The sequence below is a fragment of the Moritella viscosa genome, assembly GCF_900120065.1.
Classification (GTDB): Bacteria; Pseudomonadota; Gammaproteobacteria; order Enterobacterales; family Moritellaceae; genus Moritella; species Moritella viscosa.
In genome coordinates this window covers 57,672-103,122 of the sequence record NZ_FPLG01000033.1, presented here as the reverse complement: position 1 = coordinate 103,122, position 45,451 = coordinate 57,672, and the positions used below count along the sequence as shown (strand labels likewise).

At 39.3% G+C, this 45,451-nt stretch carries 35 protein-coding genes, 2 tRNA genes and 1 pseudogene (1 of these 38 running past the window's edge); 17 read left to right on the top strand and 21 right to left on the bottom strand.

Annotated features, from left to right (window positions below):
- From BT797_RS23785 to BT797_RS04895, 6 genes and pseudogenes are all read left to right on the top strand, one after another.
- Positions 1-274 (top strand): annotated as a pseudogene (locus BT797_RS23785) (hypothetical protein); the annotation flags it as partial.
- Positions 268-2,001, top strand: coding sequence for a BatD family protein (locus tag BT797_RS04915; protein WP_075471232.1), 1,734 nt, complete (start codon positions 268-270; stop codon positions 1,999-2,001). The pseudogene BT797_RS23785 and the gene BT797_RS04915, both read left to right, overlap by 7 nt.
- A 331-nt stretch (positions 2,002-2,332) precedes the next feature.
- On the top strand, positions 2,333-3,349 hold the full coding sequence (fbp, locus tag BT797_RS04910) for a class 1 fructose-bisphosphatase (protein ID WP_045109710.1): 1,017 nt from the start codon (positions 2,333-2,335) through the stop codon (positions 3,347-3,349).
- A gap of 600 nt (positions 3,350-3,949) precedes the next feature.
- Positions 3,950-5,269 carry an outer membrane protein transport protein gene (locus BT797_RS04905; protein ID WP_075471231.1) on the top strand — a complete coding sequence of 440 codons (1,320 nt, stop codon included), beginning with the start codon at positions 3,950-3,952 and terminating at the stop codon, positions 5,267-5,269.
- A 114-nt stretch (positions 5,270-5,383) separates the two neighbouring features.
- Positions 5,384-6,676: an OmpP1/FadL family transporter gene (locus BT797_RS04900; RefSeq protein ID WP_075471230.1), complete on the top strand. Its 1,293-nt coding sequence runs from the start codon at positions 5,384-5,386 to the stop codon at positions 6,674-6,676.
- A 323-nt stretch (positions 6,677-6,999) separates the two neighbouring features.
- On the top strand, positions 7,000-8,421 hold the full coding sequence (locus BT797_RS04895) for an OmpP1/FadL family transporter (RefSeq protein ID WP_075471229.1): 1,422 nt from the start codon (positions 7,000-7,002) through the stop codon (positions 8,419-8,421).
- An 80-nt stretch (positions 8,422-8,501) separates the two neighbouring features.
- Here BT797_RS04895 and BT797_RS04890 read toward each other — a convergent pair whose 3' ends face one another.
- The 9 genes from BT797_RS04890 to sohB all read right to left on the bottom strand — a co-directional run bounded on the left by BT797_RS04890 (position 8,502) and on the right by sohB (position 22,359).
- A complete protein-coding gene (locus BT797_RS04890; RefSeq protein ID WP_075471228.1) occupies positions 8,502-9,083 on the bottom strand; it encodes a histidine phosphatase family protein in 582 nt (193 codons plus the stop codon).
- A complete protein-coding gene (locus BT797_RS04885; RefSeq protein WP_082276010.1) occupies positions 9,080-10,309 on the bottom strand; it encodes a glycosyltransferase family 4 protein in 1,230 nt (409 codons plus the stop codon). Before BT797_RS04885 ends, BT797_RS04890 begins: the two co-directional genes overlap by 4 nt.
- Complete coding sequence (locus BT797_RS04880; RefSeq protein ID WP_075471227.1) at positions 10,302-11,531, bottom strand: glycosyltransferase family 4 protein; 1,230 nt, start codon at positions 11,529-11,531, stop codon at positions 10,302-10,304. The genes BT797_RS04885 and BT797_RS04880 overlap by 8 nt, the downstream gene beginning before the upstream one ends.
- 84 nt (positions 11,532-11,615) lie before the next feature.
- A complete protein-coding gene (locus BT797_RS04875) occupies positions 11,616-12,767 on the bottom strand; it encodes a glycosyltransferase family protein (RefSeq protein ID WP_045109704.1) in 1,152 nt (383 codons plus the stop codon).
- A gap of 47 nt (positions 12,768-12,814) precedes the next feature.
- A complete protein-coding gene (locus BT797_RS04870; RefSeq protein ID WP_075471226.1) occupies positions 12,815-13,993 on the bottom strand; it encodes a glycosyltransferase family protein in 1,179 nt (392 codons plus the stop codon).
- Between the two features lie 117 nt (positions 13,994-14,110).
- Positions 14,111-16,471 carry a mechanosensitive ion channel family protein gene (locus BT797_RS04865; RefSeq protein ID WP_045109702.1) on the bottom strand — a complete coding sequence of 787 codons (2,361 nt, stop codon included), beginning with the start codon at positions 16,469-16,471 and terminating at the stop codon, positions 14,111-14,113.
- 291 nt (positions 16,472-16,762) lie between these two features.
- On the bottom strand, positions 16,763-17,656 hold the full coding sequence (locus BT797_RS04860) for a porin (protein ID WP_075471225.1): 894 nt from the start codon (positions 17,654-17,656) through the stop codon (positions 16,763-16,765).
- 634 nt (positions 17,657-18,290) lie between these two features.
- On the bottom strand, positions 18,291-20,957 hold the full coding sequence (topA, locus tag BT797_RS04855; protein WP_075471224.1) for a type I DNA topoisomerase: 2,667 nt from the start codon (positions 20,955-20,957) through the stop codon (positions 18,291-18,293).
- Between the two features lie 322 nt (positions 20,958-21,279).
- Entirely contained in the window at positions 21,280-22,359 is a 1,080-nt protein-coding gene (gene sohB / locus BT797_RS04850; RefSeq protein ID WP_075471223.1) for a protease SohB, read from the bottom strand.
- Between the two features lie 113 nt (positions 22,360-22,472).
- Here sohB and BT797_RS04845 point away from each other — a divergent pair, with 113 nt between their 5' ends.
- From BT797_RS04845 to BT797_RS04805, 9 genes are all read left to right on the top strand, one after another.
- The gene (locus tag BT797_RS04845) at positions 22,473-23,216 is read left to right on the top strand and encodes a YciK family oxidoreductase (RefSeq protein WP_045109697.1); all 744 of its coding nucleotides are present in this window, start codon (positions 22,473-22,475) and stop codon (positions 23,214-23,216) included.
- Between the two features lie 237 nt (positions 23,217-23,453).
- Positions 23,454-24,194, top strand: coding sequence for a 5-oxoprolinase subunit PxpA (locus BT797_RS04840; protein WP_075471222.1), 741 nt, complete (start codon positions 23,454-23,456; stop codon positions 24,192-24,194).
- A gap of 3 nt (positions 24,195-24,197) precedes the next feature.
- Positions 24,198-24,893, top strand: coding sequence for a 5-oxoprolinase subunit B family protein (locus tag BT797_RS04835; protein ID WP_045109695.1), 696 nt, complete (start codon positions 24,198-24,200; stop codon positions 24,891-24,893).
- Positions 24,893-25,840, top strand: a complete 948-nt coding sequence (locus tag BT797_RS04830; protein ID WP_075471221.1) for a 5-oxoprolinase subunit C family protein — start codon at positions 24,893-24,895, stop codon at positions 25,838-25,840. The genes BT797_RS04835 and BT797_RS04830 overlap by 1 nt, the downstream gene beginning before the upstream one ends.
- A 451-nt stretch (positions 25,841-26,291) precedes the next feature.
- Positions 26,292-27,275, top strand: a complete 984-nt coding sequence (locus tag BT797_RS04825) for a TAXI family TRAP transporter solute-binding subunit (protein ID WP_045109693.1) — start codon at positions 26,292-26,294, stop codon at positions 27,273-27,275.
- 257 nt (positions 27,276-27,532) lie between these two features.
- Complete coding sequence (locus BT797_RS04820; RefSeq protein WP_075471220.1) at positions 27,533-30,115, top strand: TRAP transporter permease; 2,583 nt, start codon at positions 27,533-27,535, stop codon at positions 30,113-30,115.
- Positions 30,116-30,199: 84 nt separating this feature from the next.
- Positions 30,200-30,634, top strand: a complete 435-nt coding sequence (locus BT797_RS04815; RefSeq protein WP_045109691.1) for a universal stress protein — start codon at positions 30,200-30,202, stop codon at positions 30,632-30,634.
- 167 nt (positions 30,635-30,801) lie between these two features.
- Entirely contained in the window at positions 30,802-31,881 is a 1,080-nt protein-coding gene (locus BT797_RS04810) for a response regulator (protein ID WP_045109690.1), read from the top strand.
- A gap of 72 nt (positions 31,882-31,953) precedes the next feature.
- A complete protein-coding gene (locus BT797_RS04805; protein ID WP_075471219.1) occupies positions 31,954-32,910 on the top strand; it encodes a GGDEF domain-containing protein in 957 nt (318 codons plus the stop codon).
- Between the two features lie 75 nt (positions 32,911-32,985).
- Here the strand turns inward: BT797_RS04805 and BT797_RS04800 are convergent, their stop codons facing one another.
- The 5 genes from BT797_RS04800 to BT797_RS04780 all read right to left on the bottom strand — a co-directional run bounded on the left by BT797_RS04800 (position 32,986) and on the right by BT797_RS04780 (position 36,987).
- A complete protein-coding gene (locus tag BT797_RS04800; protein ID WP_045109688.1) occupies positions 32,986-33,189 on the bottom strand; it encodes a DUF2986 domain-containing protein in 204 nt (67 codons plus the stop codon).
- Between the two features lie 12 nt (positions 33,190-33,201).
- Positions 33,202-33,669 carry a YehS family protein gene (locus BT797_RS04795; protein WP_045109687.1) on the bottom strand — a complete coding sequence of 156 codons (468 nt, stop codon included), beginning with the start codon at positions 33,667-33,669 and terminating at the stop codon, positions 33,202-33,204.
- Between the two features lie 179 nt (positions 33,670-33,848).
- The gene (locus BT797_RS04790) at positions 33,849-35,087 is read right to left on the bottom strand and encodes a PGAP1-like alpha/beta domain-containing protein (RefSeq protein WP_045109686.1); all 1,239 of its coding nucleotides are present in this window, start codon (positions 35,085-35,087) and stop codon (positions 33,849-33,851) included.
- Positions 35,088-35,166: 79 nt separating this feature from the next.
- On the bottom strand, positions 35,167-36,063 hold the full coding sequence (locus tag BT797_RS04785; protein ID WP_082276009.1) for a DMT family transporter: 897 nt from the start codon (positions 36,061-36,063) through the stop codon (positions 35,167-35,169).
- A 72-nt stretch (positions 36,064-36,135) separates the two neighbouring features.
- The gene (locus tag BT797_RS04780) at positions 36,136-36,987 is read right to left on the bottom strand and encodes an alpha/beta hydrolase family protein (RefSeq protein WP_075471218.1); all 852 of its coding nucleotides are present in this window, start codon (positions 36,985-36,987) and stop codon (positions 36,136-36,138) included.
- A gap of 181 nt (positions 36,988-37,168) precedes the next feature.
- Between BT797_RS04780 and yegD the strand changes: the two genes are divergently transcribed.
- Entirely contained in the window at positions 37,169-38,521 is a 1,353-nt protein-coding gene (gene yegD / locus BT797_RS04775; RefSeq protein ID WP_045109684.1) for a molecular chaperone, read from the top strand.
- Positions 38,522-38,590: 69 nt separating this feature from the next.
- Here yegD and BT797_RS04770 read toward each other — a convergent pair whose 3' ends face one another.
- Positions 38,591-39,697, bottom strand: a complete 1,107-nt coding sequence (locus tag BT797_RS04770) for a conjugal transfer protein TraF (RefSeq protein WP_075471217.1) — start codon at positions 39,695-39,697, stop codon at positions 38,591-38,593.
- Between the two features lie 137 nt (positions 39,698-39,834).
- Positions 39,835-40,986 (bottom strand): aminotransferase-like domain-containing protein, encoded by a 1,152-nt coding sequence (locus BT797_RS04765; RefSeq protein ID WP_075471216.1) that lies wholly within the window; start codon positions 40,984-40,986, stop codon positions 39,835-39,837.
- Positions 40,987-41,203: 217 nt separating this feature from the next.
- Between BT797_RS04765 and BT797_RS04760 the strand changes: the two genes are divergently transcribed.
- Positions 41,204-42,091 carry an AraC family transcriptional regulator gene (locus BT797_RS04760; protein WP_075471215.1) on the top strand — a complete coding sequence of 296 codons (888 nt, stop codon included), beginning with the start codon at positions 41,204-41,206 and terminating at the stop codon, positions 42,089-42,091.
- Between the two features lie 96 nt (positions 42,092-42,187).
- On the opposite strand, the gene BT797_RS04755 is transcribed toward BT797_RS04760, so the two are convergent.
- The 5 genes from BT797_RS04755 to BT797_RS04735 form a co-directional block, all read right to left on the bottom strand.
- Positions 42,188-42,278 (bottom strand) — tRNA-Ser (locus BT797_RS04755).
- 191 nt (positions 42,279-42,469) lie between these two features.
- A complete protein-coding gene (locus BT797_RS04750; protein WP_139291635.1) occupies positions 42,470-44,254 on the bottom strand; it encodes a ricin-type beta-trefoil lectin domain protein in 1,785 nt (594 codons plus the stop codon).
- 364 nt (positions 44,255-44,618) lie between these two features.
- A tRNA-Ser gene (locus tag BT797_RS04745) sits at positions 44,619-44,709 on the bottom strand.
- Positions 44,710-44,908: 199 nt separating this feature from the next.
- Positions 44,909-45,286 carry a fumarate reductase subunit FrdD gene (frdD, locus tag BT797_RS04740; protein ID WP_045109676.1) on the bottom strand — a complete coding sequence of 126 codons (378 nt, stop codon included), beginning with the start codon at positions 45,284-45,286 and terminating at the stop codon, positions 44,909-44,911.
- A gap of 9 nt (positions 45,287-45,295) precedes the next feature.
- On the bottom strand, positions 45,296-45,451 hold the end of the coding sequence (locus tag BT797_RS04735; protein WP_045109675.1) for a fumarate reductase subunit C. It continues 234 nt past the right edge of the window; only the last 156 of its 390 coding nucleotides appear in the window; its start codon lies beyond the right edge, outside the window — the gene reads right to left on this strand; its stop codon occupies positions 45,296-45,298.

The following is a 45,451-nucleotide window of genomic DNA, read 5'->3' as shown; positions in this document are numbered from 1 at the left end:
TCAAAGCCAGCAAGACAGTCTGAGCCAGCAAGACAGTCAAAGCCTAGCAGGTCAACAAGATGAGTCCGATGATGGTGCTGAGGAAGGTAGCAACCAAAGTTTATCAGCAACACAGCAGACGCCATTAGAAAAAGAGCAACAAAAACGCTTACAAAAATGGCTACGGAATATTCCCGATGACCCTTCGCGGTTATTAAAAAATAAAATGTATATAGAAAGTCAGCAACGTAAAGCTGAATCAAATCAGCAAAATAGTTCGGAGCAAATATGGTAAAGGCAATTCAGACACGTAGCCGTGTTTCTAAATTCTCACTAATGGCGAATCTTCTCATTCTTACAGGCTTGTTATTTACACTTAGTTTTCAAGCGAGTGCAGCATTAAAAATAACAGCATCCGTCAATCAAAACCCGATTGTGCAAGGGAGTAGTTTTATCCTCGAAATCCGTGCCAATGAAAGTATTAGCGCCAGTGACTGGGATAATTCAGCACTACTGGCTGACTTTGTCGTGGGTAGAACTTCAATTAATAGCCAATCTTATAATATCAATGGCAAGTCATCCCATATCACATCACTTACAACCGTATTAATGGCAAGAAATATAGGTGCTTATACCATTCCCGCCTTTACAATTGATGGAGCTACAACACAACCGATTAAAATAAATGTCATCTCATCGGCGACTGCAAGTAGCCGCGGTCTCAATAACCGAAATATAGAATTAAAAGTAAATATTTCGGAGAAAAATATTTATGTTGGTCAGCAGTTCATCTATACGACAACCTTATATTTTGCGCAAAATACCAAGATGCAATCTGGCAACCTCATCGAGCCAACAGTGGTAGACGGCGTAGTAAAACAAATAGGCAAAGATGAAAATGCCAGTCAAGTCGTTGACGGTAGACGCTTTGAAACAATCACACGTCAATATTCCATCACAATTAATACCGCGGGAAAAACAACTATTTCACCAAGTCAGTTTGAAGGCCAGGTAAGTACAGCAAAGCGCGGCTATCGTTTTGGACCTATAACACCAGTAATTATCCAAGCTGACACTTTAGATGTAAATATACAGGCACAACCAAAAGACTATAAAGGCGAATGGCTAGTCAGTGACTTTGTTCAACTCAACGAAGAGTTACAACCATCGCAAGAGAACTATCAACAAGGTGAACCAATAACCCGAACGATCACACTAACGGTTGCGAATGTAGATAAATCAGCGCTACCCGATTTAGCTATTAGCTGGCCCCAAACAGTCAAGATCTATCCTGACAAACCACAGTTGACAGACTTTGCACAACAAGGCCATTACTTCTCGCAGCAGGTATTAAGTTTTGCCATCATACCTAATCAACTTGGTGAACTAACACTACCAGAAATATCAGTGCCTTGGTTTAATAGTAAAACACAACAACAAGAATGGGCGACGCTACCCGCTAAAACAGTAACCATACTACCGAGTGAAAATAATATAGCTAATCAAAATGACCAAACTCCACTTCTGACATCTAACGATAGTAATCAGGAAAATATACAAACCCTATCGACAGCACCAACTGAATCACCATTATGGCGTTGGTTAACTTTTATTTTTGCGGGCTTGTGGATATTAACTTGCGTAGCTTGGTTTATCTTACGCAAACGCAGGCATAAAGCGCCTAGCCCCGAAATAACCGTTGCAGCTAAAACAGATAATATCTGGCCACAATTACAAACCGCACTGAAGAATAATGATGCCAACCAAAGTAGCCAATTATTGCATTTGTGGTTTAAGCAGTGCTGGCCTGAAATCAAAAATCCACAACTAACCTCACTGCCGATGAGTAAAGAATGCCAGCAAGCTTGCCAAGCTCTATTTACGTTTACTTACGGTAACAACGCTGAAATAACGAATTGGAATGGACAAGTATTATTAGCACAATTAACCAAACTTAAAGGCTCGAAAAACACAATAACAAAAAAACAACAACCCGAGATAAAAACCGAGCTTAACCCATAGGTTTTACTGAAAAAAGACAAAATTGGCGCTTTAACATGGCGCCAACTTCGTTTAAGAAAATAACAACACGCCCATAAAGTTCGTTTTCGAACATAAAAAACACATAAATTAATGTTCGAACATTAAGCAATATATCTCTACTATGAAAGTTTAAGATTCATATGAGCATTTAAGGCTTTCAAGTGAAAGAATGTCAGCGTTAACTGAAAGTTAACAAGTCATTTTACAAATTACATACATTTATCTACAACCCACACTAGATCTCCCCCCTAAAAAAGCGCAAAATAGCAGTAGCTATCGGATTTAATTATTGCTTTATTAAGGAATTGGAATGTCAATACATAAAACACTTGGTGAATTCATCATTGAAAATCAATCTGATTTTCCACATGCAAAAGGTGAATTAACAGCATTATTAAGTGCAATTAAACTTGCTGCTAAAATTGTAAACCGCGAGATCAATAAAGCAGGCCTAGTTGACATAACAGGTGCAAGTGGCATTGAAAATATCCAAGGCGAAGAGCAACAAAAATTAGACATGTATGCGAACGAAGTATTTAAAAATGCATTGATTGCGCGTGGTGAAGTTTGTGGTATTGCTTCTGAAGAAGAAGATCATTATGTATTTTTCGACAACCAAAACAGCCGTAATGCTAATTATGTAGTATTAATGGATCCACTAGACGGTTCATCAAACATTGATGTAAATGTATCTGTTGGTACCATTTTCTCTATTTACCGTCGCATATCACCTGTTGGCGGTCCAGTTTCAATGGATGACTTTTTACAAGTTGGCCGTAAGCAAGTTGCAGCGGGTTATGTTGTATATGGTTCATCAACTATGCTGGTATTTACAACCGGTAATGGTGTTCATGGTTTCACTTATGACCCATCAATTGGTGTATTCTGCTTATCTCATGAAGCGTTAACCTTCCCTAAATCTGGTAAAATATATTCGATAAATGAAGGTAACTACAGCAAATTCCCACTTGGTGTGAAGAAATACATTAAGTATTGCCAAGAAGAAGACGAAACAACCAACCGTCCTTATACTTCACGTTATATTGGTTCTCTCGTTTCTGATTTCCACCGTAACCTGCTTAAGGGTGGTATCTACATTTACCCACAAACAGCACAAGCACCAACGGGGAAACTACGCTTATTATACGAGTGCAACCCAATGGCTTTCCTTGCTGAACAAGCTGGTGCACTAGCGACAGATGGTTACACACCGATTCTAGATCTAAAACCGACAGAATTACACCAACGTGTACCTTTCTTTACAGGTTCTGTAGACATGATGGAAACTGCACATCAATTTATGGCAGAGTTTAAAGAAGAAGCTTAATTGTAACTCTTTTTAAGTAATCCTTTGAAGCCACGTCATTCTCTCTTAGAGAAAATGACGTGGCTTTTTTGCTATAAGGTTTTGTATTTATACCCAAGCGACTTCAAGATGCACTATCAGCAAACCGAACGGTGAGTATATTATAAACAATAACATAGCAAAATGTGACATACGTGACACTTGACAAAGAAATGTCTCAAAAAAGATTGACACGGTTATATGATATAGATCACAAATTCAAACATTGATTTTGACTTGATAGTGATAAGAACAACTACTCTAATTTATTTGATAGCGATAACAATTTAATAACAACACGTGTACGCTGAAATAAACCATTAACTATCAGCGACTTAACCAACCACCAACCATCAACTATTTTTTCAATTAAACGTCAAGCCTTAATAACCAAACATTACACACTGTGATTATTCTTAATTACAAAACATGAACAAGCAGTTACTATTTATTCATACTACCGACAACTGGTCTGACCTTGATACTTAAAGAATAAACAAAAGGAACTTTGTTTTTCTATCTCAGAGATCTAAACCAGTAACGAGTTAACCAAAATAAACTTATAAAGATGAGTAATTAACTATGTCTAAATTAAAAAAAACAACGCTTGCTACAGCTCTACTGCTGGTAACTGCACAATCTTCTGCTGCTGGTTTCCAAGTAAGCGAACATTCAGCATCTGGTCTTGGACGAGCTTTTGCTGGTGAAGCAGCCGTTGCTGATAATGCATCAGTACTTGCACGCAACCCCGCTGCAATGACACGCTTTAAACAAGCTGAATTATCTTTCGCTGGTTCTTATGTTGAGCCTAATGTTGATATTACAGGTGTGAAAGATACTAGCGTCGGTGCAGTTTTAGGCCGTGATGTAAACGAACTAAATGCTGATGATATGGTACATAGTGCTTTTGTTCCTGCTACATATTTTATCCAACCAATCAATGATAAATTAACTTTTGGTCTTGGTATTTTCTCAAGCTACGGTGTAACAACTGAATTTGAGGATGACTATGCGGCCGGTGCTGCGGCTGGTAAAACTGACTTATTAACATTAAATATCAATCCGAATATTGCTTTTAAAGCAACTGAACAACTAAGTTTAGGTTTTGGTGTTAGTGCTGTTTATGGTAAAGCCGCAATCAAGCGTAACTATGGTGATATCATTGCTGCAGGAGGTTTTTCTGCCGCTAAAAAGAATGGTGCTAGTGACGCAGACGCAGCCGCAACCGCAAGAGCAGTAAACAACCCAGGTAAAGAACTCTTCCTTTTGGAAGGTGATGCATGGGCTATTGGCTGGAATACGGGTGCATTATATGAAATCAATAAAAATAACCGCATTGGCTTAGCTTATCGCTCACAAGTAGATCTTGACTTTGAAGGTGACTTTACTGGTGTAACAAGCGGCGATAATAAAGTTAAAGCATCACTTGACCTTCCATTACCTGCCACAGCTGAATTTTCTGGGTATCATGCTTTAAATGAATCATTTGCTGTATCTTATAGCGTACTTTGGACAGAGTGGAGCAAGTTTGAAGAACTTCGAGCAACAAGTTCATCTTGCAAAGATGGCGAGTGTTTCTTAAAAGAAGAAAGCTTTAATGACAGTATGCGTTATTCTATTGGTGCTGAATATACGATAGATAAAGTAATATTACGCGCAGGCTTCGCTTTAGACGAGTCAGCAGGTGAAACTACACTAAGTATCCCCGAATCAGATCGCTTTTGGTATACAGTAGGTGCAACATATAATGCAAGTAGTAATCTAAGCCTTGATTTTGGTGTTGCTTATATCTATGTAGAAGAAGTTGAATTTACAGAAACGCCAGTTCCAGGTATGGAATACGGTTTTAAATCTTCAGGTGATGCAATCATTGCTTCAGCACAAGCAAACTACCGTTTCTAAGCGTATTTAGCTAAGTAACTGAATACTTAAATACAGTAATAAAAATAGCGTCTTATGGCGCTATTTTTATTTTCGACTAACCTTAAAATAAAACATTATTTTAGGGGTATCAATATGATAAAAAGTTGTAGCCGTGATTCATCCATCACCTACCTAAGCGCTCTCCTTAGTCTCATATTTTATTACAGCCCTTCGACATATGCAGCATCATACCAATCCTCAACAACCTCAGCCATAGAACTCAGCAATGCTGGTGCAGGCGCGGCAGCAGACACGACTAACCTAGCAAATATAGCCGTGAACCCCGCGATCATAGCTGCGTTTTCATATCCAAGTATGGCTATCGCAGGTATCTTAATTCAATCTGAAAAAGACATTACTGGTGAGTACTATTCCAATGGTGATCCTGAAGCATTGGATAACGCTGGAATCGGTGATAATTATATCGTCCCTTCTGGCTACTTTGCATTTCCCATTAATGATAAATGGTCACTTGGGTTTGCTACTTTTTCTAATTATAACGTCCGTAACAACTATGATACTGAATATCCCGTAGGTCTTCTTGCAGGGCGGAGATCCTTATTCACCTATGAAATTAGCCCAAATATAGCACTCAAATTAACGGACTATTTTTATGTTGGTGCGGGTGTAAGTGCTATTTATGGTAACTATCAATTAACAACAAACTATGGCTCACAAAATACCAATAATCCGAGTCAGATTTATCAAGATTATAATGGTACGGGTATCAGTTTTAGATTTAATATCGGCATACTTTATCAACTAAACACACATCACCAGTTTGGGCTATCCTATCGGTCTGCGAGTGATATTGAAACAGAAGGCCCATTTACCACATTGGCGGGTAATAATGATTTAGTATTTCAAGATACGACAAGGCTGACGATGGCAATTCCAAGTGAATTAACATTTTCAGGCCTTCACCTACTTGATCAACGACTATCAGTACAGTATTCATTCGCTTGGTATGGATGGGAAAGCCTAAATTCCATTTCGGTATCACATCCAGATTGCCCTGCTAATTCGGGGTTTAACCTACCGCAAGGTCAATGTTTGACAGAGTCAGTTAACGCAGAGGATAGTTGGAAAGTTGCATTCGCCGTTAACTATAAATTAAATGATGTAGTCTGGTTACGAAGTGGGGCGTCAACAGAAAAATCAACTGAAAGCGCAACCTTCTCGATTCCCTTTGATAAGAAAACAAATTTCAGTGTTGGCTTATCCTATTATGCAAGTAATTCATTAAGTTTCGATATAGGCCTTACTTATGTCAAATATGAAACCACGCGAATTAAAGATACTGTTGGCCAAGACAGCTTTGATATAAGTACAGAGGGCAATAGCACGATACTTGGATTTCAACTAAATTATCAATTAATAGAATAACCCACATGGATAGAGTGTAGGCTCTAACTTATTGTATCTAAAAAGACGGTTAATACTATTATCACTAAAACACATTAGAAAACATTAATACTATAAAATGCATGCTAAAAATAGCCACAATCCGATAGTGAACGCACACTTTAAACGGTCATTCTAATTTTTATTGTATTACTAACAACATCCCTCTTCCTCTCGCATAAACATACCACTATTTCTCTATAATAAGTTCCACTCAGGTAGCAAACGTGCATCAATGCGTTTCGAGTAAATCTGTAATAAACATGGATGTATTTTACATAATTTATATGAGACAGGGATTAGTCATGCAAAAATCAAATTTGTTCAAAAGAAGTGTCGTATCTAGATCGATAGTTGAATCGATAGTTAAAGCAACAATAACAGCAACAATTTTAGCTAGCGCTCAGGCATCAGCCGCAGGGTTCCAAGTTAACGTACAATCAGCGTCAGCACTCGGTAATGCTAACGCGGGTTTTGCAGCAAATACGGACAATGTCGCAGTGATTGCGACTAACCCTGCGGCTGCCGCCTCATTTAACAAGTTTGCGTTTTCATTTGGTGGGGCTTATATAGATCCAACAGTGGAGACGACTGGTGAAAACACTCCACTCGCCCCTTACTACGCCAGTTTTAATAACGGGTTTGGGACAAATTACAGTGGACCAAGTAAGTCTGATTATGATGTTGAAAACTCTGTAAACCCAGCAACACTCCCTTCTGTTTACGCGGTGCTTCCTGTCGGTAATAAACTCGCCATTGGTTTAGCTGGATACACAAATTATGGTACCAACACTGAATTTCCGGATAGTTATGCAGCAGGGCTACTTGGTGGCTCCACCCACTTAACGACATTTAATTTAAATCCAAGCTTAGCAATTAAATTAGGCAGTAAAATACGCCTAGGTGTTGGTGCACAGATCGTCTATGGATCTGCTGAACTTGAACGTAACCTTGGTGATGCTGCCGCACTTGGTGCGATGCAAGGCATTTCGGCCGCAGCTCAAGCTGGGGCGACGCCAGCTCAACTTGGCGGTGCAATTGCAGCAAATAACGCTCAATTATCTGGACTAGCAGGCGGTTCTCAAGCCTTTATCATGGAAGGTGATGATTTTGGCTTTGGTTGGAATGCAGGCCTGTTATTTGACTTGAGTGATAACCATAAAATTGGTGTCAGTTACCGTTCAGAAGTAGAGCTCTCGTTTGAAGGAGAATACTCAAACTATCAAGGCGCTAACTTAGAAGGTCAGTTAGATTTATCATTACCAGCTATGGCAGAACTCGGTGGATATCATCGTTTTGGTCATATAGCTCTACAATACGGTGTTGTCTGGACTGAATGGAGCAGCTTCGATGGCCTGCGAGGTCTGCTAGCTCAAAATAATGACGTTGTATTATTTGAAAAAGGTTATAACTACGAAGATAACATCCGCTATTCAGCTGCCCTATCATATTACTTAGGCAACAAAGTGATATTACGCGCTGGTTACGCATTAGATGAAGCAGCCGGCGATACGACAATAAGTATTCCAGACTCTGAGCGCCAGTGGTACACCGCTGGTCTAACATTCAAAATAAGCAAAACACTTTCTCTTGATTTAGCGGCAGCTTATATCGTAGGTAAAGACACATCATTCACTGAAACAGACACAAATACAGGGCTAACATACGTGTTTACCAATAAAGCCGAAGCGGTTGTCGGTTCTGCACAAGTTAATTTAGTTTTTTAATACTAATATATTATCACAATATCAATAATAGGCTCTCTTAACAATTGGGAGCCTTACACAAACTGGCTTGAAGTACACGCTTATAACGGAATATTAAGCTCAATAATAGACCAGTTCCCGCGATCAAAGCAAAAGTGTTGGGCGCAGCGATAATTCATTTTATGCTGTGCTTTTCCTAACATGTTCCAATTCGTCGCGAGTGCATATATAGCGCGGATAACACCTTTATGACTGACGCAGCCTATATGCTGATCTTGGTTATCAATAGCCAAAGACTCAACCCAAGTGCTTACTCGCGCAGCAACCAATCTTGGTGACTCACCATTTTGTGGGCACAAATCTAACCCTAGCGCTTCTTGTTTAGCAAAGTAACTTGGATCTTGAGCGCTTAATTGCGGTAAGGTTTTACCTTCCCACTCGCCCCAACTCATTTCAATCAAAGCCATTTCGGCCAGTGCATCAACACAGAGTAATTCGGCCGTTTGTTGGGCTCTTAACAGCGGACTGTGAAACCATTGTAGCGATACCAAATTCGATGGTAACTGATAAGCGTTAATTTGTTGCCTTCCCGCCTCATTCAACGGAATGTCAGTACGCCCCTGTAAACGCCGTTCAAAGTTCCATTGCGTTTGCCCATGACGGATGAAATAAACATGGATCATATCTTATCCAACGAATTTGATATCGCATCTTGAATGACACAATTGAGCTGCCGCGCGCTGGCCTCAATAGAATGATGTTGAATAATATACTGAGTGGCCGCTTGTTTCATGGCTTTTAATTTTTCATGATTTTGCAGTAAACTATCAATCATTACTGACATTTCTTGCGCGTTATACGCATCAACCAAGATACCTGTAACATGGTTATTCACAATTGAGCTAACGCCCCCCTGATCACCAGCAACAACTGCAACGCCTCCTTGCTGAGCTTCTAAAAATATCATGCCCAGCGCTTCATTTATCGCTGGCCAAACGAGTAATTCGAAGTGCGGTAATAATTCTCGTATTTGACTGCTTTCAAGTGTTCCTGCGAATTTGACTTGCTGGTGTTGAACAAAAAGAGATCGGACTTCAGCTTGCATCACGCCATCACCAATAATCAATAACTGGTGAGGCTCTTGTAACAAATCGGCCACTGAACTTAACTGCTGATAGGAATGATATTTATCGCCACTGCGCATCATTGCAATTGTAATAAGCCAAGGTAAATCACTCTCTAAGCCATATTTAGCAGCGATACCTTCTCGCGTTAAAATAGCGGTTAGTTCACCGCTATTTTTGCGTGCCTGAGAATGCTCAATGTTTACATAAGAAGCCTCATCATTAACAGGGTGATCATCGATAAAAGCATTCAGTGACACGAGTGGAGAGTGATATTGCTTCTGCGACCGAGAATAGAAGTCAACAAGTGCTATTTTATCTCTTGGGTTAATACAGATGACTTTGCTCGCGAGTTTTAATCCTGCAGCCACTTGCTGGTGATACAGAGCCCAGCCCCCCTTGGCACGTTTCTCTGCCCATGAAGCTTCCGCCACAATGTAAGGGATATGAAGCGCCTGACAAATGATTGGGCCTATTAAATCAGGGGCTTTGTAATACAGATGATAACTAAACCAAGCTTGCGGTTTAAAACCTTGCTTGTTCCAGCGACGCATAATTCTAGTCGCTTCTTTTTTAGCAACAATAATCAAGCGTTGTTGACGATGACTATCACCTCGCTTATCAAAAGTGCGCAACTGACTCGCAAGTTCAACATGATAACCGCCCTGCTCCAACGCACGTATAAATAAACGCGCTATTTTTCGGTCACCCGAAGGTATCGGATGTAAGGGCGATTTAAGCGGCGCATAAAATGCAATGCCTATTTTTACGCTTGTATCAGTCACGGCTATCAAAAAGCTTTTCTAACTGGTCGATACCAATTTTGACATCAAAGCGTCGATGAAGTTGCTTCTGCCCCTCTAATCCTAGACGTTCTCGTTTTTCACCATCACGTAATAATGCCTCTAATGCAGCAGCAAGTTGATCAACATTGTTCGACTCAACTAATACACCATTTTCACCGCTATCAATCAGCTCAGGGATACCTGAAATATCCGTCGCCAGACAACATACTGACAGGCTTTGTGCTTCCATCAACACATTAGGCATCCCATCTCTGTCACCATCAGCAACAATCTTACTCGCCAGTACAAATAGGTCACTTTCACGATAAGCTTCAAGCACGGTTAATTGTGGCTGTGCACCTTGCCACTTAATATGTTTCTCAACACCTAGTTTTTTAGCCTGTTGTCGCAAACTCTTTAGAATACCGCCACCACCGATATGTGTTAGCTGCCAATGTAAATCCTTTGGTAGCTTAGCTAACGCATTAAGTAAATCATCGTAACCCTTCTTCGGTACCGCGCGACCAACACTGATGATTTTAACCGGATGATCAGCCGAACTGCCGTTAACATTAGCGCGAGATAGCCGCTCTACATGTTGAAAACGAGTAAAGTCTAAACCGTGGTAAACCAAATGTACCTTGCTTGGATCTTGAGCAAGGGATTGTAAATACTGATGGTTCGCGGCAGTACACGTAGACAACCATTCTAACTCTGTCAGTTTTTCGGCAAGATCCCACTTTTCTGATGTCCAAATATCTTTGGCATGTGCAGAACATGACCAAGGGAGATCATTAATTAATGCGGCATAGCGTGTGACTGATGCTGGCGTATGTAAAAAGTGAGCATACATTTGCTCGATACCGTCAGGCATTTCCGCAGCAAGTACTAAACCTTGACCAAAACGACGAATACGTCCACGACTTGTATCTCGCCTCAAATCCATGGCAAATTGTTTCATCACCTTACTTAATGAATAACGCTTCACTACATGAGCAAACGCTTTTAATACACGTAATGGTTCATCATGTAAATATTCAGGTAAATAAACTACATCAGCTTCGATCTGTTGATGAATAGGGTGTGCACTCGTATCTGTCGGATGACGTAATGAAACTAAGGTAATATCAAATCCACGTAATTCTAATGCACGAATTTCTTGTGCGATAAATGTTTCAGAGAGGCGTGGATAACCTTTAAGTACTAATGCTATTTTTTTCACTACTGACTTACCTTAAACTTTGATAATTAGAACGTTATGAAACGTCATAAAACATATATCGAGCTTGAACATTACTTTAATGACTTACGAATGCCTTGAGGTAGCCCATTCAATAAGCAATGTCGCACTTTTATGGGCGCCCTGATTGTCGATATTAACCTTCTTGGCTTTATTCTCAACTGCGTTATTAATCGCATATTTTAATGTCTCGACACTCAGTTCATCATTTTTTACTGATTGTAATACTCGACCTTCAACCAATATTTCACTTCGCGCTAACTGCTCAGTTTCACCTTCACCTTCGAACGGTATTACGACTGCTGGCACTTCGGTCAATAATAGGTCCATCACAGTGTTATAACCCGCTCTTGAAATTGACACATATGCATTATTCAATGCTTTTAAAAAGTCATCAGCGAGATCTACTACTTGTAAGTTTGATTGTTGCTGCGCTTTAAAATAAGCTTTGTCGGCACTGTCCATGTTTGGACCTGTAATCAATAACCACTTTTTATCCGCTGCAAACCCACTATCAAATAACGCCATCACTGCAACTAAAATATCTTTACCGATACTGCCGCCTCCGACAGACACAACTATCGTATCCCGTGTTTTCTGCGACGTATCACCATTTTCCATAGTCGGACAAACATATCCGGAATAACTGATTTTATCGGCAATCATACCGGCAACGGGAAAGCTTTTTTCTAATGGATAAAAATTTTTATCTCCATGCACTAATACATGCTGGTAATACGTTTGTACAAGGTTAACGTACTCTTGTTCTCTTATAGTTGAACGACGCTGCAAAATATCTCGGATAGAAGAGACGAGTACAGGGGGATTACTTTGTGATTTAGCCCAATTAAGTAGTGGTAACAACTCAAAGCGCATTTGCCTGCGACCAAAAGGATAAGTCTCTGTGACAATTAAGTCTGGTTGTAATGTTTCACAAAGGGCCAATAAAGCTTGCGTTCGTTCTTTTTTATCATCATCAGTGACAGGAGTATTATCTGCTTTAACTAATCCGCTAAAACCTGAGTCCGCACTTTTAACTGCTATTAACTGGTGCATAGTCGCATCACCAAAAGACATACTCGGAACGGGCATGCCACCGAAAATAACATCAACATGAGCACCTTGTTCACACAATGCTTGAACAATAAGAGAAGAGCGACGAACATGGCCAATACCTAATAAGTATTGCACATAATACATAATACGTGGCGCAGACATATACCTGATTCCTTACTAAAAACAATAAATTAAAAAACTAGATTAGATTATTTCGACACCAACTCACCAAACCTCTCGGCAACAAAATCTAAGCCATTCAGTAAATTATCAAGCCTATGTGTACTTGGTTTATCTTGTTGCAATAATTTAATAATACTGTCACGCATCAGTTCAGTTGAACGCTCAGACTCCAAATCAAGCATAGATAACAGGCCAACGTCTGCTGCATTACTCGCTCGAATTAGTTGCTCTTTGCGTGGGTAGCTTCGAGGTAAAATTAATGCACGCTTATCAAACGACAGTATTTCACAGAACGTATTGTAGCCACCCATGGCAATAACCGCCTCAGCTTCGGTCATCAAATGCTCGAGATGATTACTGAATGTGATCGCATCGACATGCGGCAATAACTCTGCACGATGCAAAAACTCATTACGATCTGCAGCGGGCATAAAAGGGCCAAGTACAAACAAGGCAGGCATTAGTGTTGGGCTACTCTCATAAGCACGTAACACCCAGTCAATCATCTCAACACCATCACCACCACCACCAGGGGTGACCAAAATATAAGGGCTATCAGGAAACTGAATGGAATCGGTATCGATCTTTTGTGGTAACTGCCTTGGCAAATAACCAGTAAATAAGGTTTTATCTGTGACAACTTGCTTTATATCTAGCCCCTTTAATGGATTAGATACCTCTGCGGGACCATAAACCCAAAGCTCATCATAAAAATTTTCAAGTAATGGCATCACATTTTTTTTCTGCCATTCTTTTTTTAAAAGCTCGGGAGAATCCATCACATCACGTAAACCGAGAATACATTTAGTATTAGTATCTTTAAAATAGGCTAACGTACTAACGACTTCATCCTTCAATCCACCAGGCTCTTTATCGACAAGAAAGATATCCGGTTTGAAGACTTTAGACGTATTCAAAATAATGGCTTCACGTAATGCCAAAGTATCAGCAAGATCGATAAGTAAGCCAAGTGAGGTGTATTCTCCATTGTGGAGCTTAATGACACCTGGTATACGAATAAAATCAACACGGGCTTTAAAATCAAAGCGACCAATAATCGGTGATCCAGTAATAATTAAAACAGATAAGCCCTTGTATCGATCAACAAGCTCATGCGCGATAGTTCTACAGCGGCGCAAATGCCCAAGACCAAAAGAGTCATGACTATAAATAAGCAAACGGCTATTATTCAATTTACTGCGCACTTGAATTCTCTTTAACTAAATATTATTAAGATCGACAAGGTTATCAAAAAAGAGTTACCTAAGATAGCGTACAACTCACTTAATAACCCATTCATTTTATTAAAAATAAACACTCGATTAGTTATAATCAGAGTCTATTTTATCGTTCTTTTTTACCTCAGTAGAAACACTTAATGCGGCAGCTGCGCCCAATGTTTCGGCAAGTTCATCATTTTTTTCAATGATATCCTCCAGACTTTCTTTGTCTGCATGCTGAGTTAGCACATGAACAGAGCGATGAGCAAACTCAATGCCATTGGCTTTTAATGATTCTTGCACAAGTCTAAAGGCTTCACGACGAATAACCCATTGCTCTCCAGGTACGCAAGTAAACTTCATCCGGAAGATAAGCGCAGACTCCTCTACCCTCGTCACTCCTTGTGATTTCAACGGAAGTAGGAAATGTTGCCCATATTCAGGATGTAATAACATTTTTTGGCCCACTTTTTTGATCAACTTACGCACCTTTTCAACGTCAGTTCTATAGTCTAACCTGAACTCTAACTTCTTTGTGATCCAGTCACGTGATAAGTTACTTACGGTCGCAATTTCACTAAAAGGAATCGTTTGTATAGCGCCAAGATGATGGCGTAATGTAATTGAACGAATGGAGATACGCTCGACGGTCCCACGTAGACTCGCGGCCTCAATATATTCACCCCGGCGAAATGCATCATCAAGCAAAAAGAAGATACCTGAAATCACATCTTGTACGAGTTTTTGAGCACCAAAACCAACGGCTATACCAACGATACCCGCACCAGCGAGTAACGGTGCTATTTCAACACCCATAATACTCAAAATCATCAATACGACACATGAAAACAAGAACACTAATAAAAATGAACGGACAAGCGGTAGCAATGTTTCTGAACGAGATGCACCAGTGCCACCACCTTCACCTTCAAGCGTTGAAGTACCTGAGTCATTATTCACGCACGCATCGTAAGGAAGGTGACGCTCAATCGCAGACTGAATAATTTCCCAAACAGCGAATGCGATAATAACAACAACGATAATATCCACAAACATTTGAATAAAACCACCAAGACTATTCGCTAATTTCTCCCAGGCGTTATGATCAAAACTAGCATCAATATGGTAGAAAATAACAGCGATGAATATGATACGAAAAGCAATAATGACTCTGCGGATAAATTTATCACAACGCATTTCAAAGGAGTGGCTTTGCAACCATGTGATACGCTTGAGCTGATTAAGTAGAACAAAGATCAACCGGTCTAATATAGGATAAGTAAACGTTAACCACCAAATAGGCGTAAAGTTATCTGCTTGCTCGTAATAGCCTAAAAATTCGTACATAGCCCAGAATACCCAAGCCACAAACAACCAAATAGTAAAAATGGTCGCCCAGGTTTGACGTAAAAACCGGGTAAATGCTGAACTAGTTTCTTTTTCATCAATAAACATACCTTCAATAGTTTTACGGTTAAACCAAATAAAGGCAATTGATAAAATATTTAAGATCATTCCTGTTGCTGGAATAATCAGTGCAAATAGGATCGTATCTAACGAGAATAATATGAGGACATACCAGGATGTTGTAATAGTAAGATATATCGACATAAAAATAAGAATTGACCAATACAGTCGAGTCGCCGACGAACAGTCAATTTTAAACAATCGATTACCTTTAGCATAGGGAGCAAAGACAAGTCGTAATATAATCATTAATGCACGTATTTTAACAACAAGGCCTAGCCCATGCAGACTTAATACGCGAAATGGGTCGGTTTCATTATAGTTGTAAACTGCAATCAGCGCGGCAGTTAAGGCGAAAATAGCAATGCCTACATATTGAAAAAATCCGCGCATGAGTATGTAATCAAGATTGTCTTTAAAACTAGAGTTTTTTTCTTTCGCAACGCTCTCAGAAAAAGAATCCATTTTCAGACTAACAACACGCTCTACAATAAAACCAGATACAAGCATCAACACAAAAATAGTAAACAAAGAAGTAAAACGCCCAACACCTTCTTCATTCGTCAGATTATTAATCAATTGCGCTTGGTGTTCAGGCCACAACGCCAAACTGGCTAATAATTTTTGTTTGCGATCTCTTGCGTCCATTAAAAAAATAAAACGAGCCATCTCATCATTGCGATAACCATATTCTTTATTATTCTCATTCAGTGCCGACGCCTCTGTAACACGCCAGTTTTTCGCCTTACGCGCATTTTTTCTATCTGCAACGAAAGGGCCATTATCATTATCTACAGATTGGTAGTCAGCCGACAGGTAATCGATCTTATTACTTGCTGGGCTGGTATTTACTATATCAATCGTTTCTTTTGTCAGTGATAGCTCAGGCCCCTGTGCATAAACAAAACTTGTATTACTCAGCATCAAGAGCATATAGATAAATATTGTAGCGACGAGTGTGCGACTAAAGGCGCTTGAGGTAATACGCTTGGGCATAGTAATAACCAAATATTGATTGATAAGAATAACTATAGTATCAAAACTTTATAAACGAATGATATGGTAATAGCACATATTATTAATGAGTAAAAATACCCGTTTGGTGAGTAGGCAGATTAAAATTAGTGAATATAAAAGTAAAAGGAAGTAAACATACTTTCGAACTGAACATGAAAAATGATGGGCTTTAAGCATTCAGTAATCGAACGCTTATAAAAAAACCGTCCACTTTAAAGCGGACGGTTTCATTAGTCAGTGTTGTTTATAGCAACGAATCAACAGGGTTGATTAGAAGTATACACGAGCACCTAACCATACAGTTTCGTCTGAGTTAGCTTTTGCATCGCTATCGCTAGAATTAAATTCTACGTATGTTTTTACGTCTTTAACGATTTCGTAGTCAGCACCGATTACAAGTTCAGAACCATCAACTTTTGCAACTTCTAGGATATCGTACATAGCGTATACGCCAGCTTGACCTAGTGCGTAATGAACACCGATACCGTATGCAGAAGTATCAACATCTGCAACTTCCAATGTTTGGTACTGAGCACCTAATGTTAATGCGTCAAGAGCGTATTGTGCGCCAACGATTAAAGCAGAGTTATCAGAACCAGCTGCATCAGCATCATTTTTGATGTTGTAAGCAAGACCAAGAGACAGACCTGCAACTTCGTATGTACCACCGATAGAGTAAGTATCTTGGTCAATTAAACCAACAACTACTGATGCGCCACCGAATGTTTTAGTATATTCAAGTTGATCTTGTGTATCTGAACCAGCTGCTGCATCTTGGTGGCTATAAACGCCATTCTCATATGAGAAATCATTCATTACTAAGTCATCATTTAGACCAAGTTTTTTACCAAGAACAAGTTTACCGTATACGTCATGTTCGAAACCAACGAAAGCCTTGTTGACGAATAGTGTATCACCATCTTTACCGTTGTATTTAATTTCCATCTGACCGAATGCTTTAACACCGTCGTCTAGTTCTTTAACTGCTTTAATGTCAAAACGTGAACCAGCATCCTGGAAGTTAACGTTATCAGAATCAGCAATAACAACGTTACCACGGAAAGAACCACCTAAAGAAACGGTAGTACCTTCGTTGTTATAAACTTCAGCAGCGTTTGCAGCGCCAGCTAGTAAAATTGCAGTAGCAAGAATAGTCTTTTTCATTTTGAAATCCTTTATGATTTATAAGTTAACTCACTCATTACTTAAATCTCTCTCTGAGATGATTCATCTAATAATGATCGGTTAAACCAAGAGTTAATGTATTCTAACAAGTAGCGAGTTAAACCAACAATTCATCTGATTAAGCCATTTGAATAAGATTTAACAACTACGCTTAAAACTTGGTATAGATTATACTCACAATATATTTTTGAAAACTATAAGGAAAATCAATAAGAGATCAAAAATAAGATCACGGACACAAAAAAAGGTAAGACGTCTAGAAAGAACTTGACAGCAGGAATTACAGCCACACCTAACGAGAGCTATTTTCAAGCTAAGTGGTTAAAAAATACGCCGCGGTGAGTTTACTATTCTAACTATTATATTTCATCGGTAACTATTCAGAACAATCAAATGCTCAAAAGTTCAATCTAATGTGCAGATAATTATTTAGGGTTAGTTCCTAGAATAGAATAATATAAAATTTTGGCAAGGTTAATTTTTTTTATCTATATATAGGCAGAAAAATATAAGTCGAAAAGTACATAAAAAAATACCCCAGCAATGCTGAGGTATCTTATAACCACTTAATGACCTAAAAAGACATAGATTTGGTGCTAGAAAGAATCGCTAACTACTTTTCAGTTGCTGGCTTTTTCTTCTTCACAGCTTTCTTCTTCTCTTCTTCAACCCACTTACCATCGATATAATGCGCAGTCCAACCCGTGGCTTTCTTCTCCACTTCGGTCATTACATATTGTTCTTTGGTCTTACGGCTGAAGCGTACTATCGCTTTATTACCTGCTGGGTCTTGCGCTGGCGCATCTGCTAAGTAATAAAATTTCGATGAGATACGGTCTCTAAAGCGAACTAACTCTTCAATCAGCGGAGCACGTGTCTCACGAGATTTAGGGAAAGTATTCGCCGCTAAGAAGATGCCCGCAGCACCGTCACGTAGTACAAAGTAAGCATCCGACTTTTCACATTCCAATTCAGGAAGGAAAACAGGATCTTCTTTTGGCGGCGCAACTTCACCACTTTTCAGGATCTTACGCGTGTTTTTACATTCTTCGTTAGTACAGCCCATGTATTTGCCAAAACGGCCATTTTTAAGCTGCATATCAGACATACAACGGTCACACTCAACCACTGGGCCATCATAGCCTTTTAGCTTGAATTCACCTTTTTCGACTTCGTAGCCCGTACATTCTGGGTTATTACCACAAACGTGCAATTTACGAGTTTCGTCGATCAGGTAGCTGTCCATTGCAGTACTGCATTTGGGACAACGACGTTTTGCCATTAATGCTTCAGTTTCAGCGTCTTCATTAAGTAAATCAATCGCTTCTTCGCCTGATACAAGGTTAATGGTTTTCTTACAACGCTCTTTTGGTGGTAAGTTATAACCAGTACAACCTAGGAATACACCTGTAGTTGCAGTACGGATACCCATCTCACGTTGGCATGTTGGACATTCGATATCCGTGATAACCATTTCGTTCGAGCGCATACCGCCTTCAGGCACTTCAGCACCAGCGGTGAGCAGCTGTTTCTTAAAGTCACCAAAGAATTCATTAAGTACATCAATCCAATTCAGTTTGCCTTCAGCAACACCATCAAGTTGAGACTCCATGCTTGCTGTAAAATCGAAGTTCATTAACTCTTCAAAACTTTCAGTAAGACGCTCAGTAACAATCTCACCCATTTTTTCAGCGAAGAAGCGACGGTTTTCAACTTTTACATAACCACGATCTTGAATTGTCGAGATAATCGAAGCATATGTCGATGGACGACCAATACCACGTTTTTCTAATTCTTTAACCAATGACGCTTCATTAAAGCGCGCAGGCGGCTTAGTGAAATGTTGTAGTGGGTCGACAGTAATCAGCTCTAGCGCTTCACCCACTTCAAGTACAGGTAAATTACTTTCGTCTTCAGACTTCTTGCTCATTGGTGGTAACGCTTTAGTCCAACCAGGGAAACGCATAGTACGTCCCTTCGCGGTAAGCTGATACTCGCCAGCAGCAATCGTCAATTTCGTTGAATCGTATTGTGCAGGCATCATCTGACAAGCAACAAACTGACGCCAAATTAGTTCGTATAATTTCTTCGCGTCATCATCCATGCCTTTCAAATCGCCTGACATAACATTTACATCAGAAGGTCGGATCGCTTCATGGGCTTCTTGCGCGCCTTTTTTAGACCCGTATAAATTCGGTTCTGCAGGTAAGTAATCTTTACCGTATTTTGTTTCAATGAAACCGCGAGCACTCTCTACAGCGTCTTTACTCAAGTTTGTTGAGTCAGTACGCATATAAGTAATGTAACCGCCTTCATATAAGCGCTGTGCCAGACCCATTGTACGTTTAACGCCATAGCTATGACGCGTACTTGCCGCCTGCTGTAATGTTGACGTAATAAAAGGGGCTTTAGGCTTGCTGCTTGTCGCTCTGTCATCGCGTTTTAATAACGAATAACTGGCGTTTTGTAAGTCAGTAACCGCTTTGGTTGCTTGCGCTTCATTAACAGGTTTAAATGTTTCACCGGCATATTTAACCGCTTCAACACGTAATGGCTCACCCAGAGAGGTTACTAAATCTGTATGAACATCCCAGAACTCTTCTGGAATGAACGCTTTAATGTCGCGCTCTTTGTCTACGATTAAACGTACCGCTACCGACTGAACTCGTCCAGCAGATAAACCGCGCGCAATCTTTTTCCAAAGTAACGGCGAGACCATATAGCCAACAACACGATCTAAGAAACGACGCGCTTGTTGTGCATTCACACAATCAATGTTCAATTCTGACGGTTGCTCAAATGCTTCTTGGATCGCCGTTTTTGTAATTTCGTTAAACGTGACACGCTGGAAACGTGAATCATCACCACCAATAATTTCCCGCAGGTGCCATGCAATAGCTTCCCCTTCGCGGTCCAAATCGGTTGCGAGATAGATAACATCTGCTTTTTCAGCAAGTTGTTGTAATTCAGCAACGACTTTTTCTTTACCAGGTAAAATCTGATACGTTGCTGCCCAGTCATTTTCTGGGTCTATTCCCATACGCGAATATAACGATTTTTTATCACGTTTTTCTTTAAATGCAGCTTTAGCTTCTGGCGTCATTCCTTTAGTTTGTTGCGCAAGCGTCGGTGCACCCGCTCGTTTTTTGGCTGCCCCACCACTTGTCGGTAAATCACGTACGTGGCCCACACTTGATTTAACAATGTAGTCTTTACCGAGATATTTATTAATGGTCTTCGCTTTTGCTGGCGATTCCACAATTACCAGAGATCTTCCCATACAGACGGATTCTTTTAATTTATGAATAATATGAAATTGATGAATACAATTGATAATTTATCGATTAAGGATAGTCAAAAAGCATCATCTTATATTTGTACTCTATTTATATATATACATTGAATACACTTATAGTAGTCAATAATTTTTTAATTATTTTTTTTATGTCTATATTTCATACAAAAACATTACATAAGCAGAGCGATAACTATCTGACATAATAATCCATAAAAAAATATAAAAATCATACTAATAAACCACATAGAGCTGAAATATGTGGTTTATATGTCAATGCATATTTTACAGCTATGAACCTACAATTTTATTGTTGTGGGAACTTACTTTGCTGTAAAAACTTATTTAGGCTTATCGAAATAGCCATGGATGCTGCTTGGGCTAGTTTTTCAGCCAGTTTTTTACGCACGACATATTTAACAATGTAAATTGTTTTCGACTTATTCGCTTTTAGTAAGTAATCATCACTGGTTTGTAAAGTATCTACTAACCCACGTTCGTGTGCATGGGTACCGAACCAATGCTCACCTGTGGCTATTTTTTCAATATCCATATCAGGTCGGTGAGTGCTCACAAAGTTTTTAAATAACACATGCGTTTCTTCAAGTTCTTGTTGGAACTTTTCACGTCCAGCGTCATCATTCTCGCCAAACATCGTTAATGTGCGCTTGAACTCACCCGCGGTCAGTTGTTCGACATCAATATTATTCTTTTTCAATAGACGGTTAAAGTTCGGTATTTGAGCCACAACACCAATAGAACCAACGATTGAAAATGGTGCAGCAATAATATGATCAGCAATACATGCCATCATATAACCGCCACTTGCCGCCACTTTATCAACCGCGATAGTTAACTTAATATTAGCTTGTTTTAAACGTTCCAGTTGTGAACTTGCAAGTCCATAACCATGCACAACACCACCACCACTTTCTAAACGAACTAAGACTTCATCATGTTCGTTCGCAACAAATAAGATAGCAGTAATTTCCTCACGTAATGATGCGACTTCTTTAGCATCAATCCCCGCGGTAAAATCAAGTACAAAAAGACGTGGTTCAATGTCTTCTTTTGTAACAGCATCTTTATCATTGCCTTTGTCTTTATGGGCCTTTTTAAATGCTTTTAATTCATCTTTGTGTTTTTTCTTTTCTGCTTTGTGCTGTTCTTTTTCTAAAATTTTAGCTTCATCTTCAGACACTAGGTGTAACTGAAGTTCATCTTCAACATCTTTAAATTGCTCTGATAAATTGGTGATCTCCAAACGTCCATTACTCTTTTTTTGCTTAGACGTAAGATTGATTATACTGACCACTACAAATAATAATGCTAAAACGAATGTTATCGTTTTTGCTAAAAAAATACCGTATTCATTTAAAAATTCCAAATCCTAATCCTCGGTCGGTTATATCGATTTTGCCCTTTATATCATTTACAACATCGCATCTACAAGCTTTGCAGGTTACAATATTGCCAGATAAGTCGATATGGAACCAGAAAATGGATTATCAAGCAGAAAAAAATCTATTAGAAAACAAAACTATTTTAGTAACAGGTGCCGGTGACGGTATTGGTCGTCAAGCAGCACTAACCTATGCCGCACATGGCGCTACAGTGATATTACTTGGTAAAACAGTCGCTAAACTTGAAGCTGTTTATGACGAAATTGAAGCACTTGGCGCACCAACGCCTGCGATTATTCCGCTTGATATGAAAGGTGCGACTGTTGAAAACTATAAAGACATGGCAGACACCATTGATACGCAATTCGGTAAACTAGACGGTTTATTGAACAATGCGGGTCAATTAGGTGTGTTAGGTCCATTCCATCAAATTGATGAAAAGAGCTATGACGAAGTCATGCAGGTCAATGTAAAAGCACAACTGTTCATGACAAGTGCGTTATTGCCTGTACTGAAAAAAGCAGAAAAAGCATCTATCATTTTCACCTCATCAAGTGTCGGTGTTAAAGGGCGTGCTTACTGGGCTGAATATGCCATTTCAAAATTTGCAACCGAAGGCATGATGCAAACCCTTGCAGACGAATTTGAAAATACCAGTATCCGCGCTAACTGCATTAACCCGGGTGCAACGCGTACAGGTATGCGTGCAAAAGCCTTCCCTGGTGAAAATTCAAATACGCTCGTGACAGCAGAAGATATTATGCCGCTTTATCTTTATTTGATGGGTAATGACAGCGTCACTGAAACAGGTAAAACCTTTAAAGCACAACCAAACAGATAATCGGTTGGCTACATTCCCCCAAATAATGCAGTCCTTCGTTATTTGGGGATTGCTATCCATTATTTTCAGTGCTTTCCTACTTTTTCTGACCCATTTGACTCGACCTACTTCTCTTATTTATATCTTTGATTAGCGTCCTTCACTATAAAAAACTTGCTATCACAAATAATTACTGCAATAACTAATACCTATACTTCTCTATATATAGAAAGACTTTGTTAATAAGGATATTAACCAGTGAAATTGAATTGTGATATGGGTGAAAGTTTTGGCCTTTGGCAGCTTGGTATGGATGAAGCGGTCATGCCACATATTGATATGGCGAACATAGCTTGCGGTTTCCATGCTTCCGATCCCCTTATCATGCAGCAAACTGTGGCACAGGCTAAACACTATAATGTAGCCGTCGGCGCTCATCCTAGTTATCCTGATCTGGTCGGTTTTGGTCGTCGTCATATGCACTGCACAGCGAATGAAATTCAAGCCTTTATATTGTATCAAGTGGGCGCCCTCGCCGCTTTCTGCAATCAGCAGCATATCCCCTTAAGTTATGTTAAACCTCACGGTGCACTTTATAACGACATGATGCAAGATGAAGCCATTCTAATTGCGATTTTAAAAGGAGTGGCAGCTTCTGGTCCCGATTTACCCCTGATGCTAATGTCACAAGCAGACAATAGCCGCAGCGAAACCCTTGCTGCAAAATTTAATGTTCCACTACTGTTTGAAGCATTTGCAGATCGCTGTTATACCGATAACGGATTGTTACAGCCTAGAAATCTACCAGGGGCGGTATTTACCGAACATAGCCAAATTATTAACCAAGCAATACAGCTCGCGCAAAACGGTAATGTGACAAGTAATAACGGTAATCTCATTAAGTTAAAAGTTGATACGCTTTGTGTTCATGGTGATAACGTCCAATCTATCGAAGCCATCGCACAGATAAAGTTAGCACTAACTACAAGCAAGGAGTGAGATATGCAGTATCAGCTCGATATGATCGGTTATGATGCAATTTTGATTCGCTTTAGCGATGCAGATAATACTCAACTATTGCCAGTGATCCACACTCTAAATCAACAACTAAAAAATGCCCCAGATTTAAACACAGTGATTATTGATATTATCCCTTCATATCAAACATTACTTGTTAGCTTTAATATACTCAATATTGAACCGCATCAGCTGGCAGATATAATTCATGCGTATGTTAAACCACTGCTAAATACAACATCACCAAAATCTAATCATGTATCTCCCAGTAACGCTAATTTAATCACGATTCCTGTTTGTTACCACGAAAGTCTTGCGCCGGATCTTGAATCCTTATCACTATATTCAGCACTGAGTATCAGTGACATCATCCAGATCCATTCTTCTACTATATATAGCTGCTATGCAATTGGTTTTATGCCTAACTTTGCCTATTTGGGTGATGTTGATAAACGAATACAAATACCAAGGCATGCCAAACCAAAAGGCCAAGTCGCAGCGGGTAGTCTAGGTATTGCAGATAACCAAACTGCTATTTATCCTAAATCGAGTCCTGGTGGTTGGCAAATAATAGGTCAGAGCCCCGCAACAATGAATACATTATCTGTTGGCTGCCAAGTCAAATTCAGTTCGATTTCACTGGATGAGTTTAACCATTACCACCAAAAGGCTGATGCATAATGAATATTACTCCTGCATTCGAGGTTATCAAACCAGGCGTTCATACTTTAATTCAAGATCTGGGTCGTTTTGGATATCAACATTTAGGTATCACATCAGGTGGTCCAGCCGATCTCCATGCTTACCTATGGGCAAATAAGATACTCGGTAATGATAGCAATATGGCCAGCCTTGAAATTCATTATGGATTAATGGTATTGCGTGTATTAACGGATACAAAAATTTCGATTTGTGGTGCCGAGTTTGGGGTTAATATTAATGACAAGCCCGCTTTTAATTGGCAAACGCATAACGTTAAGACCGGTGACATTATTCAGTATCGTGGAGCAACAGCAGGTAAATGTGGCTATCTCGCCATTGTCGGTGGTCTGCAAACAGAAATGAGCCACCATAGTCGAAGTACCGTCATACGTGATAAACTAAGTGAAATAACGAGTACACCATTATATGAAGGACAGCGCTTACCAATAACAGCTCAAACCCTAGAACGCCCAATAGCACAATCACAACTACAAATCGCCGTTCCACGACATTATATTCCAAATTACTCAGCGCCATTAACCCTCGGATTATTACCTTGTTATCAATGGCAGCAACTCACATCAAAACAACAGCAGCAACTACTCACTAATAAATATCAAATAAGTCCGCAAGCCAATCGTATGGGCTATCAACTAATAGGTAACATGATTGCCGATCTACCAGCAACATTAACATCAGAAGGCATTGCATTAGGCAGTGTCCAACTTCCCGCTAATGGGCTGCCCATTGTCCTACTTCAAGACAGACAAACGATTGGTGGATACCCGAAAGCGGGTGTTATTTCGATTTTAGATTGCAGTAAATTATCACAACGCCAACAACGGGCTGATATATGTTTTAAACTCGAAAACCCTGTTGTTTCACGCTATAAAATGCAGGCTTTTAAACATTTTTTCGACTTTTAGTTATGGATTAAACCATTTTATTAATGGAAAAAACCATAAAACGAACACATAACAGCCAATCAATTCAGTGACGAAGTTCACACATTTAACGATAAGTAAAAATAATTGCGTTATGTTATGAAGATTTAACAAAATTTAATATCAGTCAAAAAACGCACCCTTCGAATTTACAAATTCGTATTTTTATAAAAAAAATCTATCTTAGAGCCCAGTGTGTACTAGAATTTAGCTTAAATCAGCACAAAACAAGTGGATGTTTGCTTTTTGTTAATCCGGTGTCACAAAGTATGGTCCAAACAGATAATGATGGGTTATTTTGCTGTATCATAAGTATTGCATTATTTATTTTTGCTGATTAAATACACCCACTTGAATTTACGGATTCAATTTCATGGCCATAGAATGCCCTGAAGTAAAACAAGCGACTAATGACTAATAAAAGGAACACAACATGTCTATTACAAAAACAATTGCAAAATCACTTGCTGTAGCAAGTTTAACACTAGCAGCTGCTGCGCCAAGTATCGCAACAGCAAAAACAAGTGACTTTATTACAATCGGTACTGGTGGTGTTACAGGTGTTTACTACCCTGCCGGTGGTGCAATTTGTAAATTTGTAAACCGCAACCGTAAAGAGCACAACATTCGTTGTTCAGTAGAAAGTACTGGTGGCTCAGCTTATAACATCAACACAATGCGTGCTGGTGAACTTGATTTCGGTGTAGCACAATCTGATCAACAGTTTTATGCTTACAAAGGTTTAAACCAATACAAAAATCAAGGTGCTTATACTGATCTACGCGCAGTATTCTCACTACACGCTGAAGCACTAACAATTGTTGCTCGTAAAGATTCAGGCATTAAAGATTTTAAAGACCTTAAAGGTAAGCGTGTAAACGTAGGTAACCCAGGTTCAGGCCAACGCAGCACAATGGACGTTGTAATGAAAGCTTACAACTGGGATAACAGCGCGTTCTCACTAACATCAGAACTAAAAGCAAACGAACAATCTCAAGCGCTTTGTGATAACAAAATCGACGCATTTGTATTCTTCGCTGGTTTCCCTAACGGTTCGATCAAAGAAGCAACAACAACGTGTGACGCTGTTCTTGTAACGGTTAACGATGCAACAGTACAAAAACTAGTTGCTGATAACCCTTACTACAGCCAAGTGGTTATCCCTGGTGGCACTTACACTGGTACACCAAAAGACACTGTAACATTTGGTGCGCGTGCAACAATCGTTACACCTAAATCAATGTCTAACGAAATCGTGTATGAAGTGACTAAAGCGGTATTCGAAAACTTCAATACCTTTAAACGTCTACACCCATCATTTGCATCGCTAACAAAAGAAGATATGGCTACAGCAGCACTTAGCGCACCAGTTCACCCTGGCGCAGCTAAATACTACAAAGAAGTTGGCTTAAAATAAGTTAACCTTCGAGTAGAAAATATTAAGGGGACATTGTCCCCTTAATATTCTAATCAAAATATTATTCAGCTTTATAATCATAATTTAATTTTTACTACTCTTACTCAAGTTACTGACTATTCTTACACTACGGATTAGTTAAGCTAATAAGCAGTACAACCCTTCTTAAATTAAGAGTTCTGTAATTATTAATATTCTACTAACGAATTACCGAGCCACTTCTTGTGATAAAACTATCGCAGAATGATGGAGGACAGATGTCTAAAACAGAAAATCAAACCACTAGCATGGATGCTGAACTGCAGGAGATGCTTGCACAGTCAGATACTGGTGCGCGCGATCCAAAAGGTATTGCTAAAAACATATTGTTAATTGTGCCATTTATTTGGGCGCTATTTCAATTATGGTATGCCTCTCCTCTGCCGTTCGTTTTAAATTTTGGTATTATTAACGATACTGAAGCTCGTTCTATCCATTTAGCGTTTGCTATTTTTTTAGCATTTACCGCTTATCCAGCAATGAAGTCGTCACCGCGTGACCATGTACCGCTGACGGATTGGATATTTGCATTTGCTGGCGCATTCAGTGCGGCTTACTTATTCCTATTTTATAATGAATTGGCAGATCGTGCTGGCGCACCCATTACTTTTGATACTGCAGTTGCAGTAACAGGTATGTTATTGCTACTTGAAGCAACTCGCCGTTCATTAGGTCCACCACTGATGATCGTGGCAATGGTATTTTTGACTTATACCTTTGCTGGTCCTCACATGCCAGACATTATTGCCCACAAGGGTGCAAGTTTAACTAAAACAATGTCTCACCAATGGTTAACAACCGAAGGTGTATTTGGTGTTGCGGTTGGTGTATCAACATCATTTGTATTCTTATTTGTACTATTCGGGTCGCTATTAGATAAAGCAGGGGCCGGTAACTATTTCATTAAAGTTGCATTCTCTTTGCTTGGTCATATGCGTGGCGGTCCAGCAAAAGCTGCCGTAGTTGCATCTGGTTTAAGTGGTTTAGTATCAGGCTCTTCAATTGCGAACGTAGTAACAACTGGTACATTTACCATACCGTTGATGAAACGTGTTGGCTTCCCTGCAACCAAAGCTGGTGCAGTAGAAGTTGCAGCATCAACAAATGGCCAGCTAACGCCACCGATTATGGGTGCAGCTGCATTCTTGATGGTTGAGTACGTTGGTATTCCTTATATTGAAGTAATTAAGGCTGCTATTTTACCCGCGCTTATTTCTTACGTTGCATTAATCTACATCGTGCATTTAGAAGCATGTAAAGCGGGGATGGAAGGTTTACCACGTCGCCACAAGCCGACATTAGCGCAGAGTTTATTCTCGTTTATGTCTGTCGTGGTCCTAATTCTAGTCCTTAGCTTTGCTGTTTATTATGGTATAGGTTGGACTAAAGATGTATTTGGTGCAGGCGCAATTTGGATTGTAGGTGTCGCAACTGTTGCAATTTATGTCGCGTTAATTAAATACTCGACCAAATTCCCTGAGCTGACCATTGATGATCCAGACAGTGAACTACTCGAGTTACCAGAACCAGGACCAACAGCAAAAGCAGGTTTATACTTCCTACTACCAATTGTTGTATTAGTTTGGTGTTTAACCGTTGAACGTTTCTCTCCAGGCCTATCGGCATTTTGGGCGACGATATTTATGATCTTCATTGTCATCACACAGCGTCCATTACAGGCTTACTTTAAACAAAGCCAGCCAATATCAGATGCAGTTAAAACAGGTTTTGTTGAACTGTTTGATGGCATGGTAACGGGTTCTCGTAACATGATCGGTATCGGTGTAGCGACAGCTGCAGCAGGTATTGTTGTTGGTACGGTAACGCTAACTGGTATTGGTCTAGTGATGACTGAGTTTGTTGAGTTCATCTCAGGTGGTAACATCATGCTGATGCTGGGCTTTACTGCACTCATTAGTTTAATCTTAGGCATGGGTTTACCGACAACAGCAAACTACATCGTTGTTTCAACATTGATGGCACCTGTTATTGTTGAACTAGGTGCTCAAAATGGCTTGATCGTACCGTTAATCGCAGTGCATTTATTTGTGTTCTACTTTGGTATTCTGGCCGATGATACTCCGCCAGTAGGCCTCGCGGCTTTTGCAGCTGCCGCCATTGCAAAAGCAGACCCGATTAAAACCGGTATCCAAGGTTTCATGTACGATATCCGTACCGCAATCTTACCTTTCATGTTTATCTTTAATACCCAGTTATTATTGATTGGTGTGGACTCTGTGCCTCACTTACTACTGACAATTTTCTCGGCCACAACGGCGATGTTAGTATTCTCTGCGGCAACCCAAGGTTACTGGTTAACAAAGTCGAAATGGTATGAAACAATCGGATTATTATTAATTACGTTTACACTGTTCCGCCCAGGCTTCTGGTGGGATATGGTATATCCACCGATTGAAGAAGTAAGCCCACAACACATTGAACAAGTGCTTGCTGATTTACCAAACGGTGGTGATATACGTTTACGTGTTGAAGGTGAAACCTTGGACGGCGCATTCCAAACTAAGATTGTACAGCTACCTTTTGCTGAAAATGCGATCACCGGTGCAGAACGTCTATTAAGTACAGGTTTAGAATTACGCTTTGAAGACGAAAAAACGATTGTTGATATGGTCGGTTTTGGTTCTCCAGCCGAAAAATCAGGTATTGATTTTGACTGGAATATCCTAGCAGTAGAGCGTCCGTTAGAGCGTCCAGCGAAAGAGTTCCTGTTTATCCCAGCATTACTACTACTTGCAGGTATTGCTGTTGGTCAACGTCGTCGTATTGCTAACAGTAAATAAGCATCATCGGCCTCGAAACATATATATGCAGTGTACTAAGTACACTGCATATATACCCAAATCACTTTAAATAAGTAATTTATTATGTATAAAATAATCTTACTACCCGTTGACCTTAACGAAGAAGGTTTTAGTCACGTAGCTGCCGAGCACGCCTGCACACTTGCAAAAATTTCTGGCGCAACAATACATTTATTGAATGTATTGCCGACATCTCAACTACCGATGGTCTCAGCCCATTTCCCTGCATCTGTTTTACAAGAAATCCGTAAATCAGCACATATCGAATTACAAGCATTTGCAAAAAAACATATTGATAGTGGTATTCCAACACAAATACATATGATGGAAGGCAAACCTTCCAAAGAAATTATCAAGGCGGCAAATAAATACAATGCTGATTTAATCGTCATGCCGAGCCACAAACGCGCTAAATTAGAGCTTGCCGTTATCGGTTCTGTTGCAGCAAGAGTTGTCAGCTCTGCCTCAATAAGTGTAATGGTTGTTAAACCACAATAAATATCTCTACGAGCAGTGTCATACACTGCTCAAATATAGAAAATCAATATGTTTAACTTTCATTATTTTTTAATAATATCTCTTCTAATTCTTTTACTTCCCCTCTTTTTTCGTTATTATTGCGTAATAAATCTTTGCTATTTCACTGAAGATGAAAAAGGATATTCATGTCAGTCTCCATACTAATCTGTGATGATTCAAACCTAGCACGTAAACAAATGGCCAGAACACTGCCACCTTATTGGGATGTTGATGTGAGTTTTGCATCTAACGGTGCCGAAGGTATTGATGCAATCAAGGCTGGTAAAGGTAGCATAGTATTCCTCGATCTTAACATGCCTGTCATGGATGGTTATCAGGTTTTAGAAGCCATTCAAAAAGAACAACTTAATGCACTTGTGATTGTGGTTTCTGGTGATATTCAAGCCGAAGCACATCAACGTGTAATAGCATTAGGTGCACTTGCTTTTATCAAAAAACCGGTAACAAGTCAGCAAATAGAAACAATTCTAATCAACTACGGCATTGTCGAAAAAGATGAGTTTTCTCAAACAGAAGCACTATTAGTCGCGCAGCATGCCGCTGAAAAAAGACAACAAGATTTAATACAATCAATTCCGGACACTTTGCCTACATTAAGTAATGAAATCGAGTTACCAGCTGAATTCCGTGATGCACTGCAGGAAGTAGCCAATGTAGCTATGGGTCAAGCCGCCGATTTATTAGCTCGTTTACTTGATGTATTTGTTCTATTACCCGTACCAAATGTAAATATCTTTGAAGCCAGTGAATTAACAATGGCATTATCAGCCGCATCTGAACAAGCGTCTATTTCAACCGTGTGCCAAGGCTTTATTTGTTCAGGTATTTCTGGTGAAGCATTACTACTATTCCATGATTCAAGCTTTGATGACATGGCTAAACTAATGGGTATTGAGCACAAAGATTCAAACTTCCAAGAGAAAGAAATTCTCATGGATACCGCAAATATCCTTATCGGTGCATTTTTGCAAGGGTTTAGCCAGCAACTGAATGTTAGCTTTAGTCAGGGTCATCCTTCTGTGCTAGGCCAACACAGTACGATACAAGAGATGATTAACGCCAATAACTTCCGTAAACAAAAAACAGTTGCGATTGAAATTAACTATCAAATTGAGCACCATGATGTGCAATGTGATCTGTTATTACTTTTTACTGAAAAGTCACTACCGAGTTTACTTAATAGTCTTTCTTACCTCATCGATTAACTTATTGTGTTTTGATGATTTATTTAGCTACAGACCAATCAAATAACAAGACAGTTACAAGGAATTGTTAATATGGATAATCAACATTCATTGAATGAGTTTCATTGGATCATGGATATGGTGCAAACTATTGATGCAGGTCTTGTAGTACTCGATAAAGACTTTAAAGTTCAACTTTGGAATGGCTTTATGAGTAATCACAGCGGATTAAGTCCAAGGACAGTACAAGACTCAAATTTATTCTCGCATTTTACCGAGTTACCTGAAGCATGGTTACGAAGTAAAATTGAATCCGTATTTTTATTAAAAAATAACGCATTCACTAGTTGGGAACAACGCCCTTATATTTTCCGTTTTAATAATTACCGACCAGTAACTGGTATTTCTGAATTTATGTTTCAGAATATGACAATCATACCGTTAGCATCGCTCACAGGTGAAGTAACACACGTAAGCTTGATTATTTATGATGTAACGGATATTGCGATTAACCGTTTACAACTCGATAAAGCAAATGAAAAGCTCGCACATTTGAGTCAAACAGATGCCCTAACTCAATTAAATAATCGTCATCATTGGAGTAGCCTAATTGATCACGAATTTAAGCGCGTTAAACGCTACGAACAAATATCAACATTAATGATGTTAGACATCGATCATTTTAAAAATGTGAATGATACCTATGGTCACGTTGCAGGTGATAAGGTGATTGCAGCCGTGTCTCAAGTAATGCGAAATAATGTCAGAGAAACTGATTTTGCTGCTCGATATGGTGGTGAAGAATTTGCAATTTGTTTAACTAATACATCAGCAATAGATGCAGTGATATTAGCAGATCGTCTTCGTAAAGCGATTGAGGATATTTCAATCATAGATGATGGTAACACTATTAAAGTAACAATATCGATTGGTATGGCTGAATTTACCGCGACTACAGACGCTGTTGATACATGGACTAAAAATGCCGATATCGCATTGTATCAGAGTAAAGCAAATGGACGAAACCAGTACACTATATTTAAGCTTTAAGCTAAAAACAAAAAAGGTATAGCGAAATGCTATACCTTTTTATATTTATTATGCTTACATTTCAGCTAAGACAATTTATTCTGCCGAAATTTGCTCTTCCTGAGCCTTCCCAGCTTGCTGAATACCCTCTTCCTTCTGAATAACGTCTGCTTCCAAAGCCACCTTTTCACGTTCGGCTTTAGAAATATAACGAGGTTTATTAGAATGAGGAGCTAATTTAGCATTGGCTTTTTTAGCTTTTTTCTTTAATGTCGAAACAACTTTTTTCTTTCTATTCATTATTTAATCTTATTACTTGTCTTCAGAACGATATTTTACTTGCATGCCAGCAAGGAAGTTACGTAATACTTGATCTTTACATTCACGGAAGTGTTTGTGATCAGGTTTACGGAAAAATGCACTTAGTTCGTGTTTACCTAAACGGAACTCAGCAAGTTCTAACAATTCAAGAACATCTTCATTCTTAAGATCTAAAGCAATTTTTAACTTACGTAAAATAATGTTGTTATTAATCGCGTGTTCAGGCTCAGGTTGTGGGCCGTCTTTTTTACCGCGGTTCGCATTAATTAGACCATTCAAAAAAGTCGCCATCTGTGTATCATTACAACGCACATATGCTGGATCATCATCTTTTTTTAACCAATCACTAATTTCGCCACGTGTAACATCAGCTTCAGCTTGTTTAAACAAAGCAATCATTTTGTCGTCACTGAAATTAAAAGTGTAGCGAATACGGCGTAAAATATCGTTATTGGTCATTAATTAGTCCTAATAAGGCTGGTGTGATGTCGTTATGACTCACAATTTTAGTTATGGCGCACAGTATAGCAGATAACCGAGGATTGATAACATGCAAGTTTATCCTCAGGACCAATAACATTATATCTCTACATCAATCACATTATTCTTCTATGCCGACTGCGTTACAACTAACCTTTTTAAGGATCCAGTAACCACTGTCTAATTTTTCTATAGACATCGGGATGATATAATAAATCCATGTGATTCATATCGCGTCCAATCCACTGATGGTGTTCAGGAAACGTAAGATGAAGTAAATCATCATTATGTCGACCTAACGCACTATCAACATTCACTAAGCCATCACCAATTAAACCATCACCAACAACTGTTGATTCTTTGCTTTTTACTGCGGCAAGCGTATAACAATGCACACCATTAGGTAAGGCTAACGTGCCTCTATTATCCATTGCATAGCTAAATCGATCTTTACCTTGCCAGTCTTCATCAATAATCGAACCATAACGTAAGTCAGTGATCCCTGCGCTACGGATTTGACCGAGTTTCGCAAATGGTTTGCTGTACGGATTTGAGCCAAGTAATACATCAATTAAATTACCGCCCTTTTCAAGCGCTGCACCATGATGCGGAGTACCTAAAAAAACCATTTTATTTACTTGAGCCAACCAAGTATGTTCTGCTTTTTCTCCATAGTAAAAAGCACTGCGAGCCACTAAACCGCCCATGCTATGAGCAAGAATAGACAAAGATAAGGGCTGCGGAGATATCCCTACTAAGTATTCCAATAGCGAAGATAAATCACGACCATTTTCCGAGATATGTCGACCTGTATTATAATGTAAATAAATAGGCTCGTAGCCAAGATCTCGTGCTAATTCAATGCCATGATCATGCTCATCAACTTGCCACTGCAAATCGTTCATGCACAGCCCATGTACCATCAACAATATCTTGCCGTTAGATTGCTCAATCAAATTACGTAAAGCCACATCAGATAATGGTTTACCGTCACGCCGAAATTGCATAATCACAGCCAAAGGATTTTCACGTTCGAGTAAATAATCCCCCAATACACCATTGAGCATGGAAATCGCAACTTCACGGTTTAGCGACGATTCATGCTGTCCAAGTGCTGAACCTAATTGAGATAAAGAAAAATCTATTTTGTCACCGACGAATGCGGTTACCGTTCGAATGTTACGATATACAAGTCCCGTAACGCCCCGCGTTCTTGGCTGTGTATCTTGCTTATTAAGGCCCAAACTTAAAATTGTGTAATGGAGCGCTTCCACGATATCAGTTAAACCTGTTACTGCATCAACCGCAAGCTGATTAATACCGCGCATATCATTTGCGCGATCCGAGGGCGACGCTTTGATTTCTAACTTTTTTGTTTTTATGCGTGTGTTAAACATACAGTACCTTTTCTATTTTTCGTTAGGGACGAATTAAGATCTTGACTCTGTTTTAACGCTAAATACTTGAATACACAATCTAGGTTTTGCTGACGTTCGCTTGGCGTTGCAATAATAAGGTCGCAGAAGCTGACAATAAAATACCGGGAATAACTTGTAAATTAATGCTTTGTCCGTTCACCAATAGTGATAACAAAGCAACAACGGCAGGATTCATATAGATGTATGCCATTACTCGTGTAGGCCCCAATGCGACCGTTGTTTTCTGATATAAGTATACTGTCATGAGTGTGGCACCCACAACCAAATATGCCATGTAAAATACAGATTCACCTTGGATCAAATGCCATTCTAATGGTAATCCAGATAACCAAAGAGCCACTCCCATCCAGATACAACCACCAAGTAACGTACTGAATACCATCACAATTAGCTCATCACCTCGATAAAGACGCTTCATCGAAATAGAGTAACAGCACATGGAAAAACAACCCGCAATAAATAACAGATCACCACTGTTTAAAGAGAAGTCAACCAATCGAGACAAGTCACCGCCAAAAATAACCCAGCAAGTCCCCAAGGCGCCAAGTAAATAAATCATCAACTGCTTAACTTTGATTTTATCTTTAAATACCAGCACACACAGCACCGCAGTTATAAATGGCACTAAAGTATATAAAGTCCCCGTATTTAACGCTGTCGTTATTTTTAGTGCTTCAAACTGGAAAATAAAAAACACGGAATAAAATAAACTAATAACCATCGATCGCGGTAAAGTCCGTAATACCTTATTCCGCCATTTTTTAGTCACGAGAATAAACGGTAACAATAGACTAACCGCGCCAGTAAATCGCAATAAGGTGAGAGAGAATGGATTAATAAGGCCAGCAAGATTTGCCGACGCCAGAAATGATCCAGCTACCAATGTAGTAGCAAGCATCACAAGAAGGTGAAATTTTATATTGGATTGTGCCAAGCCTAGGCCTTACTTTGAATGATAAATTGTATTTTCGGCAAGATTAGCACGCAAGCAATAGTAACTCCAACGCTATGAAGAGATGAGTAGCCAATCTGATGTATCTTGCCACACAGATTCTGTCATCGAACGTTTAAAAAAACCAAAGTGATCAATCGATTTCATACCGACCTGTTTAGGGTCAATGACCACCATATCCGATGCTGCATTTTTAAAATGACGTTGCAGCGCTTTAACACAGCTCGGAGGGGCAAACCGATTGTCATCAGCCATAGCATAAAATCGCATATTGCCCTTATATTGATGATAACCATCGTGCAGCTCGTTACCTTGTTCATCAGTATAGAATGGTTTACGCCCAAAACGACTCCAATCTCGAATAACTTGTTGTGGTAAATATTCAGCGCCAAGCACCCATTTTGGTAACCCTTTGTTCGCACTATAAAACAAGGGTAAAACGCAATAAAAGAACAGTACTGATAATGGTTGATCTTTACGTTCCCAGTTTTTCCAATGGATTTGTTGTGCCGCAATATTTAAAAATGATTCATAACGATTATTATTTGGAGTAATGCCAAGTAGTTGTCCACCGATAGAATGACCAACACCTGAAATTTTCATCTCGGGATAACAAGCTTGCGTCCAAGTTAACACAGCATCCATATCAAGCTGTCCCCAATGCATCATGCTTGCAGGCTTAGCATTGACGCTTGCTTGTTTACTATCTCCAATGCCTCGGTAATCGTAAGTAATAATCGTAAAACCCCGCGTACATAAAAATTCTGCATATGCTTGATAATATTTACGTAATACCCCCGTTGCACCATTAATAATAACAACGCGGCCATTATTGTTGCTCGGTTTGAATTCGCTCGCAACAAGCTGATAACCATCAGCTGTATTAATCTCAACTGTATTTATCATGATCTTAATCCATTAAACAAAAATAAATTCATAAAGTTTAGATTTAACCATATTTACGTCTTATTTACATTCGCCTAAATGACTAATCAGCCCCCCGATTAAACAAGATCTAATTTCAATCTGGTTTCGCTTATCGCAGCAGTGTACAATGCGCGGCTGAGTGATTTAATTGGAAAGATTTATGTTTGTCGGTTTTGACTACGGTACTTCTAACTGTGCTGTTGGATATGTTAATAATGCCAACCCAGAACTTGTTTCTCTTGGCCAGAACAGTTCTTATCTAGCATCTACGCTATATGCTTCGCATCGAAATATGATCCCTAACTGGGTCGCGCGTCACTTACCTGACTCAGTAGCAAAACCAAATTATCTGCAATTACGCCGCGGTCCTATCCAAGCTGGCCGTAACTTGATTAATGATGGCTATGAAGACCAATTATTCTTTGGCCAAGAAGCGCTTGATACCTACCTAGAAGATCCCGAAGAAGGTTATTACATAAAATCGCCAAAATCATTCTTGGGTGCGACCAGTTTAAGCCCGCTACAACTTGCTTTAATGGAAGATGTTGTTACCGCGATGATTTGCAATATCAAGCATAAAGCTGAAACACAGTTAGATAAGCAAATAACCCAAGTTGTGATGGGCAAGCCAGTTAACTTCCAAGGCCTTAGAGGCGAAGAGAGTAACCAACAAGCGTTATCACTATTAACAACAGCAGCGCAACGTGCAGGATTTCGAGATATTGAGTTTCTGTATGAGCCGCTTGCTGCAGGTTTTGATTATGAACAAAGTCTAACAACAGAAAAAACTGTGCTTGTGGTCGATATCGGTGGTGGTACAACTGACTGTTCATTACTTAAAATGGGACCCGATAATTGCGGTCTGAGTGATCGCTTTAAACATGTTTTAGGTTACTCAGGTGAACGTATTGGTGGTAATGATTTTGATATTCATTTTGCACAAAAATCATTAATGCCACTTTTCGGTCTAGGCTCGCACTTAATAAGTGGCCTGCCTATGCCAGTTAAACCTTTCTGGGATGCGGTTGCGATTAATGACATCGGCAGTCAAACCGACTTTTATAGTCAGCGTAGCCTTATCGGCTTAAAAGAACTGTATAAAAATGCGGAACAAAAACAGTTGATTACCCGTTTACTCAAGGTACAACAACAAAAACAGACGTATCAAGTGGTGAATCTTGCAGAACAAATGAAAAAGCAACTATCAGAAGCGCCTAGCACAACCGCAGATTTAGGCTTTGTTGAAAACGGATTAACTTTAGCGCTAGAACGTCAAGCGCTGGAACTCGCCAATGCGCCACAGTTAACAAAAATAAAAGCATTAATGGATGAGACGATTACCCAAGCACAAACAACCCCTGATGTTATCTTTGTGACGGGTGGTACGGCGAAATCCCCGATCATCTTCCAATATATCCAACAGCATTATCCAAACTGTGAAATCATTATTGGTGATCATTTTGGCAGTGTAACTAAAGGTCTAACCCGCTGGGCTGAGAAGGTTTTTGCTTAATTAACGGCGGTTAATTCGAAATGATGAATATTAGATAATAAAAAGGGCTGTGCGATACAGCCCCCTCACTTAGAAAGTGAAGCTTAAGCTAGCTGAAGCCCCTACTTGATTATCACTGCCATAAGAACCAGCAAAATCCAGATTCAACGTACCGAATGGACTAATACCAAGACCCGCAGTTAAAGAATCTTTCATAGTGCCTTGCATATCATGCTCGAAGCCCGCGCGTAATTGCGCCCAGTGCCATGCATTCAATTCAACACCAATACGTGCAAACTGTGTATTATCTTCTAATTCAACGTAGCGTGTTTGCTCTGTTAAATCGACATCAGCACCGAAAGTGAAATAGTCCGTAGAATAGACTACACCAAGTGTTGCTTGTGGGTTCATTTCATAAGTATAACCCGTCGCTGTAGACTTGATCTCTTGTGCTAACACGTCTTTTACGACTAATGCTGTACGGAAATTGTTTTTCATCCATACCGCACCCAAATCGAAGTTAAATGCAGTTACTTCTGTGTCCGCATCTTCTAACTCAAGGTCAAAATCGTTAACGCTAGTTAAATCTGAGTAGGTCTGTAATATCTGGTATTTTGGTGTAATACCAAATGAGAATGACTCACCGTAAATGTTATACAGCTTAGCCAATGCAAGTCCCAGTTCAGAATAACCAAAACCTGTAACGGTAACAGTTGACGATTGATAATTAGACTTAACATCAATACTTGCGATAGCTTCAACATACCCACGGCCATATAGATTAACAGCAATATTATGACTTGGAACAGCGATAGCAAACGCAACACCTGCAGTCACATTGACAGGAGCGTTACCATCTAGCTCAGTGAGGTAGTTGTCAATTGTAACTAGACTACTTTGAGATGGATTATTTTCATAATCATCAATCGCATCTTGTAAATCCATGATTGTTTCTAACGAACTGTCTGCATCCTTCACATTCACACCAATGGCAGGCAATAAAATACCAATATCATCCGATTCATGAAAAACAGCCACTAATGCAGGGTTATACAGTGGTGCAACTAAATAATCAGCTGTCGCAACACCAACATTACCCATAGCATTTGTACGACCATCCGGTGCATAGCTCGCTGCCGATGATGCTAAAGACGTGAACGCCAGTGCTATACTAAGTGAAATTCCATTTTTCGACATATGAACAATATTACCTATGTATTTTAAATTAGGTTCATTGTAATCGGAGAATGAATTTAACGGCACCAATATTAGTACTTTAGTTCAAACTTTTATCAAAAAAGAATAAAACAATTAATACCAAAGCATTAGAAGTACTATTTAGCTTTTTTCAACACTTGCACCAATCGATTAACTGCTAATGCTAAGTCTGAATCACAGGCATTGGTAAAATTTAATCTAAATGCAGCGCCCTTTCCTGCTTCTGATTGATAGAATACAGAACTAGGTACGACAGCAACCCCCACATCGAGCATGTCTTTGGCAAGTTTATCAACATTACATTCAGGTAAACGTAACCAAATAAACATGCCACCTTCAACTTGTTCGAACTGACAATCATCAGGTAATTGCGCGGTTAATAGATCCGCTAGGTATTGATACCGTTGGCGGTATAACTGACGTAGTCCATCTAAGTGCTTAGGAAAGTCTTCATGCTGTAACAGATCTAATAATACCGCTTGCATTGGTTGGCTTGAATGTAAATCTGCACCTTGTTTTACACGTTCAAGTGCCGAAATCCACGCCTTAGGACCACTCACTAAACCCAAACGAATGCCAGGTGTTGCTATCTTAGAATATGAGCGTAATACAATTGCCTGTTCTGGGCAGAAGCTAGACACCAATGGTAGCTCAACTCCCGCAAAACGTAATTCACGGTAAGGGGCATCTTCAATCAGTGCCACATTATATTGCTGACACAATTGCGCGACTTTTTTACGCACCTCAAGTGACCAACATACACCCGTTGGATTATGGAAATCAGGCACTGCATAAAACATCTTGATTGTCTTATCCGCAAAGCATTTCTCTAGCTCTTGTAAATCAGGGCCGTCAGCACATTGTTTGATACTCTCAATACTTGCCTGTGCTAATCCAAATACTTGCAGAGCACCTAAGTAGCTTGGCGCTTCCATTACCACTTTATCGCCAACGTCTAAAAATGCACGCGCAATCAAATCAAGTCCTTGCTGCGATCCCGTACAAACCAACGCATCTTGCTGATCAGATAATTGATAACATTCACGGAAGTAAGTTAATAACGGCCCATAACCCGCAGTACTGCCATACTGGAATAATTCTGCACGCGTACTCAATTGTTGGATACTTTTCTCCATTAGCGCTAAAGGGAAATGATCACCATCAGGCAGTCCCCCTGCTAATGAGATGACATCTGCAGAGTTAGCGACACTCAAAATTTCTCTTATATAAGATGGTTTAATGGCTTGTAATGATTTCGCTAACAGCATAGTGTATCTCTCTAGTTATTTTGTTTTTATTGGTTTTATTGGTTTTAATCGCTAACTAGTCACATGTTATATAGTTTTTCAGTTGAATTAACCTTAAAAACTAATAAAAAAGTGATTAATAACGAAATAGCTATCCATTATAGTACGGAGATAAATTTGACATGGCATGTCCATTTATGCGCTTATAGATGTCCATTTATGCTTTTATAAGATCACTATGTCGATAAACTCATCTTTAAATCATCAAACATCGCGAATAAACGATGTACTCTATTTTATCCATAGTGATATTAGTGCTGAACTGCCTGCTAGAAAGCTGGCTGAGATCGCCGCTTATTCTGAACAACACTTCCATCGCGTGTTCAAAAGTGTTGTCGGCGAATCCGTCCACCAATACATTCGCCGTAACCGTTTAGAGTTTGCCGCTAACCAACTCATGTTTGATACCAGTAGTTCGGTCCTCACTGTCGCCACAAAATCAGGTTTTGCCTCGGTATCCTCTTTTAGCCGTGCATTTAAAACCACCTTTGCCATGTCACCCGGAGAATGGCGTAGTAAAGACTTAGCCACCAGCACCCCACCTTATTTACGCGACCCAGAGATTGCAGCAGCTTACTCACGAATTCAAAGCCGCATATTGCCCCGAGTCCAAATTATTGAATTACCCGAAAGGCATGTGGCTTATGTCCGCCACCAGGGTTATGGTCGATCCATTCGTTTCGCCTGGCAAACCCTTGTAGCGTGGGCAAAAGTCGAAGGCAGAAGTTATCAGCAACAGTTTGGCTTGCATCACTCTAACCCTGCTTTTGTCGGCTTAGAACAATGTCGTTATGTGGCATGTCTAGCAATAGATAAACCTTTGTTACGCCGTGGAATGGTGAACAGCATGGTGATCCCTGGTGGCTTGCACGCAGTATTTAAACTAACAGGTAAGTATGGTGAATTATTGCCATATTTAAGTAAGATTATTGAACAGTGGCTACCATCATCAGGCTTTAAAATGCAATCGACACCGGCTTACGTGCATTACCAAAAGAATCATTTTTTAGACGATGATGAGCAATTTGAATTACAGTTTTGCTTACCCGTATCAACCTTCTTTTAATGCTTTATCGTTCATAAATACATTACTTAGCATGATTAAAACCTAGATAGCAAAAAGCCGGAACTTAAATGAATAAGTTCCGGCTTCTCTAATAGATGGCGGAGGAGGAGAGATTTGAACTCTCGAGGAGCTATTAACCCCTGCTGGTTTTCAAGACCAGTGCATTCGGCCACTCTGCCACCCCTCCGCAGCAGGTTCGAATAATAGGGTAAACGCTGTTGTTTGTAAATACGTGTCACAGAATAAATTATAAATTTATTTCAAAGAGTTAAATAAGCAACCAATTGTATAAAAAAAGACAGGAATATATTTTTAGACTTATTCAAACTCAAGACCTTTCATATCTAAGTCAAGATATGAAAGGTCGTTAGCTATATTTTATTTAAGTCCTTTAATCGTTGATGTATATTTTCCCTTCTGAGTATTTAGTTTAGCTCGTGGCCAGATTTTGAATGCTTCATCTAATGCATCAACGTCTTCAACAGATACAGTTTCATTCACATCCCCACCCTTAAGCACCTTAAAGTCCCCAGATGATTTAGTTGTGTATAACAGTGTATTATCATTAACATTGCTGCTAAGTGGTGCTGTATACCACATCCAATCTTGATTATTACTGCCATACGTACTACATGTTTTTACCTTCAATTGTTTTTGTGAACTATCTAAACATAGAGTTCGATCATTGGCATATACATACTTTCTTTCCGGTGTATAAATGAATAACTGGTCAATATTAGATTTATCACAAGGCTGCGCAGTAACATCATGACTAGGATTAACAGTAAAGCAATGCTGAGTTTCATCAGATAAATAAGGGTATGTGATAACACTTGGCTCTACGCCTGAAAATATAGGGCTATCCCAATTAACACTAACTCTAAGTGAGTCAGCATAAGAGCTAGATATATAGTCATCACCATAACCTTTACGACTATTCACCCCACCCCAATACAGTCTACCTATCCACCATTTTGAAAAACCTTGTAACGACATACCACGTACGTCAGTTGTAATGGTTAAAATAGACTTACCTGTTGTACCTTTCCCAGCTAAATAAGTAGCAGAATACTCCGGAATAAAACCATTACTGTATGGTGTATTTCTCAAATTATCGAATGTTTTGAAAGGTGGTTCTATGCCATCCAAATAATCCCAACGATCCCTAGAGTTATTCACAAGCCCGTAGTATTTATTATTATCAGAACCATATTCTTTATTTTTGTATTCAACACTGTGCTTATTTAATGCCGAATTAGCATAATAATCAAAATAATTACCATTTGTAAAAGTTAATGACTTCGACGATTCAAAAGCAACTTTCTTAATTGGCACTTTTGGTATACTAATGCCTAACTCAAAAGCAATCTTTGAGTTATAGGTAACACCCGTTCTATCTTGATCGTTGTTACGTGGGAATGAGTCATAGAGTTCTACTTTATTATCGTTCCAACTTGTCGATATTTTTACTTTATCTAAATATTCTCTATACGAATATTTGCCTAGCTGATGACTAGGGGAATTAGTTGAAATAGTCTTATAAGTCGACCACCCTTCAGTCGGATTAAAATTAATTCCGGCACCGCCAACAAGCGTAACGCGAATATACTTAGAATTATTACGATTACCATATGCAGGCGATGACGCAATAGCGCTTACTTCATAATACAAGATAGCAATATCGTTCTTCGTTGGATAAAACCCTTGGTTTAATTTTTTCAAATACCTAAATCGCCAGCTATAATCTGACGGTGAATCACTTGAAGTACTCCCAGCGCGGCTGGTTAAAGGTTCAGCTCTAGGTAAAACATGTCCAATGCTGGTTGAGGCTTCAGCTCTAGGTAAAAGATCAGCCGTAGATAATTGAGTTTGATTAGATTCCCAGTATGAATCTGAATCATTAATTAAATCAATAATAATTTCTTTTTCAAAAGAATCTAAGCTTGTAATTATCCTTTCAGATTCTTTTTTTGGATTATTTACTAAGACATATGGGCTCATCACGCCTATACCAAACAACTGAGCTGTGATGGCACTACGATCTTGATCTTTTAAATTAGATAAATTAATGAAAATATAATTTTCACATTTAGTAAGATCAAGATTTGAATTTTGTTCCGTTGGTTCGATGTAACACGACTCTTCATAGAATTGAGTCGACATCAATTCTGCTTGAATTGAGTCTTTATTCTCAGCCGCAAAGGTGGGTAAGACAACTGTGGATAATAATGCTAACAATATGGTATTTTTTTTTCACTATAGCCTCCATGTAAGAACATGAAATGATGCAAGAGAACGGCATGAATAGCGATTAACTAAATTGACGGATAATTACGCAAGATGTTAAACGTTGATTAATTTCTGCCGAATTATTAAACACTCACAATGTATCTTACACAGCTAATTATAGGTATATGTTTAATGTAACTTATTGTAACAATTATGAAAAATAAATAAGTGAAAATGAATATCATAGAAAGTAAAAAGCCGGAACTTAAATTAATAAGTTCCGGCTTTTATAAATAGATGGCGGAGGAGGAGAGATTTGAACTCTCGAGGAGCTATTAACCCCTGCTGGTTTTCAAGACCAGTGCATTCGGCCACTCTGCCACCCCTCCGCAGCAATGGAGGGAATAGTAGGGTAAGTTCATTGACATGTAAACACTGTTTTATGAATTAAATCATAACAGAATCTAATCAGTTAAATAACGAACGGTTTGTATGAAAAGCGTGAGTTTTTATTGACTCTCAATCAAAGGCGTAACTTAAAGTCAGTTTCGCCTTTTTTATATAAACGTGAGCGTGTTACCCTACCGCTTAAAACATTTGTAATAATAACGTAAAAACAAAGACACTTATCGCGAATGCAAAACCATAGCTTAGTACTTGCTGCCAATCTCGACCACGTTTAATGCCTAAATCATGTAATGCATGAAAAATTCGGTGTAAGGTGTGCCATAGTGGTAACGCAATTAACACGAGAATAATTGCCGCACCATACCAAGTCGTCGCAAAAGCATGTAAGGTTTGATAATTAAAATTACCTTGGCCTATGATCCCCAACGGAATTAATAACCCAGTAATTAAAATCATCACTGGCGTTAAAAACGCCGTTAGCATGCCTCCAGCACCAAACAATCCCCAAAAAACAGGTTCATGAGATCGTATGTAGGTTTTCTTGTTCATCTCAGACATAACAATTCCTTACAGCATAATTACTAATAAACAAAAAACAGTCGCGACAATAAAAGCCACATAATGTCCCGACACAATCACATTGTCATCGAGTCGCTTGCCTTTTATCCATAAATCAACGGCTTTAGGCGCTAAAGAAAACCAAGTAACAGTATGGTACAACGC

Excerpts from the sequence above, each read along its gene's own strand:
- BT797_RS04915 (WP_075471232.1), top strand. The coding sequence starts at position 268 with ATGGTAAAGGCAATTCAGACACGTAGCCGTGTTTCTAAATTCTCACTA.
- fbp (WP_045109710.1), top strand. The coding sequence starts at position 2,333 with ATGTCAATACATAAAACACTTGGTGAATTCATCATTGAAAATCAATCT.
- BT797_RS04905 (WP_075471231.1), top strand. The coding sequence starts at position 3,950 with ATGTCTAAATTAAAAAAAACAACGCTTGCTACAGCTCTACTGCTGGTA.
- BT797_RS04900 (WP_075471230.1), top strand. The coding sequence starts at position 5,384 with ATGATAAAAAGTTGTAGCCGTGATTCATCCATCACCTACCTAAGCGCT.
- BT797_RS04895 (WP_075471229.1), top strand. The coding sequence starts at position 7,000 with ATGCAAAAATCAAATTTGTTCAAAAGAAGTGTCGTATCTAGATCGATA.
- BT797_RS04890 (WP_075471228.1), bottom strand. The coding sequence starts at position 9,083 with ATGATCCATGTTTATTTCATCCGTCATGGGCAAACGCAATGGAACTTT.
- BT797_RS04875 (WP_045109704.1), bottom strand. The coding sequence starts at position 12,767 with ATGTCTGCGCCACGTATTATGTATTATGTGCAATACTTATTAGGTATT.
- BT797_RS04865 (WP_045109702.1), bottom strand. The coding sequence starts at position 16,471 with ATGCCCAAGCGTATTACCTCAAGCGCCTTTAGTCGCACACTCGTCGCT.
- BT797_RS04860 (WP_075471225.1), bottom strand. The coding sequence starts at position 17,656 with ATGAAAAAGACTATTCTTGCTACTGCAATTTTACTAGCTGGCGCTGCA.
- topA (WP_075471224.1), bottom strand. The coding sequence starts at position 20,957 with ATGGGAAGATCTCTGGTAATTGTGGAATCGCCAGCAAAAGCGAAGACC.
- BT797_RS04845 (WP_045109697.1), top strand. The coding sequence starts at position 22,473 with ATGGATTATCAAGCAGAAAAAAATCTATTAGAAAACAAAACTATTTTA.
- BT797_RS04835 (WP_045109695.1), top strand. The coding sequence starts at position 24,198 with ATGCAGTATCAGCTCGATATGATCGGTTATGATGCAATTTTGATTCGC.
- BT797_RS04830 (WP_075471221.1), top strand. The coding sequence starts at position 24,893 with ATGAATATTACTCCTGCATTCGAGGTTATCAAACCAGGCGTTCATACT.
- BT797_RS04825 (WP_045109693.1), top strand. The coding sequence starts at position 26,292 with ATGTCTATTACAAAAACAATTGCAAAATCACTTGCTGTAGCAAGTTTA.
- BT797_RS04820 (WP_075471220.1), top strand. The coding sequence starts at position 27,533 with ATGTCTAAAACAGAAAATCAAACCACTAGCATGGATGCTGAACTGCAG.
- BT797_RS04815 (WP_045109691.1), top strand. The coding sequence starts at position 30,200 with ATGTATAAAATAATCTTACTACCCGTTGACCTTAACGAAGAAGGTTTT.
- BT797_RS04810 (WP_045109690.1), top strand. The coding sequence starts at position 30,802 with ATGTCAGTCTCCATACTAATCTGTGATGATTCAAACCTAGCACGTAAA.
- BT797_RS04805 (WP_075471219.1), top strand. The coding sequence starts at position 31,954 with ATGGATAATCAACATTCATTGAATGAGTTTCATTGGATCATGGATATG.
- BT797_RS04800 (WP_045109688.1), bottom strand. The coding sequence starts at position 33,189 with ATGAATAGAAAGAAAAAAGTTGTTTCGACATTAAAGAAAAAAGCTAAA.
- BT797_RS04795 (WP_045109687.1), bottom strand. The coding sequence starts at position 33,669 with ATGACCAATAACGATATTTTACGCCGTATTCGCTACACTTTTAATTTC.
- BT797_RS04790 (WP_045109686.1), bottom strand. The coding sequence starts at position 35,087 with ATGTTTAACACACGCATAAAAACAAAAAAGTTAGAAATCAAAGCGTCG.
- BT797_RS04780 (WP_075471218.1), bottom strand. The coding sequence starts at position 36,987 with ATGATAAATACAGTTGAGATTAATACAGCTGATGGTTATCAGCTTGTT.
- yegD (WP_045109684.1), top strand. The coding sequence starts at position 37,169 with ATGTTTGTCGGTTTTGACTACGGTACTTCTAACTGTGCTGTTGGATAT.
- BT797_RS04770 (WP_075471217.1), bottom strand. The coding sequence starts at position 39,697 with ATGTCGAAAAATGGAATTTCACTTAGTATAGCACTGGCGTTCACGTCT.
- BT797_RS04765 (WP_075471216.1), bottom strand. The coding sequence starts at position 40,986 with ATGCTGTTAGCGAAATCATTACAAGCCATTAAACCATCTTATATAAGA.
- BT797_RS04760 (WP_075471215.1), top strand. The coding sequence starts at position 41,204 with ATGTCGATAAACTCATCTTTAAATCATCAAACATCGCGAATAAACGAT.
- BT797_RS04750 (WP_139291635.1), bottom strand. The coding sequence starts at position 44,254 with ATGTCGACTCAATTCTATGAAGAGTCGTGTTACATCGAACCAACGGAA.
- frdD (WP_045109676.1), bottom strand. The coding sequence starts at position 45,286 with ATGTCTGAGATGAACAAGAAAACCTACATACGATCTCATGAACCTGTT.